At 51.9% G+C, this 56255-nt stretch carries 61 protein-coding genes and 2 pseudogenes (2 of these 63 cut by a window edge); 15 read left to right on the forward strand and 48 right to left on the reverse strand.

From position 1 onward, the window contains the following. Nucleotides 1-871, reverse strand: partial view of an autoinducer 2 ABC transporter ATP-binding protein LsrA gene (lsrA, locus tag NAZ64_RS18620; protein ID WP_001167248.1) — the 5' portion only. It extends 665 nt beyond the left edge of the window; the window shows 871 of its 1536 coding nt (coding positions 1-871); it begins with the start codon at nucleotides 869-871; its stop codon lies off the left edge, out of view. Between the two features lie 255 nt (nucleotides 872-1126). Here lsrA and lsrR point away from each other — a divergent pair, with 255 nt between their 5' ends. From lsrR to NAZ64_RS18635, 3 genes are all read left to right on the forward strand, one after another. Further along, nucleotides 1127-2086 (forward strand): transcriptional regulator LsrR, encoded by a 960-nt coding sequence (lsrR, locus tag NAZ64_RS18625; protein WP_001283049.1) that lies wholly within the window; start codon nucleotides 1127-1129, stop codon nucleotides 2084-2086. 89 nt (nucleotides 2087-2175) lie between these two features. Beyond that, nucleotides 2176-3768, forward strand: coding sequence for an autoinducer-2 kinase (gene lsrK / locus NAZ64_RS18630; RefSeq protein WP_000113088.1), 1593 nt, complete (start codon nucleotides 2176-2178; stop codon nucleotides 3766-3768). A 13-nt stretch (nucleotides 3769-3781) separates the two neighbouring features. Continuing rightward, complete coding sequence (locus NAZ64_RS18635) at nucleotides 3782-4132, forward strand: cupin domain-containing protein (RefSeq protein WP_483641005.1); 351 nt, start codon at nucleotides 3782-3784, stop codon at nucleotides 4130-4132. Between the two features lie 89 nt (nucleotides 4133-4221). Here the strand turns inward: NAZ64_RS18635 and NAZ64_RS18640 are convergent. The 32 genes and pseudogenes from NAZ64_RS18640 to NAZ64_RS18795 form a co-directional block, all read right to left on the reverse strand. After that, nucleotides 4222-4362, reverse strand: a pseudogene (locus NAZ64_RS18640) (CDP-diacylglycerol diphosphatase); the annotation flags it as partial. A 45-nt stretch (nucleotides 4363-4407) separates the two neighbouring features. Continuing rightward, nucleotides 4408-4533, reverse strand: a pseudogene (locus NAZ64_RS18645) (hypothetical protein); the annotation flags it as partial. Nucleotides 4534-4630: 97 nt separating this feature from the next. Beyond that, complete coding sequence (locus NAZ64_RS18650; protein WP_001535809.1) at nucleotides 4631-5353, reverse strand: GntR family transcriptional regulator; 723 nt, start codon at nucleotides 5351-5353, stop codon at nucleotides 4631-4633. A 62-nt stretch (nucleotides 5354-5415) separates the two neighbouring features. Then, nucleotides 5416-6456, reverse strand: coding sequence for an ADP-ribosylglycohydrolase family protein (locus NAZ64_RS18655; protein ID WP_000557882.1), 1041 nt, complete (start codon nucleotides 6454-6456; stop codon nucleotides 5416-5418). Nucleotides 6457-6465: 9 nt separating this feature from the next. Then, complete coding sequence (locus NAZ64_RS18660; RefSeq protein ID WP_220569504.1) at nucleotides 6466-7425, reverse strand: aminoimidazole riboside kinase; 960 nt, start codon at nucleotides 7423-7425, stop codon at nucleotides 6466-6468. 10 nt (nucleotides 7426-7435) lie between these two features. Continuing rightward, nucleotides 7436-8770 carry an MFS transporter gene (locus NAZ64_RS18665; protein WP_000777316.1) on the reverse strand — a complete coding sequence of 445 codons (1335 nt, stop codon included), beginning with the start codon at nucleotides 8768-8770 and terminating at the stop codon, nucleotides 7436-7438. A gap of 264 nt (nucleotides 8771-9034) precedes the next feature. Next, entirely contained in the window at nucleotides 9035-9790 is a 756-nt protein-coding gene (locus NAZ64_RS18670; protein WP_076727684.1) for a CDP-diacylglycerol diphosphatase, read from the reverse strand. A 100-nt stretch (nucleotides 9791-9890) separates the two neighbouring features. Beyond that, a complete protein-coding gene (locus NAZ64_RS18675; protein WP_000758711.1) occupies nucleotides 9891-10880 on the reverse strand; it encodes a sulfate ABC transporter substrate-binding protein in 990 nt (329 codons plus the stop codon). A 203-nt stretch (nucleotides 10881-11083) separates the two neighbouring features. Beyond that, a complete protein-coding gene (gene pfkA / locus NAZ64_RS18680; protein ID WP_000591793.1) occupies nucleotides 11084-12046 on the reverse strand; it encodes a 6-phosphofructokinase in 963 nt (320 codons plus the stop codon). A gap of 184 nt (nucleotides 12047-12230) precedes the next feature. Beyond that, nucleotides 12231-13133, reverse strand: a complete 903-nt coding sequence (gene fieF / locus NAZ64_RS18685) for a CDF family cation-efflux transporter FieF (RefSeq protein WP_001077321.1) — start codon at nucleotides 13131-13133, stop codon at nucleotides 12231-12233. 842 nt (nucleotides 13134-13975) lie between these two features. Next, a complete protein-coding gene (locus tag NAZ64_RS18690) occupies nucleotides 13976-15700 on the reverse strand; it encodes a hypothetical protein (protein ID WP_483641006.1) in 1725 nt (574 codons plus the stop codon). A gap of 7 nt (nucleotides 15701-15707) precedes the next feature. After that, entirely contained in the window at nucleotides 15708-16250 is a 543-nt protein-coding gene (locus NAZ64_RS18695; protein WP_483641007.1) for a baseplate complex protein, read from the reverse strand. Continuing rightward, on the reverse strand, nucleotides 16222-16944 hold the full coding sequence (locus tag NAZ64_RS18700) for a hypothetical protein (RefSeq protein WP_001656603.1): 723 nt from the start codon (nucleotides 16942-16944) through the stop codon (nucleotides 16222-16224). The genes NAZ64_RS18695 and NAZ64_RS18700 overlap by 29 nt, the downstream gene beginning before the upstream one ends. Then, the gene (locus NAZ64_RS18705; protein WP_000122991.1) at nucleotides 16934-17488 is read right to left on the reverse strand and encodes a tail fiber assembly protein; all 555 of its coding nucleotides are present in this window, start codon (nucleotides 17486-17488) and stop codon (nucleotides 16934-16936) included. The genes NAZ64_RS18700 and NAZ64_RS18705 overlap by 11 nt, the downstream gene beginning before the upstream one ends. A gap of 12 nt (nucleotides 17489-17500) precedes the next feature. Further along, nucleotides 17501-19606: a phage tail-collar fiber domain-containing protein gene (locus NAZ64_RS18710; RefSeq protein ID WP_483641008.1), complete on the reverse strand. Its 2106-nt coding sequence runs from the start codon at nucleotides 19604-19606 to the stop codon at nucleotides 17501-17503. Nucleotides 19607-19617: 11 nt separating this feature from the next. Further along, nucleotides 19618-20211: a phage tail protein gene (locus NAZ64_RS18715; RefSeq protein ID WP_227241328.1), complete on the reverse strand. Its 594-nt coding sequence runs from the start codon at nucleotides 20209-20211 to the stop codon at nucleotides 19618-19620. Continuing rightward, entirely contained in the window at nucleotides 20204-21388 is a 1185-nt protein-coding gene (locus NAZ64_RS18720) for a baseplate J/gp47 family protein (protein WP_371067244.1), read from the reverse strand. The genes NAZ64_RS18715 and NAZ64_RS18720 overlap by 8 nt, the downstream gene beginning before the upstream one ends. Then, the gene (locus NAZ64_RS18725) at nucleotides 21381-21716 is read right to left on the reverse strand and encodes a DUF2590 family protein (protein ID WP_000102748.1); all 336 of its coding nucleotides are present in this window, start codon (nucleotides 21714-21716) and stop codon (nucleotides 21381-21383) included. Before NAZ64_RS18725 ends, NAZ64_RS18720 begins: the two co-directional genes overlap by 8 nt. Beyond that, on the reverse strand, nucleotides 21713-23827 hold the full coding sequence (locus NAZ64_RS18730; RefSeq protein ID WP_023198659.1) for a phage tail tape measure protein: 2115 nt from the start codon (nucleotides 23825-23827) through the stop codon (nucleotides 21713-21715). The genes NAZ64_RS18725 and NAZ64_RS18730 overlap by 4 nt, the downstream gene beginning before the upstream one ends. A gap of 1 nt (nucleotide 23828) precedes the next feature. Next, the gene (locus tag NAZ64_RS18735; RefSeq protein WP_023198660.1) at nucleotides 23829-24008 is read right to left on the reverse strand and encodes a DUF6890 family protein; all 180 of its coding nucleotides are present in this window, start codon (nucleotides 24006-24008) and stop codon (nucleotides 23829-23831) included. Between the two features lie 8 nt (nucleotides 24009-24016). Further along, nucleotides 24017-24286 carry a putative phage tail assembly chaperone gene (locus NAZ64_RS18740; RefSeq protein WP_000042652.1) on the reverse strand — a complete coding sequence of 90 codons (270 nt, stop codon included), beginning with the start codon at nucleotides 24284-24286 and terminating at the stop codon, nucleotides 24017-24019. 102 nt (nucleotides 24287-24388) lie between these two features. Then, nucleotides 24389-24772, reverse strand: coding sequence for a hypothetical protein (locus NAZ64_RS18745; RefSeq protein WP_023198661.1), 384 nt, complete (start codon nucleotides 24770-24772; stop codon nucleotides 24389-24391). After that, the gene (locus NAZ64_RS18750; RefSeq protein ID WP_023198662.1) at nucleotides 24772-25110 is read right to left on the reverse strand and encodes a M15 family metallopeptidase; all 339 of its coding nucleotides are present in this window, start codon (nucleotides 25108-25110) and stop codon (nucleotides 24772-24774) included. The genes NAZ64_RS18745 and NAZ64_RS18750 overlap by 1 nt, the downstream gene beginning before the upstream one ends. Continuing rightward, nucleotides 25097-25408, reverse strand: a complete 312-nt coding sequence (locus tag NAZ64_RS18755; RefSeq protein ID WP_023198663.1) for a phage holin family protein — start codon at nucleotides 25406-25408, stop codon at nucleotides 25097-25099. The genes NAZ64_RS18750 and NAZ64_RS18755 overlap by 14 nt, the downstream gene beginning before the upstream one ends. A 4-nt stretch (nucleotides 25409-25412) precedes the next feature. Further along, the gene (locus NAZ64_RS18760) at nucleotides 25413-25868 is read right to left on the reverse strand and encodes a phage protein (RefSeq protein WP_000140062.1); all 456 of its coding nucleotides are present in this window, start codon (nucleotides 25866-25868) and stop codon (nucleotides 25413-25415) included. Nucleotides 25869-25871: 3 nt separating this feature from the next. After that, entirely contained in the window at nucleotides 25872-27014 is a 1143-nt protein-coding gene (locus NAZ64_RS18765) for a DUF2586 domain-containing protein (protein ID WP_483641009.1), read from the reverse strand. A gap of 2 nt (nucleotides 27015-27016) precedes the next feature. Then, nucleotides 27017-27715: a phage virion morphogenesis protein gene (locus NAZ64_RS18770; protein ID WP_181562457.1), complete on the reverse strand. Its 699-nt coding sequence runs from the start codon at nucleotides 27713-27715 to the stop codon at nucleotides 27017-27019. Beyond that, nucleotides 27709-28185: a phage tail protein gene (locus NAZ64_RS18775; RefSeq protein WP_369553617.1), complete on the reverse strand. Its 477-nt coding sequence runs from the start codon at nucleotides 28183-28185 to the stop codon at nucleotides 27709-27711. The genes NAZ64_RS18770 and NAZ64_RS18775 overlap by 7 nt, the downstream gene beginning before the upstream one ends. Further along, nucleotides 28182-28655: a head completion/stabilization protein gene (locus tag NAZ64_RS18780; protein ID WP_483641010.1), complete on the reverse strand. Its 474-nt coding sequence runs from the start codon at nucleotides 28653-28655 to the stop codon at nucleotides 28182-28184. Before NAZ64_RS18780 ends, NAZ64_RS18775 begins: the two co-directional genes overlap by 4 nt. A 102-nt stretch (nucleotides 28656-28757) precedes the next feature. After that, complete coding sequence (gpM, locus tag NAZ64_RS18785) at nucleotides 28758-29459, reverse strand: phage terminase small subunit (RefSeq protein WP_023198667.1); 702 nt, start codon at nucleotides 29457-29459, stop codon at nucleotides 28758-28760. Nucleotides 29460-29461: 2 nt separating this feature from the next. Then, complete coding sequence (locus NAZ64_RS18790) at nucleotides 29462-30484, reverse strand: phage major capsid protein, P2 family (RefSeq protein ID WP_023198668.1); 1023 nt, start codon at nucleotides 30482-30484, stop codon at nucleotides 29462-29464. Nucleotides 30485-30512: 28 nt separating this feature from the next. Next, nucleotides 30513-31574 carry a GPO family capsid scaffolding protein gene (locus NAZ64_RS18795; RefSeq protein ID WP_023198669.1) on the reverse strand — a complete coding sequence of 354 codons (1062 nt, stop codon included), beginning with the start codon at nucleotides 31572-31574 and terminating at the stop codon, nucleotides 30513-30515. A gap of 177 nt (nucleotides 31575-31751) precedes the next feature. On the opposite strand from NAZ64_RS18795, the gene NAZ64_RS18800 reads away from it, so the two are divergent. The 3 genes from NAZ64_RS18800 to NAZ64_RS18810 are packed head-to-tail and all read left to right on the forward strand — an operon-like array spanning nucleotide 31752 to nucleotide 34935. After that, nucleotides 31752-33563 carry a terminase large subunit domain-containing protein gene (locus NAZ64_RS18800; RefSeq protein ID WP_483641011.1) on the forward strand — a complete coding sequence of 604 codons (1812 nt, stop codon included), beginning with the start codon at nucleotides 31752-31754 and terminating at the stop codon, nucleotides 33561-33563. After that, complete coding sequence (locus NAZ64_RS18805; protein ID WP_023198671.1) at nucleotides 33560-34621, forward strand: phage portal protein; 1062 nt, start codon at nucleotides 33560-33562, stop codon at nucleotides 34619-34621. Before NAZ64_RS18800 ends, NAZ64_RS18805 begins: the two co-directional genes overlap by 4 nt. Nucleotides 34622-34668: 47 nt before the next feature. Next, a complete protein-coding gene (locus tag NAZ64_RS18810; RefSeq protein ID WP_052765805.1) occupies nucleotides 34669-34935 on the forward strand; it encodes an Ogr/Delta-like zinc finger protein in 267 nt (88 codons plus the stop codon). 30 nt (nucleotides 34936-34965) lie between these two features. Here the strand turns inward: NAZ64_RS18810 and NAZ64_RS18815 are convergent, their stop codons facing one another. The 6 genes from NAZ64_RS18815 to NAZ64_RS18840 all read right to left on the reverse strand — a co-directional run bounded on the left by NAZ64_RS18815 (nucleotide 34966) and on the right by NAZ64_RS18840 (nucleotide 41182). Beyond that, a complete protein-coding gene (locus tag NAZ64_RS18815; RefSeq protein ID WP_126489749.1) occupies nucleotides 34966-35574 on the reverse strand; it encodes an MAE_28990/MAE_18760 family HEPN-like nuclease in 609 nt (202 codons plus the stop codon). A gap of 4 nt (nucleotides 35575-35578) precedes the next feature. Next, a complete protein-coding gene (locus tag NAZ64_RS18820; protein WP_001656626.1) occupies nucleotides 35579-36628 on the reverse strand; it encodes a DUF262 domain-containing protein in 1050 nt (349 codons plus the stop codon). A gap of 222 nt (nucleotides 36629-36850) precedes the next feature. Then, nucleotides 36851-39466, reverse strand: a complete 2616-nt coding sequence (locus NAZ64_RS18825; protein WP_483641012.1) for a replication endonuclease — start codon at nucleotides 39464-39466, stop codon at nucleotides 36851-36853. Between the two features lie 14 nt (nucleotides 39467-39480). Continuing rightward, nucleotides 39481-40485 carry a DNA adenine methylase gene (locus NAZ64_RS18830; protein ID WP_369553620.1) on the reverse strand — a complete coding sequence of 335 codons (1005 nt, stop codon included), beginning with the start codon at nucleotides 40483-40485 and terminating at the stop codon, nucleotides 39481-39483. Nucleotides 40486-40555: 70 nt separating this feature from the next. Further along, on the reverse strand, nucleotides 40556-40939 hold the full coding sequence (locus tag NAZ64_RS18835; protein WP_170317524.1) for a hypothetical protein: 384 nt from the start codon (nucleotides 40937-40939) through the stop codon (nucleotides 40556-40558). A 21-nt stretch (nucleotides 40940-40960) separates the two neighbouring features. After that, nucleotides 40961-41182 (reverse strand): phage filamentation protein Fil family protein, encoded by a 222-nt coding sequence (locus tag NAZ64_RS18840; protein WP_023198678.1) that lies wholly within the window; start codon nucleotides 41180-41182, stop codon nucleotides 40961-40963. Nucleotides 41183-41319: 137 nt separating this feature from the next. Between NAZ64_RS18840 and NAZ64_RS18845 the strand changes: the two genes are divergently transcribed. Beyond that, a complete protein-coding gene (locus NAZ64_RS18845) occupies nucleotides 41320-41598 on the forward strand; it encodes a hypothetical protein (protein ID WP_023198679.1) in 279 nt (92 codons plus the stop codon). A 220-nt stretch (nucleotides 41599-41818) separates the two neighbouring features. Here NAZ64_RS18845 and NAZ64_RS18850 read toward each other — a convergent pair whose 3' ends face one another. Continuing rightward, nucleotides 41819-42289, reverse strand: coding sequence for a hypothetical protein (locus NAZ64_RS18850; RefSeq protein WP_023198680.1), 471 nt, complete (start codon nucleotides 42287-42289; stop codon nucleotides 41819-41821). A 16-nt stretch (nucleotides 42290-42305) separates the two neighbouring features. Next, nucleotides 42306-42590 (reverse strand): Cox family DNA-binding protein, encoded by a 285-nt coding sequence (locus NAZ64_RS18855; RefSeq protein ID WP_023198681.1) that lies wholly within the window; start codon nucleotides 42588-42590, stop codon nucleotides 42306-42308. Nucleotides 42591-42671: 81 nt separating this feature from the next. Between NAZ64_RS18855 and NAZ64_RS18860 the strand changes: the two genes are divergently transcribed. Then, nucleotides 42672-43025: a helix-turn-helix domain-containing protein gene (locus NAZ64_RS18860; protein WP_226302889.1), complete on the forward strand. Its 354-nt coding sequence runs from the start codon at nucleotides 42672-42674 to the stop codon at nucleotides 43023-43025. Nucleotides 43026-43109: 84 nt separating this feature from the next. Further along, nucleotides 43110-44093 carry a phage integrase gene (locus NAZ64_RS18865; protein WP_023198683.1) on the forward strand — a complete coding sequence of 328 codons (984 nt, stop codon included), beginning with the start codon at nucleotides 43110-43112 and terminating at the stop codon, nucleotides 44091-44093. A gap of 185 nt (nucleotides 44094-44278) precedes the next feature. Here the strand turns inward: NAZ64_RS18865 and cpxP are convergent, their stop codons facing one another. Next, entirely contained in the window at nucleotides 44279-44779 is a 501-nt protein-coding gene (gene cpxP / locus NAZ64_RS18870) for a cell-envelope stress modulator CpxP (RefSeq protein WP_001233463.1), read from the reverse strand. A gap of 150 nt (nucleotides 44780-44929) precedes the next feature. On the opposite strand from cpxP, the gene cpxR reads away from it, so the two are divergent. Together cpxR and cpxA are read left to right on the forward strand one after the other, a co-directional pair. Next, entirely contained in the window at nucleotides 44930-45628 is a 699-nt protein-coding gene (gene cpxR, locus NAZ64_RS18875; protein WP_001033731.1) for an envelope stress response regulator transcription factor CpxR, read from the forward strand. Continuing rightward, a complete protein-coding gene (gene cpxA, locus NAZ64_RS18880) occupies nucleotides 45625-46998 on the forward strand; it encodes an envelope stress sensor histidine kinase CpxA (protein WP_000580402.1) in 1374 nt (457 codons plus the stop codon). The genes cpxR and cpxA overlap by 4 nt, the downstream gene beginning before the upstream one ends. A gap of 50 nt (nucleotides 46999-47048) precedes the next feature. Here cpxA and NAZ64_RS18885 read toward each other — a convergent pair whose 3' ends face one another. From NAZ64_RS18885 to sodA, 3 genes are all read right to left on the reverse strand, one after another. After that, nucleotides 47049-47444: a nuclear transport factor 2 family protein gene (locus tag NAZ64_RS18885; protein ID WP_000133441.1), complete on the reverse strand. Its 396-nt coding sequence runs from the start codon at nucleotides 47442-47444 to the stop codon at nucleotides 47049-47051. 11 nt (nucleotides 47445-47455) lie between these two features. Further along, entirely contained in the window at nucleotides 47456-48145 is a 690-nt protein-coding gene (gene yiiM, locus NAZ64_RS18890) for a 6-hydroxyaminopurine reductase (RefSeq protein ID WP_069721623.1), read from the reverse strand. A 69-nt stretch (nucleotides 48146-48214) separates the two neighbouring features. Next, the gene (gene sodA / locus NAZ64_RS18895) at nucleotides 48215-48835 is read right to left on the reverse strand and encodes a superoxide dismutase [Mn] (RefSeq protein WP_000122632.1); all 621 of its coding nucleotides are present in this window, start codon (nucleotides 48833-48835) and stop codon (nucleotides 48215-48217) included. A 328-nt stretch (nucleotides 48836-49163) separates the two neighbouring features. Between sodA and NAZ64_RS18900 the strand changes: the two genes are divergently transcribed. Genes NAZ64_RS18900 through NAZ64_RS18910 form a run of 3 tightly spaced genes read left to right on the forward strand, consistent with a single transcriptional unit; the run spans nucleotide 49164 to nucleotide 51981 of the window. Next, entirely contained in the window at nucleotides 49164-50147 is a 984-nt protein-coding gene (locus NAZ64_RS18900; RefSeq protein WP_000812816.1) for a TRAP transporter substrate-binding protein, read from the forward strand. Nucleotides 50148-50165: 18 nt separating this feature from the next. Further along, nucleotides 50166-50681 carry a TRAP transporter small permease gene (locus NAZ64_RS18905; protein WP_001091410.1) on the forward strand — a complete coding sequence of 172 codons (516 nt, stop codon included), beginning with the start codon at nucleotides 50166-50168 and terminating at the stop codon, nucleotides 50679-50681. Then, on the forward strand, nucleotides 50674-51981 hold the full coding sequence (locus NAZ64_RS18910; RefSeq protein WP_000566800.1) for a TRAP transporter large permease: 1308 nt from the start codon (nucleotides 50674-50676) through the stop codon (nucleotides 51979-51981). The genes NAZ64_RS18905 and NAZ64_RS18910 overlap by 8 nt, the downstream gene beginning before the upstream one ends. Nucleotides 51982-52138: 157 nt before the next feature. On the opposite strand, the gene NAZ64_RS18915 is transcribed toward NAZ64_RS18910, so the two are convergent. Next, a complete protein-coding gene (locus NAZ64_RS18915; protein ID WP_000378716.1) occupies nucleotides 52139-52822 on the reverse strand; it encodes an oligogalacturonate-specific porin KdgM family protein in 684 nt (227 codons plus the stop codon). A 618-nt stretch (nucleotides 52823-53440) separates the two neighbouring features. On the opposite strand from NAZ64_RS18915, the gene rhaT reads away from it, so the two are divergent. Next, nucleotides 53441-54475 carry an L-rhamnose/proton symporter RhaT gene (rhaT, locus tag NAZ64_RS18920; protein WP_220569505.1) on the forward strand — a complete coding sequence of 345 codons (1035 nt, stop codon included), beginning with the start codon at nucleotides 53441-53443 and terminating at the stop codon, nucleotides 54473-54475. On the opposite strand, the gene rhaR is transcribed toward rhaT, so the two are convergent. Then, entirely contained in the window at nucleotides 54472-55320 is an 849-nt protein-coding gene (gene rhaR / locus NAZ64_RS18925) for an HTH-type transcriptional activator RhaR (protein WP_220569506.1), read from the reverse strand. The two genes, rhaT and rhaR, sit on opposite strands and share 4 nt — an antisense overlap. Before the next feature lie 152 nt (nucleotides 55321-55472). Then, on the reverse strand, nucleotides 55473-56255 hold the 3' portion of the coding sequence (rhaS, locus tag NAZ64_RS18930; RefSeq protein WP_001636299.1) for an HTH-type transcriptional activator RhaS. Its footprint extends 54 nt past the window's final position; only the last 783 of its 837 coding nucleotides appear in the window; its start codon lies off the right edge, out of view; its stop codon occupies nucleotides 55473-55475.

Raw genomic sequence — 56255 nt, forward strand, 5'->3', positions numbered from 1 at the left:
TTTCGCCTGCCCGCACCTCAAGGTTGATATTCATAAAACCTTCGCCCGTCAGCGACTCCAGCGCTAATACCGTCGCGCCGCGTTCGTTCTGCGGGCGGCTGCCAGGCAATTCCAGCCACAACTTTTGATTCGCGGAAAGACTGACGCCCTGCGTTGCCGGGGTGATAGCTTGAATAATCTCGTCGGTAGAAAGGTCATGCGTTTTTCCGAATAATGCGATTTTACCGTCACGCATCACGCTAACGCAGTGAGCTAACTGTCTAATTTCTGGTAGCTTATGAGAAATAAATACAATTCCGACACCCTTTTTCAGCAACTCTTGCAAACGCGTAAATAACCGGTCAGTTTCGGCTGGCGTTAACGACGCCGTGGGCTCATCAAGAATTAAGATTCGCGAGTCGCGCATCAAGCCGCGCATAATTTCAACGATCTGGCGGTCTGCAACATCAAGCGTACCCGCAGCGCTCGCCGGATCGAGTTGGCATCCCATCGCCTTTAATAGCTGCTGCATTTTTTCCGTGGAGGCCTGACGTCCCTGCAAGCCAAACAAGATATTTTCCCGCACAGATAAACTCGGAAATAACAGAGGCTCCTGGGGAACCAGGTAAATGCCATACTGGTGCGCCTTCAGAGGCGTTAAATGACTGCAACGCACACCAGCAATATCGATAGTCCCTCCATCTGGCGGGACTATACCGGCAATAATCTTCATTAATGTTGATTTACCCGCACCATTGCCGCCAAGCAATGCGTGCACCTCTCCCGCATGCAGAGTAAAGTCAATTCCCTTTAGTACTTCGACGCCGGAATAACTTTTATAAATGTTCTGCACACAAATCAGAGGGGATGCAGTATTGTGACTGATTTGCATGTTGCCTCCGCTCCCTCAATGTTGACTGACGGGACTGAACAAATGTTTTTTGAAAAAGAAATTGTTCAAAACGGTAGTAGTTATTTGGTCAAAAAACTCTCATCCAGATCACGTTTTCTGAATAAATGAATTTTTAGATGATAAATGTTCAGATTTGGCGCGTTTTTGTGGCGTTAATCACGGTTATTTCGGAGTGATAACTGAACAATTGTGTTAATGATTTAGAAATGTTCAAAGTAAAGCCAGGTTATGACAATGAGCGATAATACGTTGGTATCTGATTATGGAATGTGCGAAGAAGAGCAGGTGGCGCGTATTGCCTGGTTCTACTATCACGATGGATTGACGCAGAGTGAAATCAGCGAGCGTCTGGGGCTAACCCGGCTAAAGGTTTCTCGTCTGCTGGAGAAAGGGCATCAGTCCGGTATTATTCGCGTACAAATCAACTCCCGTTTCGAAGGGTGTCTTGAGTATGAAAATGCCTTGCGTAACCACTTCGCATTGCAGAATATCCGCGTGCTGCCGGCATTACCCGATGCCGATATTGGTCTGCGCTTAGGAATCGGCGCCGCCCATATGTTGATGGAGTCACTGCGGCCACAGCAACTACTGGCCGTCGGCTTTGGCGAAGCCACGATGACCACATTAAAACGCCTCAGCGGATTTATCTCGGCGCAACAAATCCGACTGGTCACGTTATCCGGCGGCGTGGGGCCGTATATGACCGGAATAGGCCAGCTTGATGCCGCTTGTAGCGTAAGTATTATGCCCGCGCCGCTGCGCGCATCATCGCAGGAAATTGCCTGCACGCTGCGCAATGAAAATAGCGTGCGGGATGTGATGCTCACAGCGCAAGCTGCCGATGCAGCCATCGTGGGGATTGGGGCAATTAACCAGAAAGATCAAGCCAGTATCTTAAAATCCGGCTATATCACTCAGGGTGAACAACTCATGATTGGCCGCAAAGGCGCAGTAGGCGATATTCTGGGCTATTTTTTTGATGCTCATGGCGAAATTATTCCAGACATCAAAATCCATAACGAATTAATTGGCCTGAAGTTAAATTCACTTTCCACGATCCCAACCGTGATTGGCGTCGCCGGCGGCGAACAAAAAGCAGAAGCTATTATTGCCGCTATGCGCGGTAACTATATCAATGCGCTGGTTACCGATCAGAAAACCGCAGGAAAAATAATTCAACTTATTGAAAAATAAAAAAAAATAAAATAACACTTACCTCAATTCAATAAACAATAACTGACAGGATTTTATGTAACGATGTAAAAATAGCCGAGGATAAAAAAATGGCTCGACTCTGTACCCATACTGAATCAGGACATTACCTGATGGCTCTTGACGCCGGTACCGGTAGCGTCAGAGCAGTAATTTTTGATCTACAAGGAAAGCAAATAGCTGTCGGTCAAGCGGAATGGCAGCATCTGGCCGTGCCGGATGTGCCTGGTTCGATGGAGTTTGATCTTGCCAAAAACTGGCAACTGGCTTGCCAGTGTATCCGTCAGGCACTACAGAAAGCCGCCATCCCTGCAACGGCTATCGCTGCCGTATCGGCCTGCTCGATGCGTGAAGGCATTGTTATTTATGACAGTAACGGCGAACCAATTTGGGCCTGCGCTAATGTTGACGCCCGCGCGGCGCACGAAGTCAGTGAATTAAAAGAGCTGCACGATAACACCTTTGAGGAGGAAGTTTATCGTTGCTCCGGGCAAACGCTGGCGCTCAGCGCTATTCCGCGTCTGCTCTGGCTTGCCCACCATCGTCCGGATATTTATCATCGCGCGTCAACCGTCACTATGATCAGCGACTGGATGGCCTTTATGCTCAGCGGCGAACTGGCGGTCGATCCCTCCAACGCAGGCACGACGGGGTTATTGGATCTGGTGACCCGCAACTGGAAACGTAGCCTGTTACAGATGGCGGGCCTGCGTTCTGACATTCTCTCGCCGGTAAAAGAAACCGGGACGCTGCTCGGTCACATTTCACAGAAAGCGGCTGAACAGTGCGACCTGCAAGCGGGTACGCCGGTCATCGTTGGCGGCGGCGATGTGCAGTTAGGCTGTCTGGGGCTGGGCGTCGTACGCCCGGCGCAAACGGCCGTGCTGGGCGGAACCTTCTGGCAACAGGTCGTCAATCTTCCCACGCCGGTCACCGACCCAAACATGAACGTTCGCATCAATCCTCATGTGATCCCCGGTATGGTACAAACCGAATCTATTAGCTTTTTTACTGGGTTAACGATGCGTTGGTTCCGCGACGCCTTTTGCGCTGAGGAAAAACTAATCGCTGAAAGGTTAGGTATTGATGCGTATTCCCTGCTGGAAGATATGGCCAGCCGGGTGCCTCCCGGCGCGCACGGTGTGATGCCCATCTTCTCTGACGTTATGCGTTTTAAACGCTGGTACCACGCCGCGCCGTCGTTTATCAATCTGTCTATCGATCCTGAAAAGTGTAATAAAGCGACCCTATTTCGCGCGCTGGAAGAGAATGCCGCCATTGTTTCCGCCTGCAATTTACAGCAAATTGCCGCGTTTTCCGGCGTACAGGCCGACTCGCTGGTTTTTGCCGGTGGAGGATCTAAAGGCAAATTATGGAGCCAAATCCTTGCCGACGTTACGGGACTCACCGTTCACGTACCTGTCGTCAAAGAAGCTACCGCGCTAGGGTGCGCTATTGCCGCAGGCGTTGGCGTGGGTATCTGGCCATCGCTGGCGGAAACGGGAGAAAAGCTAGTGCGCTGGGATCGGGAGCATAAACCTAATCCTGAAAATTTCGCTGTCTACCAGCAGGCCAGAGAAAAATGGCAGGCCGTTTATCAGGATCAACGCGCGCTGGTCGATGGTGGCTTAACGACATCCCTCTGGAAAGCGCCAGGCCTGTAACAGGAGAATAAGCATGCAAAAAACGAATGAGAAGAATCATCAATACCGCTTTGGCGATAATGGCCCTAAATACTTAATCCGTGGGCCGGGCTGCGATATGGGCGTCGTCATACTACAACCAGGGCAGTCATTCCCTAACCATCGCCATAATACCGCTTGTGAGATTTTTTATACCCTAAGCGGTGAAGTGTGCCTGTATCTGGAAGGAACACCTCATATCCTGCAAACTGGAGATGTTTTACAGTGCGAACCTGGGGAGGCGCATTATCTCATTAATAACGGCAATAAACCCTGGAAAGGCGTGTTTATTAAATCGCCGCATCTGGAAAATGACAGCCACCCCGCAGATCCACCGGCCTGGTAACGCCCGCGCCATCGCCAGATTTTGCCGGATAGCGCTACGAGAGCCTTGTCCGGCCTCCAAACGGCATTCGTTAATGCAATATCAAGCTGTCATTTGATGACCTGTTGGTTCAAGATATCACACTGATGATCCTGAATTTCCTCGGCAGAAGCGCGATTGAAGATCAGTAAATTACGCTCGGTCGCCAGCAGGACAAAAGAGCCATCGCTTTGGCGTATCACCGCCAGCGCGATACATCACAGCATCCCCGCCCGCGCAGGAACTTTCCCTGGTCCCATCGCCACAGCAAAAAATAGCAGTGCGGTCATAAACTCCGGCAGTGGCGAAGTCGCCCAGAGCAAAATGGTGATGCCAACGATGATAGAAGGAAGAAACAGAGGATGGGACAACCAGAGCGACATACCTGTCTCCTGACGATTTTTTCAGCAAGAATACGACGGACAGTAAGGCAGGTAAACGCCAGATATAGTGGGGTTATCGCAGGATTAAGCGGACAGATCAGTGATAATGAATTTCACCAAAGTATTCAGACAGCACGTAATAGCGGCAATACTCAAAAGGACTGTCCTTCCCGGCCTGAAACGTCTGTCTGGCGACGGATAACAGCGGTTTATTGGCGGCGATTTGCAATTTTTCGCACAGGTCAGCGGAAGGTAAAATCGCCTCAACTTTTTCTATCGCCGAGTCGCTTGTGACGTTTAATAACGAATAAAGCGACGTATGCTCCAGCGCCTGCGGTGTGAGTTGCAGATCGGGAAAGAAGCTAAGATCGAGATAGATCTTTTCATGGTTAAACGGACGGTTATTCAGGCAACGAATACGCGAAATATAGAGATAGTGATGCTGTGCGGGCAGGCTCAAGCCGTCTGCCTGAGCGTCGCGCGCGCGGCGCGGCGCGATTTCCAGAATACGGTTCTCAATCGCCACGCTGGCGTCCTGGAGATCGCGGGTAATACCGCGAAACGTGTGCCCGTAGCTCACGCCTTCCGGCACCGAGCACACCACCGAACCACTCCCGCGCTGCGACGAAATAATGCCCGCATTGATTAATTCGCTCCAGGCCTGTTTAACCACAATCAGCGAGACGTTGTAGGCTCTGGCGATCTCTTTTTGCGTCGGCAGTTGACTACCTAAAGGCAGGGATCCATTTTGGATCTGCTGACAGATGATAAAAAATAGTTGCTTATAAAGCGGAGTAAAGCTCGTTTTATCAACCTGCAAGCTGCGCACCTCACGTCTTCGCCAGCAGGGGACGTTTTACCGTCCCCGGCAGGGTGAATTCGCTACCCTGCGATTTGCCTGGCCAGTTCTGCCAAATCGAAATGATTCATACGATCCAAAGTCGTTAAATAATCGGCGGGAAAAGCCTCCACGCCATGGAATGCGCCGGAAATCGCCCCGACCATGGTGGCGACAGTATCAGTATCATTGCCGATATTAACGCCGGAGATAATAGCATCTACGGCAGAATTCGGACAACACGCGAACAGGCCAAAGGCCGCCGGCACCGCTTCACTCACGTGCAGCCCGGAGCCAATAATATCAGCAAGTTCCACCACCGCCGTTTCCCAATGGCGATGACGTTTACCGATATCTACGGCCAGCTCAATGCGTCGGGCAACGGAAGGACCTGCCACCATCATCGCACCTTGCTCCTGCGCCAGCAGATAGCCTCTTTGCGCACCGTAAATACCGGCGGCAATAATGCTGTCTGCGTTGGTCTGCGCTCTTAACGCCTCGCTGGTTGCCGCCGCCATCGCCGCTGCGCCGGACATCGCCAGCACGTTATTATGGGTAAAGCGGCAAATCTGCAGCGCGCAGTCAATCGCCGCGTCAATATCACCCGGATGCAGCACCGCCGCTGGCCAAATCTTCATGGCGGCGCCGTTCGTTGCCTCCGCGTTACCCTTATTAATAATCTGTACCGACTGTTTCTCGCCTTCCAGCTCACCCTGTAAAGAGGCACGGTTATCATTGAATATTGCCTTCATTGCCGCACGCGTCGTCGGGCCGGTAAAGTTGGCGTAGTACGGGTAATCCAGCCACTGCTGAAAAGCCTCGCGCATCGCCTCGTCGCTGACCTGGCGTTGATGGCGCAGCAGCGCGTCCATAATGTACTTCGCCTGAATAAAATCATCCGTGCACATCCCTGCTTCGTTGCAGCGGCCAAACGTGTCCGCAGGCGGTTTTTGAAAGGTCGTCACCCAGCCGCCAAAATAGTCTTTTATTTGCTGCTGGGTGCGTACTTCCGTCGCGGCTCCCATCGCGTCCGCGGCGGCGGCGCCCACCAGGCATCCCAGTATTTTGTTTTGATCAACGTGCATGATGACTCCTTATTTCACGGTCATGGCTTGTGCCAGCGAATGGCTGGAAAGAAAAGTGTTGAGTTGGTCAGGAAACGGTAAAGCGGTCATTGCGCCCTTTGCCGTTACCGCCATGGCGCCGCAGGCGTTGGCATTGCTGATGGCCTCCGCCAGCAGGGCATGGTTCCAGCAATTTGCGCGGGAAAGGGTGAACAGCAGGCCGCCGACAAAAGCATCACCGGCTCCCGTGGTATCAACAACATCGACGCGCGGTGCGGGGAAATGGAATTCCCCCTCGGCGGTAATCAACAGAGCGCCATCGGCCCCCAGCGAAATGATGGTAGTGCCGCAGCCCAGATCGCGCAGGTAATAACGCGCATCCTGCCAGTGACTGGCCCCGCTGAGCTGGCACAGCTCATCTGCCGAGACTTTGCAGATAGAAGCCAACGCGGCGGACCGGGCGATCAGTTCAGGGATTTCATCGGTATTGCGCCACATCTTGCTGCGTAAGTTGACGTCGAATAACACGTAGCCACCGGCTTCTCGCATGCGTCTCGCCCCTTCCAGACATGCTTCGCGAGCGGGACTGTCGGTGAGGCCAATTGAGCTGAAGTAAAACCATTCGTGCTGCCTGAACGGCGGCAGGTCCTGCGGCGAAACGTAGGTATCGGCCCCCGGATGCACCAGATAGGTAAAGCTGCGCTCCCCATCAGCCGTCAGGTTGACGATCAGCACCGCGCTGGTCAGGGCCGGATCCATGCGTAGAAAAGAGACATCCACACCGTTATCCTGAAAAACCTCGCGCAGGAAACGGCCGGCGTCATCGTCGCCAAGACAGCCAATAAAACCGCACTCTCCGCCCAGCCTGGCAACGCATACCCCCACATTCGCCGACGCTCCGCCGGGGCATTTCAGATAGCTGTTCTGTTTTTCCGGCACCAGATCAACGGAAGCATCGCCGATAACCCAAACCTTATTCATGGCCTTCATTTGCGCCTCCTTATGCCTGTTTCTGCGCCAAGGCAAGCTGAATATCACGATAATATTCGTTGTTAATCAGATACTTTTTCATCAGCAGCCCAACCGCAAGGTGGAACAGAGCAGGAATGAGCGTCATCATCAGCGCAATACCGGTGAGCGAACGTGCGGTCTGTTCAACATCGGCCTGATAGCCAAAGTGGCTCAGCAGGAATCCGAGTATCCCGCCCGCGATCCCCATCCCAAACTTCTGGAAGAAGAGGATGCCGCCAAACGCCAACCCGGAAACGCGCAGACCGGTTTTCTTCTCTCCATAATCCACCGCTTCGGCGATAGAGGACCAGAACACCGGCATTTGCATATCGCAGAAGAAATTAATAAGAAAATAGAACGCAAACGCCAGGATAAGATTTTCACGCCCGACGGAGAAATACATCAGCGCGCTCAGGATAAAGGTAATAATCTGGGTGTAGCGGAACATCTTAATTTTGTCCCAGAACTTGGTTATCCAGGTGGTAGCGATCATCGCTAAAATAGAGGCAACGACGCCGGTAGTCAGGAAGGGTGAAATCAGGCTATCTCCGCCGTTCAGATAATACTTGGCGTAATAAGCGGCAACGGAACCGCGAATAACATAACCGCACATCAGCAGCAGAATAACAACGCCGAGAATAATCCACTGATCGTTACGTAACAGATATTTAAACTGTTTCCCCACCGATAGCGAGGTAATTTCCGGCTCGCTGCGTTCACGCGTGGTAAGAAAACAGAAGATAAACAGCAAGGCGCCCATCGCCCCCATCAGCCCCATCGAAAACTGGTAACCCAGCGCCTTGTTGCCCTGCCCCAGCCAGACGGCAAGCATCGGTACGACGATAGTCACCAGGAAAGCGGCAATCTTGGTCATCACAAAACGATAGCCGTTGGCGCTTAACCGTTCGACGGGGTCGCTGGTAATGACGCCAATCATCGAAATATAGGGAATGGTGATCGCGGTATAGACCAGAGTCATCAGAATATAGGTGCCATAGGCCCATGCCAGTTTGGCCATATAAGCCATATCAGGCGTAATAAACATCAAATACACGGCGAAACCAAAAGGAATGGCAAACCACAGCAGCCACGGGCGGTAACGCCCCCAGCGCGTGTTCAGTTTATCGGTCAGAACCCCCATGGCCGGATCGATAATGGCATCAATCATCCGCACAACCACAAACAGTACGCCAACATCAGCGGCGCTCAGGCCGTAGATATCGGTATAGAAATAGGCGAGGAGCAGCTGCATGGCGATAATCACAACGTTTATCGCCATATCTCCCGCGCCGAAGCCGATTTTTTCCACGATAGAAAGTTTCATGTTGATATTCCTTTACGCTTAACAGCGCAAATCTGGTGAACAATTAATGATGTCACTACATGAAATAAAAACGTTTTTATATATAAGCCATCCACCCGACAATCTATGGAGGCTATGAAGAGAGTGTAACTAACCATCAAAAGATATAAAGGTATACCTTTATATCTTTTGATCGGTTTCACATATTTTTATAGACACGACCTTACCCCGGTTTTAAACCGGGATAAGAATCAATAAGATAATGAGCAGGGGGTGTAACGAAAATCAGCGGGAAGACAAAATGGCGCAACTATGGTCCTGAATTTCTTCCGCCGATGCGCGATTGAAGGTCAGTAAATTACGCTCGGTCGCCAGCAGGACAAAAGAGCCATCGCTTTGGCGTACCACCGCCAGCGCATAGCGTCCCATATGATCGCGCGCTTCCGGCACCTCTTCCGCCAGCATCATAAACGGACTACGCTGCGCCAGTTCGCTCTCGGTTACCCGGCGCGCCAGGTATTCATGCCCCATCAGGTCGCCCGGTAGCGGAAGCCAGCGAGTGCTGATACGCGTGAGATCGTTATCCAGTTGTTCCCGAACGTCAGGACGGATGCAAGAAATATGGATATGCAAATGGTCCTGTGAACGACCAAGCCGCGAATTAATCGCCAGCGAGACCGCGCTATCCGGAATATCATGCCCGTATTTTTTACTCATATAGCCGCGAGCCTGCCAGGCCAGCCAGAAAAAGTTGGGCGTAGCGGGTTCCAGCAATAGCGGGCTTTCTGTACCGTTGATACGGTAGGTGGGCATCAATAAATATTGCAACGGACCGTGACGATCTTTAAAGACGACATAGCCGGCGCGAGGTTTGACTTCCGCGCAAGGCGCTGGGTTTTGATGCTGTAACTGATCGGGCAGGCATTGTTCAAGCACGATTTCCCGTAATGCATCAGGGTTGCCGGAAAATTTCCAGTAACCGACGCCCGCCGCGGCGACAACCACTATCACCGCCAGTAAAAAGTAACCTGTTTTTTTCATGTTATGCGTTCCCTGTGACCCATAGACGGGGAAGAGTAACGCAAAATTGTGGCAAAGAAAAAACCCGGTAACATAATACGTTACCGGGTTTATAAACGGTTTAGCGTTTGCTGATTTGGTCGAACGTACCACCATTAGCGAAGTGATCTTTTTGCGCCTTCGCCCAGCCGCCAAACACCTCGTCAATGGTGAATAGCTTCAGCTTCGGAAACGCATCGTCGTATTTTTTCGCCACGTCAGCATCGCGCGGACGGTAGAAGTTTTTCGCTGCTATCTCCTGCCCTTCCGGCGAGTAGAGATACTTGAGATAGGCTTCCGCTACCGCTTTGGTGTCTTTCTTTTCCACCACTTTGTCGACTACGGAAACGGTCGGCTCTGCGAGAATAGATTCACTCGGGGTCACTATCTCGAATTTATCTTTACCCAGTTCGTTCGTCGCCAGCAGCGCTTCATTTTCCCAGGCGATCAGCACATCACCGATACCGCGTTCAACGAAAGTATTGGTTGAGCCACGCGCACCGGAGTCCAGCACTTCAACGTTTTTAAACAGGGCTTTGACAAAGTCCTGCGCTTTGGCCTGATCGTTATTGTTGTGGTGCAGGGCGTAGCCCCATGCCGCCAGATAGTTCCAGCGTGCGCCGCCAGAGCTTTTCGGGTTTGGCGTAATAACGGACACGCCCGGTTTAATCAGATCGTTCCAGTCATGAATTTGTTTTGGATTGCCTTTACGGACCAGGAAAACGATGGTGGAGGTGTAAGGTGCTGAGTTATCCGGCAGACGCTTAATCCAGTTTTTATCGATACGACCACGTTCCGCAATAGCGTCCACATCGTAAGCCAGCGCCAGCGTCACGACATCGGCTTCAATGCCGTTAATAACGGAAGTCGCCTGTTTACCCGAACCGCCGTGCGATTGGCGGATCACGACGTTGTCGCCGGTTTCCTGCTTCCAGTGCGCGCTAAACGCTTTGTTGTACTGCTCGTACAGCTCACGCGTTGGATCATACGATACGTTAAGTAACTGAATATCCTTTGCCAGAATGCTGGTTGACGCCAGCAATAATGTGAACCCCACGCCCCACTTTTTCATCGCCCGACTCGCTTATGTTGTGTTGTGATGAGCAAAGCGTGCCAGAAAGAGATCCAAACATTAAAGAATAAAAAAAGATTGGCTATAACTTCGAGGAATAAATCTGAGGGATTGCCGGATGGCGGCTAGCGCCTAATCCGGCCTACACGTTTCTGCAACCTGTAGGCCTGATAAGCGTAGCGCCATCAGGCGCGCAAAAACAATCAGTACAGTTTTTTCGCGCACTCCATCCAGTCGCTTTTGAACGGACGCTTCATGTTTTCAATCGCATCGATGATGTCATGATGAACAAGCTGCTCGTTCTGGATACCGACACAACGACCGCCATGGCCTTCCAGCAGCAGGTCAATAGCATACGCGCCCATACGGGAAGCCAGAATGCGATCGTAAGGTACCGGGGAACCACCGCGCTGAATGTGGCCGAGCACCGTCGCACGCGTTTCACGGCCCGTTTCTTTTTCAATAAAGTGCGCCAGTTCGTCAACATCGCACATATGTTCGGTGATAGCGACGATAGCGTGTTTTTTCCCTTTCGCGATCCCGGCTTTGATTTCCGCCACCAGATCCTCGCGATTAAATTCAACTTCCGGCACCACGATAAACTCACAGCCGCCAGCAATAGCCGCCGCCAACGTCAGGTCGCCGCAATAACGGCCCATCACCTCAACGATAGAGATACGCTGGTGAGAAGAGGAGGTGTCACGCAGACGGTCAATCGCTTCCACTACAGTGCCGAGAGCAGTGAAATAGCCGATAGTGTAGTCGGTGCCTTTGATGTCGTTATCGATAGTGCCTGGCAGACCGATGCACGGGAAGCCCATTTCAGTCAGACGTTTTGCACCCATATAAGAACCGTCGCCGCCAATAACTACCAGCGCATCGATACCGCGTTTTTTCAGGTTTTCGATCGCGACAGCGCGAATATTTTCGTCACGGAATTCCGGGAAACGGGCAGAACCGAGGAAAGTACCGCCACGGTTGATCATGTCAGATACGCTGTAACGGTCAAGCTGCACCATACGATCTTCATACAGGCCCAGATAGCCGTCATAAATGCCCATGACTTCCAGCCCTTCCGTCAACGCTGCGCGCACAACACCGCGGATTGCCGCGTTCATGCCCGGCGCATCACCGCCGCTTGTCAACACACCGATTTTCTTAATCATGACTACCTCTGAACTTTGGAATGCAAAATGAAATCTATTGCCGGAAGCCGATTTCGCACTTCGAAACGATCCAACGAATATACAGATAGTATAACAATCCCTTCCTGCTGAATTGATTCAGGTCAGGCCAAATGGCGGTAATTTATACACAAAATGCTGGCCTGGCTCACTTTTTAACAATCAATTATACAAGCTCGAACTTCCTGCCTTCCCTGGGGACGACTGAACAGGGATCCTGATGAATAATGACATCTGAACCCGGAAAACGCCGCAAAATCGCCTGCTCTACCTGGTCAGCCACAAAATGCGCCTGAACGAGCGGCAGATTATCTTCCATTTCCAAATGAATCTGAATAAAGCGAGTCGGCCCTGACTGCCGCGTGCGGAGATCGTGCGCGCCGCTGACTCCCGGCCATGACGTCACGATATCAATAATTTCCTGTCGTTCCGCATCGGGCAGCGCGCGATCCAATAATGACTGCACCGCCTCATACCCCATACGTAACGCGCTATACAAAATATAGATGCCGATACCTAACGCAAACAGGGCATCCGCACGATGCCAACCGTACCAGGATAACCCAAGCGCGATAAGAATCGCTCCGTTCATCATAACATCAGACTGATAATGAAGCATATCCGCCCGTACCGCCTGACTTTGGGTCTTGCGTACCACCCAGCGCTGAAACGTGACCAGTATAATAGTGCATATCAGAGCGATGACGGTAACGCCAATCCCCACGCCGGGGTCGTTCATTGGCGTCGGCTTAATCAGATTCTGGATACTGGTCAAAAACAGAAACAACGCCGAACCGGAAATAAACATACTTTGCGCCAGTGCCGCCAGCGACTCCGCTTTACCGTGCCCAAACGTATGTTCATCATCTGCGGGTTGCAGCGAATAACGCACGACCAACAAATTCGTCAATGACGCGGCAATATCCACCAGCGAGTCCACCAACGCCGCCAGAATACTCACCGATCCCGTATACCACCACGCAAAAATTTTGATCAAAAGTAACGCTGATGCCATCGCCGTTGCCGCGATAGCCGCCCGGCTAACCAGCCGTCCATAGGTTTGATTCATAAATACTCCCGCTATCTTCTGCCGGTAGTATAACGGATGGTTTAAAACAGTAAGCTAATAACAGAATGACAAACTGGAGATAAAAAAAACCCCACATCATGTGGGGGAAGACAGGGATGGTGTTATTTTTTATCGATTAACTAATTGAATAAAAAGTATTTTATTTATTTACCGTCCACCAAACGTCCACATCGACCACACCAAAGCCCCTCAATTGAGGGGCTTTTTACTGGTGAGTAAGGCCAACTGTCCGGATAGTTAGCCTTACTATCCTTGACTTTCCGCCTGACCCGTAGCGTGCAAATTTGCTGCAATATGTCAGATCCTTTTTTATTTGGTTGCGCAGCGTTTTGCAAAACTCAGAAATTAGGCAACACGCCGCCATCCCGCGCCCCGCAAGGCATCTCGCATTTTCTGCTGAAATTTTACAGACCAACGACGACCATATTTGATCGTGACAGAATCTAAAACGATCCTTTCAAAAACATGATGTTATCCAATTAGTTAGCATCAGCCAGCACCGCGAATTTTGCAAAGTACTGCAAAATCTTGCGCAGTGTGCAAAAGCGGCCAGACTACAAAACCCCAGCAGTGTCGCAGGCTGGCGGGGTGCTTTGCTCAAAATTTCTTTTGCAAAATTTTTTAGATCCAAATAGCGCAGGCGGGTGCGGTGTAGCGCCGTTTCCGTCCTGGATCCGCTTCCGTCTGCCTGCTGTCGCTTACGCTGTGGGCCGCTGTTGAACGAACGAAAGAAAGGCCGCACGGTGGCGGCCTTTAATATTTGCGCCTGCTGTGGCGCGTTCTGTGGTGTCTGGTTAGGTGTGCGGTTATGCCGCTTTTTGTCAGGCTATCAGGGGACCGTATTTGCTTTTCAATTTGTCGGTTTTAGTGGCCGTTGCGCTGAACTGCGCAGCCTGCCCGCTGGCCCCCGTATTGGGGTGAGTATGTGACGCGGCAGTCTCTGCCAGTTCCCTCACCACGTCCAAGGTGTCGGTGAGTAGTGTCAGGACGTTAATCTCTTCGCTTCCCAGTTTTACCACCGGGGCAATCAGCTGTTGCGCCTGGGCCACGCTTCGGCGGATGCCGCTGATTTTTTCAGTCAGTGCGCCGCTGACGTTTGACGTGACATTCCCTTTAACGTCGTCTGTAACATTGCCCGCGACGTCCCGTTTCACGTTCCGGCCAACACTGACGGAATTGTCCTTGCTGCAGGTTACTGTCAGGTTGCCGGATGTGCCGACGCTGTAATCCCCCTCGCTGATATGAACGACCGCCCCAGCCAGAAGTGTGGCCGTGCCAAGCACGGTTGTTTTATCCGTTGCCTGGACCGTAGTTTCACGGACAACCACTTTGCGGATCTCTTCGTCGGTGGTGACTTCGCGAATCATGGAGTTTTCGCGGATTGTCTGGTCTGTCTGGCGTTCCCAGTCTCCGGCAACCGTCACGCGCTGAGATACACCATCGCGCTGTTGCTGCAACTGCTCGCCGGGTTTAACTGCTGGCAGGTTATGACCCTCCGCCATAATCTGGCGCACAAATGGCTTATCCTGCCGCCCCTCCGCGAATCCTACTTCAACCAGCGTGCCAGGGGGCGGAAACTGAAACATTCCCGACTCACTGCCCGCCATTGGCACAGGTAGTGGAACGGCAGAATAAACCGGCGTATTTGCGGCGGGCTTGCCGTCTTCGTCAAGCAGCTGGAGATCCACGGCATAGCGCGGGCGGAATGGATCGGCAATATTTCCCCGTGAAACATCCTCGCTTGGTGCTTCCACCCTGGCGAACTTTGGAAGATGCAGGCCGCTTGCCAGCTCCGGGAATGCGTTTTCAATCTGCCGCTGAATCGGTGATTTTTGCAACGGCTGGCCGTTGGCTTTGTTGCGGGGCTGCCAGGTGATTGCCATATCGTCGTTATTTAGCCGGACCTGGTTCAACCGCTGGCCGTTCACCTCAGCACCAGGGCGCAGGCTCTGAATCATCGGCACAACCATTGAATTGCCGCCTGCCGATGCCTGGCTAAATTCGTGCGGGATCTCTACTGGTTTACCCGCAAAAAGACTATGCTCCGCAGCGCCGACGAAGACATCCCCGTCCGGCAACTGATACCAAAGATAATCCGTCACTGTAAATGCGCGGCCCAGACTGGCAAGAAGCTGATAGCCCGTGCCGCTATGCGTAAAGTGGGGGATCGGTTTATCTGCATAAGCAGCGCCGACCGGCGTTGTGACGGTCAGCCCGCTTTGCTCACTTATCCAGTCAGTAATCTGGCGAAGCGTTGGATGCTGGAAAGAACACGGCCACAATTTATCAAAGATGCCGACAAGCTCACGCACGAACAGCCGGCATGTTCCATTATCAGCAGGCTGTGACCGTTCGACATACCCGGTAAACCAGCGCAGGACCAGACCATCATAGCCAACATCGATCCGCACCATTTTGCCGGTGTAATCTGTCTCTGTCCCCGCCGTAATAAACCCCCGACCGCACGCGTTCAGCTCCAGCACGATATTGCAGTCAATCAGATGGACCGGATCAGAGGAAAGGTACAGGCGTTTAATTGGTTTCATCGTTTAATTACCCCAGCGCATCGTTGACCGGCTTTAAGACCTTTTTTTCAAACCAGCTCATTTTGTCGGCTGGCTCATCAGCACCGGCAGCCGAACCCGTGCCCTTTGACCCCGTTTGCTTGGTGCTGGCCGTCGCGTTACCTTTTCGGGCCTGCCGTTTTTCCGGGACGCTGCCTTTTTCACGCAGGGTGAAACTTACCTGCCAGGCAAGACGATCCTCCTGCGGTACGGCATCAATCTGACCGGTGAACGTGGCTTCACGAAGGTTAATTGCCGTTGCCGTCGCATTGGCGACGCGGTACTTTTTCAGTGCTCCGCTGGCTTCGGTTGCGGATGCCAACTGGAAAAGCCGCTGTAAAACGGCTTCGTCGTCGAATGTCACCAGACCCGACACACGCAACTCTTTGGCCTTGATACCCTGTTCAGCATTGGCCGTACTCGATGTCTGGCCCGACTGGTCCTTTTCCTGAAACTGCATGGAAGGTGAAACCAGCATGTTTTGCATGGCGATCCCTTCACCATCAAGCGCGAGTAATGCGGTCTGGCTCATGTAGCATCTTCCCTAAGTCAGATAACGAATCCCCGATAAACATCATCGCGGCGGTATGCACTGCCGTTGTTTGCGGGATGCCTTTCAGCAATTCAGCGGCAGCAACGGCATAACTCCCGCTGTAACTGAATGAAAAAATATTCGCACTGGCGGCTTTCAAGTCTTCCAGTCCCTGGCTGAGTGAGGACAGCAAACCGGCCCGTTCCTGAATAAATCCCGTAACCTGATTTTTTAGATCTGTTGTGGTGGTACTGACTGCGGCGGCCAGCTGCGCGGCGGCAACACGCTGGGCATTCAGCGCCAGCCGGTTGGTTGAGACTGATAACGGCGCACTGGCTGGCAATACATCGTCTTTAACCGGCAACTGCATTTTTACCGTGCTGAGTTCTGCGGCGGCTGCGGCCATGCGGCTTACCTGCGTAAATACCGGGGCCGGAAATACGGTGGACAGTTTATTCAGGCCCTGCATAAAAGCGTCGTGGGTATTCTCCGCCACCATCATGACAATGACATCACCGCTACCGCCACCGGATAACAGCTTTTTAGCAAGATATCCCATCGCATTGGCCGGACTAAGATAACCGCCTGAATCCGTATTCTGTCCCAGACCGTAAACCCAGGGATGTGCGGGCACAATGGAACAGGCCAGCGCCCCCATATCGTCAGCAATCTTTACAACCGATTCACGCCACATCAGGCACCTCCGGCCAGTCAGGGGAAGCTGTATCCACACGGTTAACCATTACGCTGTAGAGTTCCCATGCTTCAAGCCGTTTAATCTCTTCATCTGTGGCAATTTTTAGTTTTACTGCCCGCGCCAGTGGTGCAATGGCTGATTCAGCCTCAGCAAGGCGGCGAACTTTTTCAGCTTCCGCCTTTTTACGCAGCTCTTCCGGCGAATAAACCCGTTGAACGACTTTACTGTCTTTAAACTGCCAGCCGCCTGAAATATCAGCGCGACGGTTTTCATCCGTATCAGGTAGCTCCGCCACGCTCTGGCCAGCAGGCCATAAACCGGAAATATCGCGCGTAATACACGTAATAACATCGTTATCGTCGTAGGTAATTTTCAGCGTGTCTGCTGAAAATAATTGCTGGCATGCATACCAGTCCTGACCATCCTCTGATTGTAGATGCGCCGCACCGGCGAATAATGTGTCGTCTGGTTCCGGTGTATACGGAATGAAATTTTTAATATTTAAAAACTGCTTGTTCTTTTTATTTTTTGCCGCTGTCATAATTATTCCTTCTTATACACTTGGGGCTGTCACCCACGTATCACCAACCAGATACTGAATGGGACGGTAATAAACCTTGTCATCACCACCTTCCATTTCCCAGCTACCGTCAGTATGGAACCCCGTCACCACCTGTCCGCCGCCAAGCTGAAAATCACGCCACAGACCGCCAGAAAGCGCCACGGGGCCAAGTCTGACCGCTTTTACTACATTGTTGTGAATCCAGGTACTTAACCAGCCATTTCCCCATACCGAACCAAAGATATCACCGTTATTCTGATAAATAGCGCCACCTATATTTAACGCGTTACAGTAGACGATACCGTTAACAGTAAATGAAATACTTCCGTCCGTATTTCGTTGACTGTATAAATGCCATCCCTGTTCATCGCTCAGCTCAATGACTGTTGGACGTTCTCCACCTCCCCACAGACTTAAACCAGCATTCAGTGCAGAATTGTTACCACTCGATAACGTCAGTGTTTTTCCGTTGCCGGCACGCACGACACCAGTAGCGCGAATATCTGCCAGCATGTGCAGCCCGGAATTGTCGATATAACCGACCTGGGCATTATTGGCATAAATACCCAGAACGCCGTCACTGTGCCACTTAAACCCTGTATCGTTATCGCCGAATACAATCGAATTACCGCCCAGTGCATTGTCAGTACCAATACCTAAAGCCCCATTAATCCGCCCCCCGGTAATCGGCAATGCACCCACATCACCGGCTGAAGGTTTATTTGCGGTGTTGTAGTCAATAACCCACGGGCGGCTGGTATTCGGTACCGTTCCCCAGTCCTGGCGCTTTGCGTTCGCGCCCATATGCGCGTAATAGTGCTGAAACCAGACTTCCCCGATTTTCTCAACAAACATATATCCGTAGCTGTACAGCTTGCTGCCATCCGGATAGGTCGGAAAATCAGCGACCGTATCAGAATTCGACACCGCCACCCGCCACCATCCTGGAGTATTAGCTGATGCCATCGTGCCGTTATCGGTAATCTGTCCAATGGCATCGGCGGAAATAGCCTTCACATCTGACGCCCACAGGGTGATATCCCCGGATAATGGATGCCCATTGACCTTACGGTCTGACGGGACACGCCCGTTCGCATTATCCATAGCCGCTTTAACCGCTTTCGGCGTTGCGGCCAGTGATTCCGACTCACTGTTCGTATCACTGCTTAACTGCACAAACCCTTTTTCGCGGGTTGTGGCGTCCGGATGATTACGGGATTGTTCATGTTTTCTCAGCGCATCGCTGGCCTGCTGCTCATTCAGCGTCCCTTTCGGGCGTAAATCCGTAATATTGCCGTTTTCATCAATACCCGCCATTGCAAACACATAATGCTGTACGCCGTTCTGCACATAATCCGCCAGGTTGTCAGCGACCGTAATGCGGGACTGCACACCCCACGCGCTGGTAAGCGTTCCTGTCCAGCATACATCCAGCCAGACTTTGACCGGCCTGGTTGTCACGGTAATATTCAGGTTTTCTGCAAGCGTTGTGCGCAGCCCTGCCACATAGCCGGTACCTTTGGTCACATAAAACTGATTCCCGCTTTTCCCGACCAGATAGCCGTCACCAAAAAACGCCGCCGCCCCTAAGATGTCGATATTTTCCAGGCGCTGGCGCTCGTCCATTGCCGCCAGACGGGCAGTAAAATCAATCTGCCATGTTTCTGCCGGGGTGGTAATTTCCGTTGCTTCCCTGGCTCCGCTGTATTCCATCAACATGGAACGGACCAGAACGTTTCCCTGCTGGCCGTTCGCATTTTTGATTTTACGCTGGGTCGGGGCATGAATAATCATCGCAAGTGTACCGGTGGCTTTATTTGCCAGTCCGATCCAGTTGAAATCAAAATCGCCCACATCCGCCCCCAGGGTGACGGAATAAACGACAGAATTTTCATTCACAACGCCGGATTTGCTCACTGCCTGACGATAAACAATTTTATCCGCTGCGGGCGTTGTCTCGGTATTATCAATCGGCTTATCAGCATCCAGCCCCGGAATATACGCGAAAATAAATTCATCCAGCGTGACGGGCTGATTATTAATTGCCTGCTGGGCTTTCCATTCTGAAAATACTTTTGTAATAACAGCCTGTGACATAGGTCTTTCCTCTACTTCAAACTTGCGCTGTACGTTGCTTCGGACAGGTTATTCACATCGCCCAGGGTGGCAGGCCAGCAAATATATTCCCCCTGATACCAGCCAATATTGATATTCAGCGGCAGGGTGGCGATCACTTCAAACTGGTAACGGCGGCATGTGCGCCCGTATTTGCGGATGACTTCCAGCAGGAGATCTCCATTTTCCGCAATCTGGCTGTTTGTCACACGAACAACAATCACGTCCCAGTCGAGTCCGTCCTGCCGCTCCAGTAATTCAACGTAACCAATCTCCAGTCGCTCAAAAATGGCAATAAATCCCGCCACCTCTCCGGCCTGCTGCGCATTGATAAATGCGTAATTCACCCGTTTGCGGAAGATGTCGAGCGGCTCCCCCTTAAACCGATCGATGTCGCGTTCCCAGGCAATCAGGTTTAACAGCGGTTCGGGGCAGACCAGCGGGTCAAATTGCTTTAACGGCCAGGTTACCCACCCGTACACCTGCGACCAGAACTTCACGCAGGCCCGCAGCAGCCTTGCGGGGTCGCCTTTGTTCAGCCACGACGGCAATTTCAGACCGGCAAGCAACTTCGAAAACTCAGTCATTTTCAATCTCCACCGTTAACCCTGACAGGCGCGGGACCGACAGTTCGCTGACAATATCCGTCAGTGAAAAATGCAGTGAGTCGACAACCGGAAAAGCCTTGTGGATCTCGCGGCCCAGATTCGAAAAGGAATAGCGCGAATAGGGCTGCGTCTTTTTAACGTCGTAATTGGAGTTCTCGCGAAACGCGCAACGAATCAGGTCGGTAATACCGGTTTTTAACGCGCTCAGGTCTTCCGCTTCCATGTTTTCCACGCTCTTGACGTAGACCGTAACCGCCAGGGTGTGGCTGGTTTCCGGCATGGCATAACACTGCAGATCATCACCGTGTCCGTGGTGGCCCTGGGTATTCACATAATCGTTAACCGCATCAATAAAGGGCTGTGATATTTCGCCGCTGTCCAGCAACAGGTAAGCATTTGCCGTACCTGGCCCACGCGGGGCATCGTGCAAAAAGTAAATGCGATCAACGCTCAGGCCCAGTACGCTGGCAATCATGCTGCGGTAGATAGCGTCAGAATGGTAATTCCCCACCAGATTAAACTGGTTGCGGGTGCGGTCGCGCAGCTCGTCGTCGCTTTCCTCGTTAGCCCCTGGCGTAATCAGCCATTCGTCCTCATTGACCGCACTGGCGATCCCGGCCACCGCAACAGGTAAGATCCGGTAATAGCCGGGCGCAAGGTTATAGCCGCTGCCGGTGCCGGTCGCCGTGACGGGAACCAGCCCGCTTTCAACCCCGGCAGGCAGCGTCACGTCTTCATTCACGGCCAGTACGTAAACCACGCCGTTAATGCGCTCTGTTTGCACCAGGGTTCCGGCTGGCACGACGACCACATCCGCCGCGTTCAGCTTGTAGAATCGCAGCACGCCAGCGGCAGCGCTGGCCGGTTTAGGCACAATATGGACCGCCCAGGCCAGCAGGCGCAGCATGGGACCGGTGGCCGTCGCAACAAACATATTGCGCAGGACCACATCGATCAGCGCCGCACGCAGCCATAACACCGGCGTGGTGACAATCTTCGAAATCAGTCGCCAGAAAGGTGACATTCTCGACGTATTTGTGACGAACCCTTCCGCCTGCACGGTGGCTTTAAACGCTGCCGTAATTTCGGCCTCTGTCGCGGGCATCCCGCTGTCATTCAGTACCTTTTCAAAATCAACGTCGGGTTTCTCAGTCATAGTTAACCTCTGTACTGACAGGGCCGAAATCGTAGGTTTCCGCCGTGATATACAACCGCGAAAGGGTTTCTTCGGTGATCACTATGGTGCCGGGGACCAGACGTTCGTCGCTTTCCACCAGTAAGGACAGTTGCGTCAGCACGTCACCGCGCATTGTCGGGCTGCGTTCACCGATCAGGCGGGTGGTGATACCGCTTTCCAGAATGCTGTGAATAATGTCCTGGGTGATGCTGTCGCGGTTATCGCAACGGCGCGGCTCGTTGCCGCTGTCCAGCGTGAAATCACCGTCAGTGATCAAAAGGTCGATGTATAACGGTTCGGTACTCATCCTGCGTTAAGCTCCTGCCATTCAGCCAGCTGGGCCGGGGTGATTCCATTGGGGGCGTTGATGTAGGTATCGCCCCACGATTTACGGTTATCCACGGCGGTTTTGCTGTCGGTTTTAACCTGACTCATCAGGCCGCCGCGTGGGATGTCTGCATTAATTCGGTTCCCCGTCAGCACGGACGGGCTGTTCAGCTTCGACGAACCTGCAGCACTGTCAGGAATGACCGCGTTTGCCGGAACGGCAGCCGCTGCCGGTGGCGAAACGGTTTTCAGGTCGATATTGACGCCGGGGATCTTGTTTAACTTCTCAACAATCCAGTTATAGGTAGACGCAAAGGTATTTTTGAGGACGTCAAAAAGTTTGCTGAATACCCCGCCGATGGTCTGTGCGAACCCTTCAAAGGTGGCGAGCGGGGAAAGACCAGCAAAGAAATCAACCACCACGGCCCAGCCGTCAGTGATGGATTGCCAGACCTGCGCAAACACCTGGCCCACCTGTTCAGCGACGGACATCACCCAGGCAAAAGCCGCCGTATCCATGATCGCTGCCGCCAGTTCTTCCCAGTGGGTGACGACATACCAGACCCCCACGGCCAGAAGCGCCAGTCCGGCAATAATCAGGGTGATCGGACTCATCAGGAATTGCATTGCAGCCCCGGCAAACATGGTCGCCGCACCGTAAACCCGCATGGCAATGGCCCCGGCCTTTAACGCGATATTCCATGCAGCAAGCGCGATGCGGCAGACACCCGTCCACAGCGCCAGTAATTTTGACTGGATCCACAATGCGGCCAGACCAATGCGGGTTGTCAGCAGGGACGGACGCAACAGGTTGAGCGTCCATAACAGGAGTTTCCATGCACCGCCCAGCACCTTAGTGATTGCGGCCAGCCCCGTCATGGTGAAGCCAAAGACCCCCATCACGATATTGACCGCCGCCCCGGCCAGCCCGAAGGACAGCACGCCCAGGGTGATGTAACCCAGCCAGCGGGCAATATTCGGGAACATATCAAGCCAGCGGGCAAATTTTGCCCCCACGTCGGCAATACGGTTCATCAGCGGCGACAGGATAGGGATCAGCGTGTTACCAATCGCCACGCGAATGGCAAAGAATGTCGCTTTGATACGCTCCCACGGCTCGGCCATTCGTTCGGCCATTTCCTGGGCGCGTTTCATCCCGTCATTTCGGCCCAGCTCGGTAATGCTGCGGTTTAATTTATCCTGCTGGCCGTAAAGCTTTTTGATAACGTCAGCACCGCCACCGAACGCGGCGTCCAGCGCCTGCTGTGCCTTGACGTTCCCTTCAATGCTCTGCCCGTATTTGCTCTGGAGTTTTTGCAGAATGTCACCCATCGGCAGCATTTTGCCGGTGGCATCGACAAAGCTCATACCCAGCTTTTCAGCGGCAGCCGGGGCGCTGCGTAAAAACTGCTCGTAGATCCCGCTGGCCTCAGTACCCAGCGTGCGCGAAAGCGTACCCAGGACGGCGAACTGTTCATCCAGGCTGACGCCAAAGTCAGCACCGGCGCTTTTCGTCCCCTCGATAAGCTCCTGCATGGTCTGCATTTTCACGCCGAAGTTTTGCACCATGTACGCCGTTTTTCCTGCCAGTTCTTCGGCAAAACGCACATGGCCCAGACTGGACAACTCCGCGTTGAAACGTGACGCCATTGCGCCGATGTATTCGCCCGCCTCTTCGCCGCTGGCCTTGACGCCTGCCGCCAGGGTATTGGCCGCGATGGTGACGCGGGGCAGGTCCATATCGGACAGGCCCGCCATTGCGCCTTTCATCGCGTAACTTGACCGGACCACATCAACGGCCCCTTTGCCGTAGCGCATACTGAATCGCATGGCTTCGCCGGACAGACGTTTCAGCGCATCCTCTGCCACGCCTTTGGAACCCACTTCTGCAAGTGCGGCGTTCATCTCATACGCCGGACCCACCACGCCCGCGATGGACTGTGCCACGCCCCAGACAGCCGCCGCACCGATCCCGATTTTTGTAAAAGACGCCTGCGATTTTTCAGCAAAGCCGGACAGCGAAGACTGGGCCGTCTTTAACGGCCGCGTCAGCTTGTCAATCAGGCTCAGGGTAAAATCCAGGTGGCTCATATCAGTTTCCGTTAAATGCGATGGCTATCCCTTCCGCCGTCTTGCTGGCGCGGGTCTGGGCGAAATACTCGTCCAGCCACAGGGCGCGGGCGATGCTTTCTTCGTCGTCGGCTTCGTGCGGGAGGTAGTAGCGGCGCAGGGCAAGGTATTGCTCCAGGGCATTTGTGCGAATGGCCGCCACCCGCGCCGTCAGTTTTTTACTTCGATCTCAAGTTTTGGGGAGTAAATCTCGTTAACCTTCTCGACGATCTGCATTTCGCAACCCGGATAATCTTCCATCAGCTTGTTAAGCGCCTCTTTACACTCGGCATCAACAATGCGGCCCAGATACGTCACCATAGGGGCAACCTTATTGGTCATGGTCATTTCGTTAAGCAGGTTGTTAAACGCGGTTTTATTCGGCTCAAAGCTCAGATTTACGCCCGCCACGGTCATGGCGATTTTTTTCGGTTTACTCATTGTGCTAATTCCTTACGTTGTCGAATGATGCCCACCAGGGCGTTATGTCGGGCGGCGCAGTCGGTATACATCTGCCGGTAGGCTGTCAGCGCCGCGTCAAAGTCATTTCCGGTCGGTCCGGCCAGACGTGGCAACGTGACCGGGCAAAGTGTCAGCTGGTTTTCCTGATAATTTTCGTTCGGCTTGATCTGCACTTTCGTTGAACAACCGGACGTAATCATCAGAAGCACAAACATTGCTAAAAACCGGTTTAATGGTTTCCGTGCGGATAACCCGTTCCGTGTGAATTTCATTGGCCCTCAGCTCCGCGAGTTTTGCTTCCAGCGCTTCACCAGACTGTTGCGTCACCTCAACAACAATCTGGCGCGTTTGTTCTGCCGCTTCACTGGCAGCGAGTTTCAGCTTTGCGTCGTGCCAGTCATGCGCCTGCCAGCCCGCTGACATTGCAGCGACCAGAATCAGCAAAAGACCCAGCAAATTGCGCATCAGCGAACCCCGTTATGCTCAAGACTGAAATGGTTCCCGTCCGGCTTACTGAAACGGCCCCCCCACGATCCGCCGATAGATTCCCAGTATTCGCCCAGGGGGCGATAGGCGGCGCTGTTGGTCTGGTACTCGCCATTAACAAACAGGTTAAAATCCACCGCCAGGCGCTGGGTATGCAGGCTGTTAGCAATGCCGCTCCCTTTTTTTGCGTTAAGCGCGGCCTGTTCTGGCGTGCGGTACGCTTCGCCAAACGTCAGGCGATAGCCCTTTTCTTCGGCAAAATGAATCAGGTTGGCGATCATCACCGTGAAAAGTTGCTGTTTTTCACTCAGTTTCATTGCGCTTGTTCCCCCATCGCTTGATATACATGTCCAGGCAGCGCTTTAACCCCGCCTCAATAAACGCGCTTCCCAGAATGCCCAGGGCGCAGGCCAGCCCAATGACGACCAGTTCCGGCATATCGGGGAATTTCAGCAGCGGGATTGCGGCCAGCGGTGCGACCGCAGATCCCAGAATCATCCGCCCGACCAGCAGGCGGGTTGTGATTCGCTCATTGCTGACCATCAGTTGCCCCAGGCCAATCACGGCCCCGATAAGCAACAGCTTTTCAAGTAGTGACGTTTCTCCGTTCATCATCGTGTCAGCCTTTCAAATCGCGAGTGTCGCGGGCTGACAGGTACGGCACGCCGTCAATCGCGACAAAGTCCGGGCTTGTCACCATGAATTTAATTTTCTTCGTGGTTTTGCTGGCCTCGTTGGGGTTGATGTTGACGATGTCGGACAGCGTTGGAACGCAGCCAAACACCTCGATTTTTTCTTCGTCGTCCCCGGCGTTGGCGTAGAACAAAAAGTCCTTTGCCGGAATGGCCCGCCAGGAACCTGCGGCGCGGGCCACAGCGGTAAACTTTTTAAAGTTCTGGGAATCAACTTCGACTTCCACATCCGCCGAAACGGACCCTTTCGTGTGGCCGTTAGGGATGCCACGCGACTGCGCAACGGCGCTGTTGTCCGTAATGGTGACGGTGGCGTTTTCGACGTGAATCATGATGCTGTCGTAGTTCACATCGAACGATCCACCGCTGATACGTTCAGTCATTGATTAGCTCTCCAGTGAGGTGTCCAGTTCGATGCTGACGCCGATTTCTTTCGCGCTCTCATACGGTCGAACCACAAGGTAAATCTGTACCGCTTCGCTACTGGTCCAGGTGATGGTGATATCACCGTCCTTTGGTGGCTTCACTTCGCCCGGAAATTCGACGCCATTGATCTGGGTTGAAATCGCCATTTCACGCAGCGGCTTGCCGAAATAGGTTTCATGCGCGGCGATGCTGCCCGGTGTGCTGTTCAGCGAACGATCGGCAATTTTAGGGATTGCACGCAAACGGACACGGCGGGAGGCTTTATCAACCACGCGCACGTTTTCAATCACCTGATAATCACCGCCTTCAACGTCCAGGGTGCGACCGTCAGCCCAGTAGATGCCGTCATAATCGTGATACCACATCGGCACGCTGTAGCGGTTCGCCTGCAAAGACTGCAACACGGCCAGATCAATTTCTGCGCCCGTCCCGTCCACCGGCAGGCCATCGCGCCCCAGCGCGGTGACTGCGCCGGTTGCAACGCGGGCGGGGCTGTCTGCCACCGTCACCGAACGGTTACACAAGCGACCGACCAGGACGCCGGGTTCGTTACCCCACAGACGCGGTACCAGTTGCACCCCAGGCGATACAATACCGTCCTGGAGTCCCGCCAGGCGCGTCACATAGTCGCTCCACGCTTCGTCCTTTTCCGGCCCACCCACAGCAAGGGCAAACCAGATAAAACGCCCGAAACTGGCCTGTAAGGTGACGCGCATTTCCGTTGCACGGTTGATGGTGCCCTTGTCGGTGGTATCAAAAGCCAGGACAACCCCTTCCACGGATGCCACGCTCTGGGCCTGTTTAACCGCGTTCATCCAGTCTTCGTCTGGTTTGTAGCCCTCGGCGCCATTGTCTGGCTCTGCCAGCACATGCACGTAAGCAAACCAGTTCTGACCGGCGTTATTGGCCGCTGCGGCCACCATATTTTTTAACGGGCTGTCTTTGTCTCCCAGGGCTTTATCCAGATCGCTGCCGGTATTCAGCGACTGGGTTTTCCCGATGTTAGTGTCGCCGTAACCCACAAAGAGGATGACGCGCTCGACGTCGTTCGTTGTGCCGTTGAAGCGGTTTTTCTGACTGACGTTGACTGTAGGCCAGGTCATTTTTACCCCCTGATTTGCTGCGCGTTGACGTCCCAGCCGAAGCCGATTGCCTGCATTTGCCGCGCAATAATTTGGTTAAATTCGTCGTTGCTCACCCCCAGAAAAACGCGCCCCGGAATATCAATGGTCCATGTGCGCTTTGAGGGTGTGCCTTTCAGTTTTCGAATCAGTAATCCCGCCTGGGCCATGCTCATGGTTTCCATGATTTGCTTGCTGGACGGCTTAACCCAGCGCTTGCCCTTGCGGGTTTTGTAGCCCAGCGCCCGCAGGCGCTTGGCCTGTCTCGGTAGCGCGGGCTTGTCAGCCTGCGGCTTGCGCGGGGCGTTACTGGCTTTCATCTGGATCCTTGCGCCGTCCTGCTGGACCGCACCGACCAGACCAGCCGCAATGGGCTTCGTCCCGTTCCGGTAGTTCCCGCCCTTGAGGTAAATTCTTACCCCCTGAATCTCCGGCATTTCACGCACGGCCAGTAATTTGGGCAGACCTTTTAACATCTTCCCTTTGCCACGCTTGCGCGGTTCCCATGGCGTACCGTCCGGGGCCGCCTGCTGGCGCTGGTGACGTTTTGCCGCTGCGACAATGCCCAGCTTTGCAATACGCCATAAAAGGCGCTGGCGCTTACGCGGAGGAAGGTCAGCTTTTGCCAGCGTTTCCCGCATTTGCTTTAGCTGTTGCTGGTTCAGCTCCCCACGAATCACGATGCGTCACCGCGCTGGACAATAAATTCCAGTTGCGACGCCTCCCAGATTTCGGGGTCCACGATTTCCCAGCGCTTGCCTTTGTAAGGGATCGGGCCGTTTTCCGCTTCACGCAGAACCAGCGGATCAACCAGCGGGATGACCACATCCAGAATGCATGACCCTTCGTCGTCGAACTCAGGGTCCACTTTTGGATCGTCCAGCCTCAGCTCGTCGCGCAGCTCGTTGGCGAACTCATCCACCCAGGCCAGCACCAGGGCATAAATCAGCCCCGGCGAATACTTGCGAAACGGGAAGTTGTCCCACGACAGACGACCGGTATAAGTCAGCACCCCGATCCGGCGCTGGTTGTTTCCCAGCGCTTTGGCGTTGCGTGCCAGCTCGCAATCTTCCATCGCACTGGAAAACATCTGCATGGCATCAGGTGGCAGATTTGCCGTAATAAACGCCGTCAGGCTTTCAAGCTGGCTCATATCAGATGCACCCCAACGCGTGGTTGTCGCAGAATGTTTCGCATCACATTGGCCGCCTCGGCCAGCAGGCTGGCGCGGGTGTCCTGGCTTTCCTGCCCCGGATGCGATTCACGCCGCCCGATGGTGGCGAATTCCCCCAGTAAATCGGCCTTTGCGCGGGCATAGACCGCTTTTTTGTACTGGGCTGTTAACTGGGTTTCGTTGCCCATCTTTGCACCCGGTACATCTGCGGCCCGCTCGCAGGCTTTCGCGCTCCAATACGTCACCACGTCGGCCAGCGCGTCGTTTACCTCCGCAATGGCGGCCAGCAGGGCCACGCCTGCCGTTTCTGGCGGCAGGTCAGCGGGCAGCGTGCGCACCTTCTGAAACTCGGCCAGATCCAGATCGGGCCAGAACGCCACGCCGTTGGTGATCGCTGTTGGCGTCACCGTCACCGGCTTGCCGCTGATACTGAAACTTGGGCCACTCATTGGCGTACCTCGGTTTTGCAATAGAAACGGGCTAACGGGTTCCACGGCCAACAACCGCATGGTTGATGCCTCCCCCGCGCCCGTCCCGGCTGGCGGGAGTCGTTAAAGCTGGGTCAGGCCGTTAATCCGGGCGCGGATTTTTTCGCGCATGGTCTTAACTCCGGCGTTTTTGTTGTACGCCGCCGCCTGGGCCAGCAGGGCGTCGGCCTGCTCCAGCGTATTCACATCATCCACGGCAGTGGCACGCGGCTGGCCCTTCTCGTCGCGCAGCAGGTAAAGACCGGCGAACTTGAACCACTTCGCGTTAATGTCTTCGTGCAAACGCCACTTTTCGCGGATGTTTTCAAACGTGCGGCTGAAATAGGGTTCGATGCTGTGACCGGCTTCCGCCTGCATGATCGCCCACTCCAGCACCGTGTCGGCCACAAAGGCTGGCAGGTTGCTTTTGAAGTTTTCCGGCGTGGCCTGGTTCTCACTGATAGCCACGTCAGCCCAGTCCAGCGCCTTGCCCATTTCCCCCGTATCGAACAGCCAGATCACGCAGTAAACCAGGGCCGGATTGGCAAAGCGGGCATCACCGGCAAGATATGTCTCAACGGTCGGCATCCAGCGCGGCAAAAGGACATCGCGCTTCATGTCCATGCGTTCTGCACGCGTCAGACTACGAAGCCGTTCAACATCCTTTTTCAGCTCCAGCATTTGAATGTGAAAGCTGACCGGCGATGCCGTCAGGGCTTCGCACTTATCCAGTGCCTTTGCGGCTTTCACGCGTGCTCGGTGTCGCTGACACGGGGTCATAGCCATTTTTACGCGCCCCCTCCTGGTGCAACTTCGCCGGTCGCAAGGGTGATTTTGTCGAATGCCGCGTACAGCTCGTCATGCTCGACGCCGTAACCTTCCATGCGCAGATAGTTATTCTCGAAGCGCTTGCGGTCGTCGTTCCATTCCGCTTTACGCTTACGTGTCCCCTGCTGGGTGTAGATATGCAGGTTGTCCAGCGTGGTGACGATAAGGCGGCCCTCCGGCATAAACGGTGGGGTGTACACGGTACGGCCAGCAATCTGGCGGCCAATAAGCTGCGCGGCGACTTTCTCAGTCGGGCGATCAATCTTATTCATCATCGTGGTGGCGTCGTTGCCGATAAGGTCAGCGGAAGCCAGCACAACCAGGCGCGGGTCATTGCGGAATGGCTCATAAATGCAGGTGTGTACCAGGTCAGTGACTGCCGCATCCAGACCAATAAAGTCAGCACCCGACGCGCCGATAGTGACGGCATCAGAAATAATCTGTTCAGACGAACGGGCCTTAACGATTTGGTGCCAGCCGATGTTAACGTCTTCGCCGTTCGGGTTGGTTTCCGGGTCGGTGTCGTCTGCAACACTTGTACCGTTAAACGCCACGCGCAGCATATCCAGCGCGAATGACTCGTTGCTGAATGCCTGAATACGCTGGAAGAATTCCTCTTCACTGCCCGCGTTAGCCCAGACAACCAACAGGGAGTAAGGCAGATACGAACCGGAATCCGTTTCTACAAGCTTGTATTCATTCCCGGTAACACCCAGGGGGCGAGAGAAACGACCATCCTTTTTGCGCCCGGTATAAATACCCGGCTTACCAGTACTGACCACCTGGCCGGTGATCTGATCCACATCCAGCACGTTAGGCAGCAGGCGCAGGAACTCAGATTGTTGCAGCAGAGCATTGCGCAGCTGGGTTTCTTTCGGATTGGTCAGCGAGAAGTAGCGCGACGTGTCCACCTGGCCGTTAGCTTTTGCCAGGCCAGCAGTAAACTTACGCAGCATCTGCTCTGCTTTTGGGGTTAATTGCATAATCTCTTATTCCTGAAAAAGTTGGCGATTACATGAATTCAAACGGTTCTTTGCTTCCGCCTGGCGCACTGCCGGGGCGGCGCGTATTACCGTTTTCCATCGCTGACAACTTGGTCAGGACGGTAGTCAGCTGCGTGGCAAGGTTGTCCATCTGGTTGCCAGCTGGCTGGCGACGGGCGGAAAAGTCACGGCGACGGCTGGCGCGTGGGCGCTTCGCTGGCGTCACATTGAATGACTTCATGACTTTTGCCAGGTTGGCTTTGGCGGCGCTGAATTCTTCCGCTTTGACTTCGTCTTCCGGGTTTTCGATAACGTCCTGTGCCAGCTCGGCCACCTCGTCGGCAGCATCAGCGATCTGGGCGGCAACATCTGCCACCACATCGGCGGCCTGTTCTGGCGTATCAACCGTGTCAGCGTCACCCGCTGCGGCGTCTTTACCGCTTTTAAGCAGATCCAGCATTTGCTGAATGAGCGCTTTTAATTCTTCCATTTTTTCTCCGTCGCCCTCGGTGGGCTTATCAGTGTTTGGCTCTGGCGTTGGCGTAAAATCTTTACTGGCCGAAAATAAACGCGACCAGAAAGAATCTTTTTTATCTGGTTTACTTGTCTGTAATTTCCCTAAGCTGAATGTTTCCAGACTCCCGCGCTCGGCGTCTTTTTCTTCACCGGCTAAAACAAATTTAAGTTTTTCCGTTCCCAGACTTGCCGGAATATCCGTCACAGCAAGCCCAAAAAGATATTCACGACCACTACCTGCAAAATCAGTGACAAATTCTGCTGACGTAAATAACTTTTGCCCCTGCCGATTGGCTTCAATTAAAAATTGATTCGGAATTAACTGGGCATATAACTTCGTGACATCACCTTCCGTTTCCACTTTCAGCGCGTCCACTTCCCCCAGATTGCAGGTAAACTCACGCTCGCTGATATCGTATTGCGGGTGGTGCGGCCAAATCATGGCGGTATAGGTTTTGCGGGTGTAGGTTTCTGCCGCATCAATCAACCATTGCGGTTCAATGGTGCGACCGTCCACAGCCTGTCCAGATGTGGCAATACATAGCCAATCCGTGCGGTAATGAGATTGCGGCATAACTGACCTTTAATAATGAATTTAAATAACAATGATTCGTTTGTGGTGGTCAGTATTGCGAATTGATTAAAACAGCGCGACCGCTTTATTTCTTATGTATTCGGTTATAACTGGATAACCACTTTTTACCGATAATTAATTATCAATTCCGCAAAATAATCCCGCCATAATAGCCGCATGGCTAAATATTCCGATGAATTAAAAGAAGCGGCCCGCACGCTTTATATAAAAAGCTGGACGCCGAAAGATATTGCGCAGGAACTGAATATTCCACCGCGTACAATTTACCACTGGGCTGACGTCGGGAAGTGGGCATCACTGCTGCCTGTTGAATCGGTGGAAAATGTCATCGCCCGCCGTATCGACCAGCTCTCCCGCCGCGAGAAAAAAACAGCACTGGAACTGGAAGAACTGCGCGATCTGATTGCTCACCATGTGAAACTCATGGCGCAGCGCAACAGGCACGCCGAAAAGCTGGCAGAAATTCAGGCTCAGAAAGCGGCTTATGATGGTGAAGGGTACTGCCTCAGCAGCGCAGGCGGGGAACCAGGGGAAAGAAAGCGCCGGTATAAGAAAAACGACGTTTCCGGTATTACAGCGGAAATGCTCGACACCTGGGCGCGGGAACATCTCTTCGAGTACCAGCTGCACTGCCGCGAACATAAAGGCGAAGACTGGCGATTCATTCTGAAAAGCCGCCAGGTGGGTATGACCTATTATTTCGCCTGGGAAGCATTCGAAGACGCCGTCATTACCGGTGATAACCAGGTCTTTTTCTCTGCAAGCCGCTCCCAGTCGGAAATCTTCCGCGAATACATCGTCCAGATCGCCCAGAACCATTTCGGCGTGACGCTGACGGGTAAAAATATCCGCCTCAGTAACGGCGCAATACTGCGCTTTTTGTCCACGAACGCCAGCACCGCGCAGGGCTTTAACGGCCACCTGTATGGGGATGAGGTTTTCTGGATCCCGAAATTCACGCGCCTGCACGAAGTTGCCAGCGCAATGGCGACGCATAACAAATACCGGACGACCTACTTTTCGACGCCCAGCGCGAAAACGCACCAGGCTTACCCGGTCTGGACTGGCGAAGCCTGGCGCGGGGACGACCCGAAACGCAAAGGTGTGAAGTTCCCGAACGAAAGCGAAATGCGCCAGGGCATTCTTTGCCCGGACCAGATCTGGCGCTACATCATCACGATGGAAGACGCTATCGAAGGCGGCCTCGGGGCGCTTGTCGATATTGAACGGTTGCGCAACAAATACAGCCCGACCGCGTTCGCCATGCTCTACATGTGCCAGTTTGTTGACAGTAAAGACGCGGTTTTCAAGTTCTCCGCGCTTGTTGGCTGTGAAGTGGACAGGGCCACATGGGGCGACTTTGATCTGACCGCTGCGCGGCCCTTCGGCAATCGCGAAGTATGGGCAGGTTTTGACCCGTCGCGCTCCGGCGACAACTCAACATTTGTGTTAATCGCGCCCCCTGTAGAGGACGGCGAGCGCTTCCGCGTGCTGGCCGTCTGGCAATGGCAGGGTTTTAACTTCAGCTGGCAGGCCGACCAGATAAAGCAGCTTATGCGCCGCTTTAACATCACTTACATCGGGATCGATACAACCGGCATAGGTAAAGGCGTTTATGACCTTGTCAGCAAATTTGCGCCACGCGAAGCCACACCAATTCTTTACAGCGTCGAAAGCAAAAACCGCCTGGTGATGAAGATGATCGATGTTGTCGAGCGTAAGCGCATCGAATGGGCAAAAGACGCCGTAGACGAAACGAACAAAGAGCGCGTCGAAATTCCGGCCAGCTTTATGGCTATCCGGCGCACGACAACCAACAGCGGCAACGCGCTGACGTTTGTTGCCGAACGTTCAGACGCGACCGGCCATGCAGATGTTTTCTTCGCTATCTCGCACGCCGTAATTAACGAACCTATCGATCACGAATATGACCGCCCATCGGGCTGGTACTTTGGGAAAGCAGCATGACAAAGAAACAGCGTAATAATAAAAAATTCAGGTCCATGACCGGCAGCAAGGTTGAAACCTTCACGCCAGGGCGCGGAAGCGTGATCACCTTTGGCGAACCAGAACCCATCCTGACGACCGGCACTGATTATCACAATATCTGGTATGACAATGAGTATGACCACTGGCGACTCCCGATTGATCGCCTGGCGCTGGCCCAGTTGCCGAACCTTAACGGCCAGCACGGCGGGGTACTGTATGCGCGGCGCAATATGGTGGCCGGTGGCTATATCGGCGGCGGCCTGACGCCTGACCAGGTCGAACAGGCTGTCTTTGATTACCTGCTGTTTGGTGACGTCGCAATCCTGAAAATTCGTAACGTATTCGGGGAAGTGATCGACCTGCTGCCGTTGCCGTCGCTGTATTTGCGTTGCCGGAAAGACGGCTCGTTTGCTGTTCTGCAGGAAGGGCCCGCGCTTATTTATGACCCGGAAGACATCGTCTTCTTTAAAATGTATGACCCGCGCCAACAGGTGTATGGCCTGCCTGACTATATCGGCGGCATCCATTCGGTGTTACTCAACAGTGAGGCAACCATCTTCCGGCGTCGTTACTACAACAACGGGGCGCACATGGGCTTTATTCTCTATACCAGCGATCCCAACCTCACGCTGGAAATGGAAAACGAAATCAAAGAGAAGATCGCCCAGTCCAAAGGGCTGGGTAACTTCCGAAATATGTTTATCAACATCCCGAAGGGCGACCCGGAAGGGGTTAAAATCATGCCAGTGGGCGAAGTCAGCGCAAAGGATGAATTTGCCAACATCAAAGGGATCACCGCGCAGGATATCTTTACCGCTCACCGCTTCCCTGCAGGTCTGGCAGGTATTATCCCGACCAACGGCGCGATAATGGGTAATCCTGAAACGGCCCGCGCAACCTATCGCAAGGATGAAGTTATCCCGTTACAGCGCAAACTAATGAACGGCGTCAACAATGACCCGGAGATCCCGCCACATTTGCACCTAGTTTTTGACGTGGATATCCCAGCAATTACCGCCGAAAAGGGCGAAAAATGAGCGCCGATAAGTTAAAATCATCCCCATTGTTAGCAATGGCGTGCGGGATGGTGAACATGCGAGTTTTTAAAATTAAATGTCCTGAATGCGGCTCACCGGCCATCATTCGTAAATCTGACTGGAAAGACAAAAAACTGGCTGATTTATACTGCGCCTGCACGGAAGTTGAATGCGGCCACACCTTTGTTTTTAATGCCCAGTTTTCACATACTCTCAGCCCCAGCGGGCTGACCGGCAACAAGCTGGTTAAATTTCTGATTGACCGGCTCAAGCCGGAAGAACGCCAGATAGCTTTGGAATTACTTCAACAATAAATACTCCGCCTTTAAGGCGGAGTATTTATTTTAGGCTTGCTGTTTATATAAATAACTTTCTTGCGTTAAAAATAAGTCAATTTCTTCTAACATGATATCAATTGCTGCTTTCACTGCATCGATGTATGACTCAATATTTTCCTGAGTTGGTAAAATCGAGTTTTCTCCATGTGCAATACAGTTTCTCACTTGAACAAGACGGTCTAGAGTAACAGTTACATCACTAAACTTTTCAAAATCAAAAGCAAACATTTGACATAGTTCTTTCAATACACCACTATGCAAATTCGATTTAGTTTCAATTTTCGTCTTAAATTGAATGGTATTTTTTAATAACTCATTAAATTTATCAGTGAACTCACATCGTTGTTCAAATGATTGCTTCCCACTTAAACTTCTATAGGTATCACCTAATCCAACTACAACTAATCTAGTAGGTATTTGTAATGGGGTTAGTTCTAATTTATTTAAATGCTTTAAAAGCATTTTTAACGAACTAACTACAAAACCCTCCCAGTTTGCATAAATCATCGGTACACACATCCGCCCCCATAAAACAGGGTCTACTTGATGGGGGTTGACTCTAAATTTAGCAAACTCCCCATCTCGCCAGGAGTTTGTTTCATAAATTTCAGTCACTAAACTATGCACTTTTGAAAATCTCTAAGGCTCGATCCATCCGATTACGAGTACGTGCAGTTGAAAACGTGAGCACGCTAATACTTTGATATTTTTCGTCAGTAAGCAATGTATTTATAGCTTCTGTAATTTTTTGCTCATTACCAATGACAGTATTGAATACTTTTGGCAAAGCGTATGATATAGAATCAAAAAGATGTAAGGCAAAAGGTCCATTAGGCCTAAATAACTCCTTACCACCATGAGCGATTAAGAAATCAATTAACTCAACAAATGATTTTTTTTCACCATCTAAATCAAAAGCAATGTCACCTTTCGACACGGAACGCATGAAGTCTGAAAGGAAATTAGGAACAGTTGTATTAAAATCACCATCAAAATGTTTAAAAGCAAAATAGCGAAGCACTAACTCTTCTAAAAACATTTCTTCTTTTTTGGCTGCTGAAGGGTTAATCAACTCAATGAAATTTGGCATAACTGCAATTTCACGCAATATTTTATTTAAATCAACAGGGTATGATCTAAAAATACAATTTCTTATCTCTTGATCAGATAACGGGCTAGCCCCTGTATTCAGTCGATTAAATAGCTCATATCTAATATCTTCGTTACTATCCCAGCGAACAATCTCAACTCTACAAACTGCTCTTTTAATGGTTGTTTTTAATCTGATTGGAAGAGCGTCAATAGTTATATTGTCTAACTCAGCAACCATTTCTCCTTTGCATAGTTTCAGGTTGTTTTTTTCTGGGAGATTCGTAAGAACACCAAAAAATGAAAAAATTGTTGATATACGCTGTAAGCCATCAACAACCTCCCATTTTCCCTTATCATCTTCTGCTACAAAAATCGGAGGAATGGGTATCCCCAATAAAACAGACTCAATAAACCTTGTTTGTTGAAAGTTAGACCAACGAAATGCCCTTTGATATTCAGGAGTGATGAATAAATCTCCGTCTTCAAACATATTCATCAATTCACCAAAAGACATATCTAAACGATCAGCCTTTAATGAATTTCTTTTCTTAGTAATAACTTCTTCTATATCAATCATTATTGCTCCATCAAAATCTGGCTTACCTGAAAGATAATCGGTAGTAGGTGAAATACCATAGCATTATTACAGTTTCTATCTAGCAGAAACAATACCTTTTGAGGCATATTGGACATAGCATTCCTTTCAAGTGGCTAAATTGACTACCGGGCTCTTTGCCGCCCGCCCCCGCAGAATCACGCCAACCGACGCAACCAGTTGCGATGGCCAGCGCGATTGCATTTATTCTTTTGAATGTCGATTTTCCACACCTGCCAGCATTTTTTGATACTCCCCGACTGGATCAAACCGCAGGCGCGTAGCATCAATGCCGTGGTTATCCCGCAGGCGTTCCCATAATTTATTCACCGTCCGTGACTCATCGGGTAATTGACGCGTTATCAACTGGCCGCCAGCACTGGCCCGATAAACTTTGCCGCCAATCTCCAGACGGCTCCCCATTAACAGCGAAACGGCCTGAATCTCCGAAATCTCAACCGAACACAACGCCGCATCAGCCAGCAGACTGGCAACCGCAGGGGCAAGCGCTGCCCGCCTGGCTTTATCAGCCGCCGATCTGGCCTCGGTTTTTTCAACGGCAGAACGCCAGGCAACATCTAATTCGCTCCCTGGCTCATAAGGTGATCCGCTTTGCTGCCTTTTGAATGGTGCTTCACTTAATCGCCGCATCAATTTGCGCCGCGTTGGCTGGTCCATATTTTCAAAATCGACGATTTCCTCTTCTGATTCTTCTGTCATACCCTCCACATCAGGCGAAAAATCGGTGATTTTTTCGTCTTCCGTAGAGTTATTGACAGAACTCCAAGCGTCGCCGGCTGGCGACGGCAAAAGGTCCCCCCCCAAACCGGGGCCGTTTTTGGCCCCGGTGGTAGCTTTGGATTTGGCGCGGATTTTCCACTTAACCAGACGGGTGCAAATACGGGAGGCATCACCCAGACGCGGCGACCAGACCCCGAAAACCTTTTCGGGGATCTCACAATAAGCATTCATTTCATCAGCTGGCTGATAGGCCAGACGGACGACATAGTTTTCACGCGGGATCAAAACACCACCCTGGCGGATGATGTAGGTAGCAAAGCACCCGACATCGGCAGCGGCGCAAACCGCATCCATTGCAGGATCCACAAGCAACGGCGCACCGCGCTTGAAGGTATTGTCAATTTTCTGGCGGGTCGTGATCTGATTGCTCAGTTTGCGCAGCTCGCGGTAAACCGATATGGGCGGCTGTCCGATGGGCTGAAACTGGCGGATGCGGTGAAGTGACGCCCAGGCCATTGCATATTTGGCTGTTTCATTCAGCGGCTTGCCGCTTTCGTCGTCCAGTTCACCGGCCAGCGCGTGACCGTCGATATTCTTCGAAATGTATTTGGCGATATACGCCGTTGCTGACCCTTTCCGTGGGTCCATTTTTTTTGACTTGAAACGAGCACCGGTATTGCGGCCCAGCTCGTCGCGGTCTTCCGCAATGAAGTAGGCGCGAAGGATCGCAACCGTGGCTTTAACCTGCTCTTGTGGCATAAATAGCAACGCGTGCCAGTGTGGTGTCCCATCGTGATGCGGTTCGGCGACGCGGAAGCCATAAGGGCGCAAATCTTCGCGTTTCAGTTTGGCGGTTGCCCGGTTCCATACACGGCATAAATAGCGTTGCGCCTGTGCAACCGTGTCGTAGTTCCATTTTGCGTTATGGTGGCCGGACGCAATATTGCCGTGATATTTCGACGGGCAAGTGATGGTCAGGAAGATGCCAACATCGCCACGACTCTGGGCGACAAGCTCCACGCCAGCCATACGGGCCATAAGCTCATGACGACGAATTGCAGGGTTAGACGTGGATTTGTTAATCATGTCCTCAAGCGACGAAACGTTGCCGTCTTCGTCTACCAGTTCATGACTTTTGAAGAAATTACGGTTTTTACGTCGCTGTTCCTGCCATTCCATCAGGCTTGATGCGCTGATATACGGATGCGCTTTTTTATTTACCGCACCAACAGCACGCAGCTGGTTTTCGCGCCAGTCACAACGCAGGCGCCAGATTTTGCGCCCCCACCAGTCAGGCGAAGCCATACGCAAAATGGCCGTGCATATGCGCTCGCGTTCCCACGGCGCATACCATGCAGGCGGCACAATGCGAAGCGCCAGCATTTCACGGCCCAGGTGGCAATAAAGCCAGTCCAGTTCTTCGACGTTCATGTCTGAAACATTCCGTCCCAGGGCTTCGCATTCCGTCCCCAGCATTTCAGCCATGCGGCTGGCGATCTCATTAGCGGCGCTTAGGGCTTCCCGCTTTGTGAAATCAGCCAGCCGTTGCCAGCGCCCGAACCAGTACGCGGCCAGTTCGCCGGTGATATCAGGCGAAACGCCTTGCCTTGTGCGCACAACATCAAGACGCAGCAATGATTTTTTCACGGTCCCCATAAGAAAATCATTGGTGTGTCTGGTTTCACGGTTGGCCCGTAACCATTCAATTTTTTTGCGCCAGACTTCGCGAATGAAGAACGGCTCAGACAACAAACGCGCTTCGACACCTTCCGGCGTATTGGCCCAGGCAGCCGCCGCTGCTTTGGCGGCTGCACTTTCCTGCCGGATGATATTTTGTTGGGCAGCCAGTGGCAGGCCGCACGGTTCGTACCTGTCCAGCGACTGGATCAGCGCGTCACGGTCGCGAACGTCGTCGGGGTTGTAACCGGCGCGTTTGAAGATGTGATCGATGTATTTTTTTACGGCAGGATGATGCACCACCGCCCCGGCAAGCGGGGCGATTTTTTTCGGTTCGTAGGTGTACAGACCAACGGCTGGGCGCGGCGCGTTCCAGGGCCATGCAAAAGCGGCGTCAGACATTGGATGCCTCGCTATTACCACGTTTCCGGGTTATCGGACGGCTCGCAAATATCGCAATTGCCACGACAATCAAACGACCATCCCTCCTCACATGCGGCGATACCTGGGCAACATTTCGCACAGTGACCACCTTCATAGCGCCCGCAGCCATCACAGACAGGCAGCACGCCTATCACTTCACTGGCGGCCCCTCTGGTAATGGCGTTCGCGCTGACAAAACGGTTAACGCTGATTTCCTGGAAGTTGAAAGAGTGATAAATCTCGCGGGTAGCTGGGGTGTCGCTGTTGGACAAGATCACCGGCGAACCAGTAAGGCGGTTAATATCCAGCAGGGCGGCAGCTAACTGGCGATGCTCTTTAATGCCAAACGGGGCGGTGTGGTATTGGGTGAAATTAGCGGTGTCGCTTGCTGGCAGGTATGGCGGATCGCAGTAGATAACCGCGTCACTACCAATCATGATTTTTAACGTGCTCTGGAAATCGCAGCACACGAAAATAGCTTTCGTGTCGTTAGCTTTTTCAGAGAATAAACGGATCTGTTCTTCCGGGAAGTAAGGCGGGGTTTTGTGTCGCCCAAAGGGAACGTTATATCTACCCTGTTGGTTGTAGCGTACTACGCCGTTATATCCGTGACGGTTCAGGTAAAGAAATTGTGCTGCACGAAGAATCTTGCCCGTGTCCGGTCCATCCTCAAACACATTGCGCGATGACAGAAGGTCATGGGCGCGGGCGTTGAAATCGCCGCGGATCCACTTATAGCCGTCTTTATCGCCGTACACTTTAAACAGCGGGCGAGCAGCGTCGATCACCGCATCAGGCCAGCGGGTTATCTGGCGATACAGGTTAATTAAATCTGGGTTGATATCACCCAGGATATAACGGCGATATTCAGTATTGAGGAAAACAGAAGCACCGCCGACAAACGGTTCCACCAGACAATCGGCTTTCGGCAGAATCGGCAGCAAATCAGACATAACGCGGCCTTTACCACCGGGCCATTTAACGAGAGATCGAATCATTTTTACTTTCTCCAGGGTGCAAGAAGCCCGACGCGTTAGCGCCTGTTTCTTTTTTGTAGGTAGTTAATTGTTAATTGACTGCGTTATCTGGCGCGGGTGGTTTGTCGCGTATCGCCTGAATTTCGGCGCGTGGTGCGGCGTAGTCCTCAAATTCCCACGGCATTGATGCTGCAAATTCTGAAAGGCGCTTAATGCCCATCAAAAGGCACGTTTGCTCCTTTTCAGTTAGATTTTCATAAGTGCAACCCAACTGTTTGGCGGTCAGTTTCGGCATTCCGGCTATGTATCTGGACGCATCGTTTGCCAGGATGAAAATCACCTTTTTGCAGGCATCATCCAGGCGGTTAAAACGGGTTGCAGTGTCATTTACGCGTGAAGCGTTCAAACTGGCTTGCAGCCGCGCCCGTTGCTCTAAGAACTTGCGGCGGCCCGGCTGTTGTCCTGTCTTATCCATCAACATAACCACCTCCCCAAACTACGCGAAGATACCCATTAAGCGGGAAAACCAGCGGCGCTTATTACGCGGGCGCGACATAAACGGTAAACGACTGTTTTTAACAAATTGAACATCTGCCGCTTTAGGCTGGAAGAAACGCCCGTCCGGAGTTTCAATCCAGCCGCGTTGATGCTGACGGTGGGTGATCTGCTGGCCGTGGGTGAGCAGGCTGGCTAGTGAAGGGCATTGTGTTAAGTCCATGTTGATCTCCGTCAAATTGAAAAAGTGCCGGGATATAACCCCACGCCCGGCGCGTGTTTCCTGTGCTAACATCGCTATGCCTGTGAAACTTTGAGAGGTGAATCAGGCATAACAATCACCAACACAGAGGAAAGCGAATGAGTCGCGAAACTGAATTCGAAGATACCGACATCACTAATAACTTTATTGAAGTCCACGATGTCAAAGTCGCACCACTTGAAGCGCCGAACGGTGATAAAAGAATCATGTTTGTAATTGACTACGATCTTGAAAGTGGTGATGTATTACCCGCAGCTAATGAGATTTATCACTGCCTCGCACCGCAGCAAGCGCGTCAGATGATCGAATGTCTTCAACAATCTCTTGATGAACTCGATCACGGTGTTTCATCATTTCAAAAAATTCACAAACACTAGGTGTTAATTTCATCCTGAATCTTCCGCCAGAAGATGCTGGTACTCTGGCGGTGCTTCTTAGCAAACACTGCGAAACCCCATCAATCTCAAAGCGCATTTCAGTGGCGATACTTTCATTGCTTATTTTTGTGGTTAATTCGACTTCTTTTCCATTGATGATTCGTGTTTCTATTTTTTTCATAATTTTTTTCACCTTCTCCGCCAGATAATGACTTCAAACCTATTGGTAATTTTGTTTAAAAAACCGTTCCCACTCCGCTTTCTGCTCCTGTGTTAACTTTAATGAGTTATTTATTGTTATTGTTCCGAAACAAGAGCGGTGTTTTGGATGAAGTCGTGAAATAAGATCGTTAAGACAAGATTCAAAATCAGCCTTTAATTCCTCCGCCCAGCTTTTTACCCCTTCAAACGCTTCAATTCGGAAATAAATATTTCCCGCGTGAACACCATTGCGATAATAGGAGCGGCGAAAAACAGTGCCGGATTCTCCCTTTTTCGCGTTATTGACTGGGCTTTTTGCTTTTAACTGTTCCAGCAGGGAGTCGATAATCTCCTGTTGCTGACTTGCCGCGTCAACGAGATTGCATAAGGCTTTGTGAATGCCATTATCGATCAGGCGCTCCGGGTTGCTGTTACGCAAAAATTCATTCACAGCGGAAATAAGTTCGTTTACTGATTTGCTGTTTTTCATTTAATACCCCCCACCTCTATAAACCCAGCCATTCAAGCCACGCCCTAACTAATGGTTTTGGCTTGCTGTAATACGCCTTTTTAAGCCCTTCGTTATAGGCGGGGATATAAACGATTTTTTCACCCCTTGAGTTAGGTTTTGCCGGATCACGCATTTCAACAAACGGCAGCTTATTGTTCCTAATCATCATTTCGATAGCATTGGCAGACTTGCCAACCAGTTCCCCAAACTTTGCGGGCGTAACCCCGTCAATGGGGTACTGAACCAGCGTGTTTTCAATCGGGTTAAGTTCTTCCCGCATGTGTTATCCTCCAATTCGCAGACCCTTCTAGACGGCTCAAGACTCTTTGAGACGCTCCTTAGTGTTTGCAATGTTCCACATATGCCACATTTACAGATGGAGGATATTCTCAACATGGCACATATGTCAAGTATGGGTAAGAAGTTTCGCTTAATTCGCAAGGCCGAAGGGATGACACGGCAAGAGTTCGCGGATGCAATTGGTTTACCTTACGGAACCATAACCAACTATGAAACAAAGGGTATACAAGTAACGGAAGGCGCTTTCACGAAAGTTACCAAGCACCCCAGATTTAAAAAGTATGCTTATTGGTTGTCTACAGATGAAACGATGCCGGAGGTTGGTCAAATATCGCCCTCTCTCTCCCCTGATGGGTCCGAAAATTCGGAAGCTGCTCAGGTTTCAATCAAAACCACAGCAAAATCTCACCGTTAAGACCGGAGAACTGGTTAGACCTATATTTTATTTATGCTGAATGTCTGTGGTCGCAGGCAGGAAGCTACATCGGAGGGCTTCGCTATGGCGATTAAGAAGCTCGATGATGGACGTTATGAACTGGACACAAGAACTGGCGGGCGCGGAAGTAAGCGCGTGCGTAGGATTTTTAACAGGAAGGCTGACGCCGTAGCGTATGAAAAGTATATGCTCGGTAAGCTGGGGCGCAATGAATGGCAGGTTGTCTCTAAAGCTGACAGGCGGCCTCTTAGCGAAATACTTGAACTCTGGTATTTTTGCCACGGGCAAGCGCTGAAAAACGGTGAAATTGAAAACCGGCAACTACTCAAGACGATTAATGATCTGGGTAACCCAGGAGTTCATGAAGTGAACAAGCGAATGCTGATTATACATCGCAGCCGCAGACTCTCGCAGGGGATAAGCGCATCAACCATCAACCGCGATATGTACCGGTTGTCTGGAATGTTTACCGCCCTTATCAAACTCGACGAGTTTTCTGGTGAAAACCCGATGCGCGGTTTACCACCGTTACCGGAAAAGAACCCCGGAATGACGTTCCTGACCACGGAAGAAATCAGCGATCTGCTTGATGTTCTCAAAGGCGATTACCGTCTTGTTGCATTGCTAAGTCTCAGCACAGGGGGGCGGTGGAGTGAAGTCAGTACCCTGACCGCTGCACAGATAGCCCAGCGTCGTGTCATATTCCTTGAGACCAAGAACGGTAAAAAACGCGTGGTGCCTATTTCCGGCGAACTGGAAAAGGAGATCGCAGAAAATGCCAGCGCGTCATTGTTTAAGGTTGACTATGAGAACTTCTGCCGAAAGTTGCGTAAAGTTAAGCCTGACCTGCCGCGAGGGCAGGCTACACATGTACTGCGCCACACGTTTGCCAGCCACTTTATGATGAACGGCGGGAATATTATTGCGTTACAGCAAATTCTGGGGCACGCCACTATTCAGCAGACGATGGCCTATGCACATCTGGCACCTGATTACCTGCAAAATGCGGTGATGCTTAACCCGCTGAAAGGAGGAATCACGGTGTAATTTTTCCGTCCACAACCGTCCACCGATGCCAGTTTCGGGACGCCTTGAGACCCCTGTAAACTGAAATGTGGACAGTTGTGGACACTTTTAAGCGGTTGTTTTAGTTGTAAGTGATTGATAAAAAAAACCCCCACATCATGTGGGGGAAGACAGGGATGGTGTCTATGGCAAGGAAAACAGGGTTGTTACTGGGAACGTGAGTTGCTACTACTCAATAATTTCAACGATGAACTTTTTTGCCATTGCGCCACGTCGCGCAGTTGCTCCATTCGTTGCTGATGCTTTTCATTCAAAACCGCTTGCTGCTCCGGCGTTAACAGGCGATACATCTGGTTACGCACGCGGGCCATTTCGACCTGGCGGGCAACCTGCTCTTGCGCCATTTTTTCTGCCTGAGCGCGCACAGCGCTTTCATCAAATTTTTCTGCGGTGACAAGCCGATGCATTGTCTCCATTTCGCTAACATTAACAGGAGGCTGTTCGTGCCTTGCCTGTTGCATAAGATCTCGCATCTGCTGACGCTGATGTTCGGTTAAACTTATGCCGTCAAACATATGATTTTGCGCGCTACGCTGCGTGGCCCCGTCACCGGGGTGCCAGTTATCGCTTGTAACAACTTCAGCTGCGTGGCTTAAAAAACTGAATGCCAGCGTTGAGGCCATAACAGCAGCGGTAACTTTGCGCATCGCTTGCTCCCAAAATCTTTTCTGTCGCGATTCAACGAGAGACAGTTTACGATTCGGGCTGCAAACATGCGTCAGGGGGTGTAAAACAACGTAAAGTCATGGATTAGCGACGCCTGATGACGTAATTTCTGCCTCGGAGGTACGTAAACAATGAATAAAATCCTGTTAGTTGATGATGACCGAGAGCTGACTTCCCTGTTAAAAGAGCTCCTCGAAATGGAAGGTTTTAATGTCCTGGTGGCCCACGACGGCGAGCAGGCGCTTGAGCTTTTGGATGACAGTATCGATTTACTTTTGCTTGACGTCATGATGCCGAAGAAAAACGGTATCGATACGTTGAAAGCGCTTCGCCAGACACACCAGACGCCTGTCATTATGCTGACCGCGCGCGGCAGCGAGCTGGATCGCGTTCTCGGCCTTGAGCTGGGCGCGGACGACTATTTGCCCAAACCGTTTAACGACCGCGAGCTGGTAGCGCGTATCAGGGCTATTTTGCGCCGTTCCCACTGGAGCGAACAGCAGCAGAGCAGCGACAACGGCTCGCCGACGCTGGAAGTCGATGCGCTAAGCCTTAATCCGGGCCGCCAGGAAGCCAGTTTCGATGGCCAAACGCTGGAGCTGACCGGTACGGAGTTCACCCTGCTCTATTTGCTGGCGCAACACCTCGGCCAGGTGGTTTCCCGTGAACATTTAAGTCAGGAAGTGCTGGGTAAGCGCCTGACGCCGTTCGATCGCGCCATTGATATGCATATTTCTAACCTGCGCCGCAAACTGCCGGAACGCAAAGACGGTCACCCGTGGTTTAAAACATTGCGTGGTCGCGGCTATCTGATGGTTTCCGCTTCATGATAGGAAGTTTAACCGCGCGCATCTTCGCCATCTTCTGGTTGACGCTGGCGCTGGTGCTAATGCTGGTACTGATGTTGCCCAAGCTCGATTCACGCCAGATGACCGAGCTGCTGGACAGCGAACAGCGCCAGGGATTGATGATAGAGCAACATGTAGAAGCTGAACTTGCGAACGATCCGCCCAACGACCTGATGTGGTGGCGTCGCCTGTTCCGCGCGATCGATAAGTGGGCGCCGCCTGGACAGCGGTTATTACTGGTGACCTCTGAAGGACGCGTGATCGGTGCTGAACGCAGCGAAATGCAGATCATTCGTAACTTCATTGGTCAGGCGGATAACGCCGATCATCCGCAGAAGAAAAAATATGGCCGCGTAGAGATGGTGGGGCCGTTCTCCGTTCGCGACGGAGAGGATAATTACCAGCTTTACCTGATTCGACCGGCCAGCAGTTCGCAATCCGATTTTATTAATCTGCTGTTTGACCGCCCGCTTCTGTTGCTCATTGTCACGATGCTGGTCAGTTCGCCGCTCTTGCTATGGCTGGCATGGAGTCTGGCGAAACCGGCGCGTAAGTTGAAAAACGCGGCTGATGAAGTGGCGCAAGGCAACCTGCGTCAGCATCCGGAGCTGGAGGCGGGTCCGCAGGAGTTCCTCGCCGCTGGCGCCAGTTTTAACCAGATGGTGACGGCGCTGGAACGGATGATGACCTCGCAGCAGCGTTTGCTGTCAGACATCTCCCATGAGCTGCGAACGCCCCTTACGCGCCTGCAACTGGGTACCGCGCTGCTGCGTCGTCGTGGCGGCGAAAGCAAAGAGCTGGAGCGTATTGAAACCGAAGCGCAGCGTCTGGACAGCATGATCAATGACCTGCTGGTGATGTCGCGTAACCAACAGAAAAACGCGCTGGTCAGCGAAACGATGAAAGCCAATCAGCTATGGGGCGAAGTGCTGGATAACGCCGCCTTTGAAGCCGAACAGATGGGCAAGTCGCTAACGGTAAATTATCCGCCGGGGCCGTGGCCGCTCTATGGCAACCCAAACGCGCTGGAAAGCGCGCTGGAAAATATTGTTCGTAATGCGCTGCGCTATTCACATACGAAGATTGAAGTCGGCTTCTCGGTGGATAAAGACGGTATTACGATCACGGTCGATGACGACGGGCCGGGCGTCAGCCCTGAAGACCGCGAGCAGATCTTCCGTCCGTTCTATCGCACTGATGAGGCGCGCGACCGCGAGTCTGGCGGCACCGGGCTGGGGCTGGCGATTGTCGAAAGCGCCATGCAGCAGCACCGCGGCTGGGTGAAGGCTGACGATAGCCCGCTCGGCGGGTTGCGGCTCACGCTGTGGCTACCGCTGTACAAGCGAACCTAAAAACCATCGGCCTGCGAATGCAGGCCGATTTTTTATCTCGCCGTCGAGATTTACCGGGAAATGTCTGGCGCCAGAATCCACTCGGCGCTGTCGTTCCACACGTCCATCCGGGTAATTTTGCCATCGCGCACTTCGAAGCGGTCGATAAAGCGGTTATCGGCAAACGGGCGACCGTCGGGCCATTCGCCATACAACGTACCGTTGGAATAAATCACAACGTAATCATCATGCTGCACCGCATCAAACTCGCCCAGCGCCTTCTTCACCCACTTGTAGCGAGCGCCGTTAAACTGCGCGATATCTGCCGCGCCCGCCATCGCCCGGCCTCCGGTGAAGGTAATTTTCACCTCCGGGTGCATATACGTTGCGGCGCGTTCAGCATCGGGAATCATCGAGGCCACCAAAAATTCTTTTACGATCGCCACCGCATTTTCAGCTTCAGTCATAATCCTTCCTTTCATTTTGGCGGAGTTTTATCCCCCCACAGTCGTCTGGCGCTATCTTCAATTTTGCCGCTCAAACGACGCTTCTGCATGGTGCGGCTCCAGCTCGCCGACAGCCCGGCGGCGCTCAGCAGCCGATGATATTGTTCATCATCAAACGGCATAGACCAGGCGATAACACCCGCTTCATGAACCGAGACATCGCTCAGACGCGACGCCAGTTCCAGCGGCGCATCGCTGGAGACCTTACCTGGCGCAATGACCCGATACAGCCAGCCGGTTTTTCCGCTGCTCTGCATAAGGAGGGCCATGTCGCTGATGGCAAAGTGGAAATTAAGTTTAAAGCATGGAGAGCGCGGCTGAGTGACCTGGATCAACGCCTCACCCCAGCGGTAGATATCGCCAATAAACACGTTGTGTTCGGTCATTCCGTTCGTCGACAGATTCTCGCCAAACGCCGGGGCGCAAAACAGCGTCGCCTGCTCGGGGAACTGGCGAATCCAATCAGCATAGTGTTCGCGGGGGTAATGGCATAGCGCGCGGTCGGGGCCGCCGTGGATTTTCTTTTCGGCCTGCTGATCGCCTGCCAGACCCAGCTCGGTCAGCATAAGTTCGCCGTCGATTTGCACCTTGGCGATAGCGCTCGGGCGGCTGCCGTCATAGTCACGAATTTTGCCAATAAACACGTCAACCGGATAATGCATCTGCTGCTCCTTACGCGGATACAAAAAAAGCGAGTCATCAGACTCGCTTCTACAGACGTGCAATGCAAATTATTTTTTAGCGGCGAAACGCGCTGCTGCTTCGTCCCAGTTCACCACGTTCCAGAACTCTTTGATGTAGTCCGGGCGGCGGTTCTGGAATTTCAGGTAGTAAGCGTGTTCCCACACGTCCAGACCCAGGATCGGGAAGCCGGAAGCGCCGGAAATGGCTTCACCCATCAGCGGGGAATCCTGGTTTGCGGTAGAAACCACAGCCAGTTTGTCGCCTTTCAGCACCAGCCACGCCCAGCCGGAGCCGAAACGGGTTGCTGCTGCTTTTTCGAATTCAGCTTTGAAGTTGTCAACGGAACCGAAGTCACGCTCGATAGCCGCTTTCAGATCGCCCTGCAGAGTGGTGCCTTTTTTCAGCCCTTTCCAGAACAGGCTGTGGTTAGCGTGGCCGCCCGCGTTGTTACGCAGCACGGTTTTTTTGTCCGCTGGCACCTGGTCCAGTTTAGTAATCAGTTCTTCAACCGGCAGGTCAGCAAACTCAGGCAGGTTTTCCAGCGCCGCGTTAGCGTTGTTGACATAGGTTTGATGGTGTTTGGTGTGGTGAATCTCCATCGTCTGCTTATCAAAGTGCGGTTCCAGTGCATCATAAGCGTACGGCAGGGATGGCAGTGTATAACTCATAATCATCTCCATTATTGTCGAGCGGCACAGTGTTAACGCCGCGTAAGCAGTTGGTTCATTATAGTTAATTAAATGATATTGAAAATGATTATCAATGCCGTACTTTTTCAAGGGTTATAAACGTTACGGCATCCGCTGAAAAAAATCGTTTTTTACGCCTCCAACCGAAACCGCCTGTTGATGAATTCCTGGAAATCATGAAATGTGAAACATGGTTTCAAAATCTTTCTTTTGGTGCCAATTTTTGTCAGCGGTGGCAAAATCAAGAAGGTTATAATTTCACCATGCAATTACATTCCCGATAAATTATTACAATTGCGAGGGAATTATGAAGCAACCTGGTTTTATACGTCTGGCTACGTTGGCCTTACTCTCCACACTCTCTTTCTTCTCCCACGGCGAAACCATTTTGCGCCTGGCCTACGCTGAAAATAGCCAGCCGGTAAAAGATGCGTTGCACTTCCTGGGGCAGCAAGTTGAAGAGAAAACGGGCGGCGATATCAAAGTACAGTACTTCCCGGACGGACAGCTTGGCGGCGAGCGCGAACTGGTGGAGTTGACGCAGGTCGGCGTCGTCGACATCACTAAAGTGTCGTCCGGGCTGATGGAGAGTTTTTCGCCTGAGTACGGCGTGTTCTCACTTCCCTACCTGTTTGCCACCGTCGATGAATACTACCGCGTAATGGATAACCCACAGGTGATGGAGCCTGTTTATCAGTCCACCGCCGCACAGGGGTTTGTCGGCGTAGGCTGGTATGATTCCGGCGCGCGTAATTTTTATATGAGCAAAGCGCCGGTTAAACGCATTGAGGATTTACGCGGGAAGAAGATCCGCGTCATGCAGAGTGAGACGGCGATCCAAACTCTCAAACTGCTGGGCGCTTCGCCTATCGCCATGAGCCAGGCGGAGGTCTATACCTCGTTACAACAAGGCATACTCGACGGCGCGGAAAACAATGAGTTCGCTCTCACCATCGCCCGCCACGGTGAAGTCGCCCGTTATTACACCTACGATATGCACACTCGCATTCCCGATATCCTGTTAATGAGTACCCTCACGCTGGAAAAGCTGACGCCGGAACAGCAGCGCATCGTCGAAGCCGCCATCAAGGCATCGATCGAATTTGAGAAAGCCGCATGGGACAAGGAAATAGAGAAAACCAGGCTGGCGGCGGTAAAAGATTTCAACGTTGAATTCTACGAGATCGACAAAAAGCCCTTCCAGAAGGCAGTACAGCCTATTTACGACGGTCTGAAAAACAAGCCGCGGCTTTACGGGCTGTATCAACGTATCCAGACAGCAAAAAATTAATCTAATCAGGAAATTAAGATGAACACATTCAGAAAAGGACTTGATTTATTGCTGGGCGCTATCTGTTGCCTGGTGCTGGCGATAATGGTTGGCATCGCCTGCTGGCAGGTGGTGAGCCGCTACATTCTGGGCGTTCCCAGCACCCTTACCGAAGAGATGCTGCGATTTCTCCTGGTGTGGGTATCAATGCTGGGCATGGCTTTTGTCGCCGGTCAGAAACAGCATATCAGTCTGACTATCTTACTGGATAAGGTGTCGCCGACGATTCGCGGCTGGTGGGATATTATCCTGCAGGTCATTTTTATCGCGTTTTCCATTTGGGTATTGATTATCGGCGGCTTAAAGATTTCTGCGATTTCTATGCTGCAAATCTCCCCTGCGCTGGGCATTCCGATGGGGAAAATTTATTACGCACTCCCCTGCGCGGGCGTACTGATCATCCTCTATGGGCTGCTGAATATCGTTGACGCCCTGAAAGCTATCCATTCCGCCACGGATACCACTGAGCACACTCTGGAGAAATCACATGATTGACCCTATTTTTGCGTCCTGTACGCTAATTGCCGTCTTTGTTGTTTTACTGGCCATGGGCGCGCCTATCGGGATCTGCATCGTTATCGCCTCTTTCAGCACCATGATGCTGGTACTGCCTTTCGATATTTCGATGTTCGCCACCGCGCAAAAAATGTTCTCCAGCCTGGACAGTTTTGCCTTGCTGGCCGTGCCGTTCTTCGTTTTGTCCGGGGTGATCATGAATAGCGGGGGAATTGCCGCCCGACTGGTCAATTTTGCCAAACTGTTTACTGGCAAACTACCCGGCTCGCTCTCTTACACCAACATCGTCGGCAATATGATGTTCGGTGCAATTTCCGGATCGGCAATTGCCGCCTCAACCTCTATCGGCGGCGTGATGGTGCCGATGAGCGCGCGCGAAGGTTACGATCGCGGCTTTGCGGCCGCGGTGAATATCGCCTCCGCGCCGACGGGAATGTTAATTCCGCCCACCACGGCTTTTATCCTTTATGCGCTGGCAAGCGGGGGAACATCGATTGCCGCTCTGTTCGCCGGCGGTCTGGTTGCGGGTGTGCTGTGGGGCGTTGGCTGTATGCTGGTCACGCTGGTGGTCGCTAAGCGTCGAAATTATCGGGTTTTCTTCACCGTCCAAAAAGGCATGGCGCTAAAAGTTGCCGTTGAGGCCATTCCCAGCCTGCTGCTGATCGTGATTATCGTCGGCGGCATTGTGCAGGGGATTTTCACCGCCATTGAAGCCTCCGCGATTGCCGTGGTGTATACGTTATTGCTGACGATGGTGTTTTACCGCACGCTGAAAATTAAGGATTTGCCTTCGATTTTGCTCCAGACAGTGGTAATGACCGGGGTCATCATGTTCCTGCTGGCAACCTCTTCGGCGATGTCCTTCTCGATGTCGATCACCAATATTCCTGCGGCGCTGAGCGATATGATCCTCGGTATTTCCGCCAATAAACTGGTTATCCTGTTAGTCATTACCGTCTTTTTGTTGATTATCGGCGCATTTATGGATATTGGTCCGGCCATTCTGATTTTTACCCCGATTCTGCTGCCGATCATGGCTAAACTGGGCGTCGATCCGGTGCATTTCGGCATTATCATGATCTATAACCTGGCGATTGGCACCATTACGCCGCCAGTTGGCAGTGGTTTATATGTCGGGGCGAGCGTCGGTAAGGTCAAAGTTGAGGAAGTGATTAAACCGTTGCTGCCTTTTTACGGCGCGATTATCGGCGTTCTGTTATTAATTACCTACATTCCGGAAATCACACTGTTCTTACCCCGTCTACTGGGCATCATGTAAGCGCATAGTTTCCTGCACATCTCGTTGCCGGATGGCGATTCGCGTCTTATCCGGCCAACGCACGATAATAATTATCCGCAGGTCATCACCAGGTAAAAAAAACCGGCTACCTATAAAGTAGCCGGAAAAGGGAATAAATAATAAACAGGGATAATGATTAGAATGTGTAGCCTATACCCACGCGGAAACGGGTTTGTCTTTCATCGCTGTTGCTATTGACGGAAACATTACCTACCTCAACGAATGGCGACCATTGGTCAATAATATAGGCAGTTCTGAAGTTATATTCATAATTATCTTTGCCGCCATCGTAAAGATCATATTTATCGGCTTTCTTATAAATCCCTTCAATTGTCCAGTCAAAGTTGTTCCATTTATAACCTGCCCAGACATCCATACGATTGATGGTATCATCATCCCGGATATCAGAAGAACGGCGTACATATTCAAAACGATAGCGCGCGCCAACCCACCAGCTTTCATTTAATGTCCACGTCGCGCGGAAGTAAGGCTTATAGGTAGAGTAACCATTGCCTGTTTCCAGCACAAAACCCGGTTGCCAGGCGACATCACCGGTTTTAAATTGGTAGCTTATCGTATATTCGTTGCCCTGTGTTTCCAGGTCATTAAACGCTTTATTGGTGTCATCCCCGCCTGATTTTGAGATAGCTTCTATCGCAAAACCAAAACCATTCGCAAACCGATGAGAAATATACGCACGGTCATAGTTAGCTTTACTGTCGTCAAGATATTCATGACGAACATCGACATATACTGCATGCGCATTTGTTACAACAAGAGGTAATAGTAAGAAAAGAGATTTTCTCATAACAGAATCCATTTAATTTAAAATTAAAACGTTGTTTTATGTCAGGCCGTTACAACCATAATACGCAATGTGAATGGCGACAATATAGGCAAAGATCTTTAATTTAAAATTGGGATAATGTTCAAAAAGCAAAATAAAATAAATGAAATTTATATTCGCCATATAACATAAAAATCAAAACACCATCAACAAAGCCAATATAGGGATTTCCCTATATTTATATTTCATTGATTCCTAACGTTAATTTCAATATATTTAAATTGTAAATACAAATAAAACAACTAAATAATTACTGTATAACTACCCTTTTATCAAACGGTAAGTCAGACTATTCCCATTATGTGAGCTCACGCAGCGTTTTCTTTGCATTGTTGCCAGCTAAGTCGTTTCGTGTCGTTATGATGAAGGTATTTTAGAAAACCAATATTATCCACTGATTTAAATAACATCCAGACGGTCACGATGCGCTCCGACTTTTTTAAAACGTGAAGTTAATCACTTCATTAACGTGCTGATTGCCAGAATACACCCAACGGCGGCAATCGTTATAAGGTTACCAGGCTGCGTAATTTTTAAACTCATGCAAACGGAAGGGGTATCCCGTCCATAAAAAATAATGAGGAACATGTCATGAGTAACGCGATTACGATGGGTATTTTCTGGCATTTGATAGGGGCGGCCAGTGCAGCCTGCTTCTATGCTCCGTTCAAGCAAGTGAAACAGTGGTCATGGGAAACCATGTGGTCAGTGGGCGGCATCGTCTCCTGGCTTATTCTGCCGTGGACAATTAGCGCTCTGTTACTGCCTGATTTCTGGGCCTATTATGGACAGTTTAACCTCTCCACCCTTTTACCGGTTTTTATGTTCGGCGCCATGTGGGGCATCGGCAATATTAACTACGGTCTGACTATGCGTTATCTCGGGATGTCGATGGGTATCGGCATCGCTATTGGCATTACGCTTATCGTCGGCACGCTGATGACGCCTATCATCAACGGTAACTTCGATGTGTTAATCCATACCGAAGGGGGACGCATGACGCTACTTGGCGTTTTTGTTGCGCTGATCGGCGTCGGGATTGTGACGCGCGCCGGACAGTTAAAAGAACGCAAAATGGGCATTAAAGCGGAGGAGTTCAATCTGAAGAAAGGGCTTCTGCTGGCAGTGATGTGCGGTATTTTCTCGGCGGGGATGTCTTTTGCCATGAACGCCGCGAAACCGATGCATGAAGCTGCTGCCGCGCTTGGCGTTGACCCGCTCTATGTCGCGCTGCCGAGTTACGTGGTGATTATGGGCGGTGGCGCGCTGGTTAACCTCGGTTTCTGTTTTATCCGCCTGGCAAAAGTGCAAAATCTGTCAATAAAAGCCGACTTCTCGCTGGCAAGACCGTTGATTATCAGCAATATTCTGCTGTCCGCGCTTGGCGGTCTGATGTGGTATTTACAGTTCTTTTTCTATGCCTGGGGACACGCGCGCATTCCCGCGCAATATGACTACATGAGCTGGATGCTGCACATGAGCTTCTATGTGCTGTGCGGGGGGCTTGTCGGTCTGGTGCTAAAAGAGTGGAAAAATGCTGGCCGCCGTCCCGTTGCCGTATTAAGCCTCGGCTGCGTGGTAATTATTATCGCGGCGAATATTGTCGGTTTAGGCATGGCCAGTTAATCGCTTTGATTACTGAGATGGCGCCATTGGCTCGGCGTCATCCCGGTTTCCCGCGTGAACACCACTGAAAAATAATTACTATCTTCAAAGCCGCACTGCATCGAAATCTCGCTAATCATCAGCGGGCTATGCTGAAGCAGATACTGCGCGTGGCAAATACGGACCTGGCGTAAATATTGATTAATCGTCATCCCGGTTTGGGCGCGAAACTGCTGCCGCAGCACCCGTTCGCTGCATTGTTCCTGCTGGCAAAACGCATCCAGCGCAAAGGGACGCTCAAGGCTATTAGCCAAAGCGGTAATTAATTTATCCAACAGGGTTTCTCTGGAGGTTGCCGGAAGATCGTCGGTCGCGTAGCGATGCCGTTTTAACATCATCACCAGTTGACCAAACAGCAATTCCGCCATCTCATTCGCCAGCGGATCGCGCCCATTACTCTCATGTTCAAGCTGGTTAATGACCTGCCGCGCCTGATTCATTCCCATACTGCCCAGCCGCCAGTGAGGATGCCACTGCGCTCCCTGAAAGCCGGGAATCATCGCCTGCCAGTTTACATTGAGTTTCAAACGCTCCGGGCAGTAAATGATATTTTGCAGCACCAGATCGTTAACGGAGGTATAGGAGTGTTTGTCTTCAGCACGAATGTAAAACAGATCGCCGCGGGTAATTCTGTATGGGCGCTCATTAAGAACGTGTAGGCCATTGCCCCGCCAGACCATCACCAGTTCACAAAACTCATGCGTATGTTCCGCAAAAACATCCTGTGGATAGCGATCGGCAACCGTAACGGCCTGCTGCTCATCAGTAAAAAAATCTTTTTTCAAAAGGATTAACTGATTTGCCACCGCAGCACCTCATGTTGAATGCTTGCCGGATGGCGCTACGCTTATTCTGTCTACCGCTCGCCGCCGTAGGCCAGGTAAGGCGCAGCCGCCATCCGGTATTAAAGGGTATAATTATCAGCATATTGGCGACGAAAACGTTGATAGCGTTCGCGTTACTGGATTATCGCATCGCGTCCCTGACGGATATCCCGCGGCGACCAGTTAAATTCTCGGCGAAACAGAGTCGAAAAGTGGTTACTGTCGCCAAAACCGCAGCGGTACGCGATTTCTGTCACGCTATGATCGCTATGGCGCAATAAATGCCGGGCTTTGATCAAACGCAGGCGATTAAGGTAACGTTGCGGCGTCAGCCCGGTATGCTGTTTAAGCTGACGATGCAGCGTACGTAGCGACAGCGAAAACTGTTCAGCTACCGCCTCCCAGCAAACCTCCTCCGCAAAATGGTCTTCCAGCCATGCCATCAGTTGGTTGAGTTTGGCGTCGTTATTGGTCGCGCCTTCCATCAGGCTACTGCGGCGTAACAACACCAGTAGTTGCATAAACAAAATTTCGCGATTCGCCACCGCAGGCGCATCCATGCTGTCTCCGGCGCGCTCCATCAGACCGACCAACTGGCGCACCTGCTGCAACACACTCTGATTCACCCGCCAGTGCGAAGGATAGTAACCATCCTGCTCCTGCGGCAGCAATTGATCCAGCCCCGCCAGGAATTGGAAAGCGTCCGGCGAACGCCACAGTACATTCGTCAGGCATAGGTTGTCGGTATGTTCATATAAATGCCGGTCGTGATCGCGAACAAAACACACGGTACCGCCGCTGATGGTATACGGCTGCCCGTTGAATACATGAATGCCCGTACCGTGTTCCACAATCACGATTTCATGAAAATCATGATGATGTTCAGGGAAAGCGGCTTGCGGCAGACGGGGTTCAAT

The sequence above is a fragment of the Salmonella sp. A1325 genome, assembly GCF_056991255.1.

Coding starts and splice junctions, on each gene's coding strand:
- lsrR (WP_001283049.1), top strand. CDS start 1,127: ATGAGCGATAATACGTTGGTATCTGATTATGGAATGTGCGAAGAAGAG.
- lsrK (WP_000113088.1), top strand. CDS start 2,176: ATGGCTCGACTCTGTACCCATACTGAATCAGGACATTACCTGATGGCT.
- NAZ64_RS18635 (WP_483641005.1), top strand. CDS start 3,782: ATGCAAAAAACGAATGAGAAGAATCATCAATACCGCTTTGGCGATAAT.
- NAZ64_RS18655 (WP_000557882.1), bottom strand. CDS start 6,456: ATGCACGTTGATCAAAACAAAATACTGGGATGCCTGGTGGGCGCCGCC.
- NAZ64_RS18660 (WP_220569504.1), bottom strand. CDS start 7,425: ATGAAGGCCATGAATAAGGTTTGGGTTATCGGCGATGCTTCCGTTGAT.
- NAZ64_RS18665 (WP_000777316.1), bottom strand. CDS start 8,770: ATGAAACTTTCTATCGTGGAAAAAATCGGCTTCGGCGCGGGAGATATG.
- NAZ64_RS18670 (WP_076727684.1), bottom strand. CDS start 9,790: ATGAAAAAAACAGGTTACTTTTTACTGGCGGTGATAGTGGTTGTCGCC.
- NAZ64_RS18675 (WP_000758711.1), bottom strand. CDS start 10,880: ATGAAAAAGTGGGGCGTGGGGTTCACATTATTGCTGGCGTCAACCAGC.
- pfkA (WP_000591793.1), bottom strand. CDS start 12,046: ATGATTAAGAAAATCGGTGTGTTGACAAGCGGCGGTGATGCGCCGGGC.
- fieF (WP_001077321.1), bottom strand. CDS start 13,133: ATGAATCAAACCTATGGACGGCTGGTTAGCCGGGCGGCTATCGCGGCA.
- NAZ64_RS18690 (WP_483641006.1), bottom strand. CDS start 15,700: ATGAAACCAATTAAACGCCTGTACCTTTCCTCTGATCCGGTCCATCTG.
- NAZ64_RS18695 (WP_483641007.1), bottom strand. CDS start 16,250: ATGAGCCAGACCGCATTACTCGCGCTTGATGGTGAAGGGATCGCCATG.
- NAZ64_RS18700 (WP_001656603.1), bottom strand. CDS start 16,944: ATGTGGCGTGAATCGGTTGTAAAGATTGCTGACGATATGGGGGCGCTG.
- NAZ64_RS18705 (WP_000122991.1), bottom strand. CDS start 17,488: ATGACAGCGGCAAAAAATAAAAAGAACAAGCAGTTTTTAAATATTAAA.
- NAZ64_RS18710 (WP_483641008.1), bottom strand. CDS start 19,606: ATGTCACAGGCTGTTATTACAAAAGTATTTTCAGAATGGAAAGCCCAG.
- NAZ64_RS18715 (WP_227241328.1), bottom strand. CDS start 20,211: ATGACTGAGTTTTCGAAGTTGCTTGCCGGTCTGAAATTGCCGTCGTGG.
- NAZ64_RS18720 (WP_371067244.1), bottom strand. CDS start 21,388: ATGACTGAGAAACCCGACGTTGATTTTGAAAAGGTACTGAATGACAGC.
- NAZ64_RS18725 (WP_000102748.1), bottom strand. CDS start 21,716: ATGAGTACCGAACCGTTATACATCGACCTTTTGATCACTGACGGTGAT.
- NAZ64_RS18730 (WP_023198659.1), bottom strand. CDS start 23,827: ATGAGCCACCTGGATTTTACCCTGAGCCTGATTGACAAGCTGACGCGG.
- NAZ64_RS18740 (WP_000042652.1), bottom strand. CDS start 24,286: ATGAGTAAACCGAAAAAAATCGCCATGACCGTGGCGGGCGTAAATCTG.
- NAZ64_RS18745 (WP_023198661.1), bottom strand. CDS start 24,772: ATGCGCAATTTGCTGGGTCTTTTGCTGATTCTGGTCGCTGCAATGTCA.
- NAZ64_RS18750 (WP_023198662.1), bottom strand. CDS start 25,110: ATGAAACTGAGTGAAAAACAGCAACTTTTCACGGTGATGATCGCCAAC.
- NAZ64_RS18755 (WP_023198663.1), bottom strand. CDS start 25,408: ATGATGAACGGAGAAACGTCACTACTTGAAAAGCTGTTGCTTATCGGG.
- NAZ64_RS18760 (WP_000140062.1), bottom strand. CDS start 25,868: ATGACTGAACGTATCAGCGGTGGATCGTTCGATGTGAACTACGACAGC.
- NAZ64_RS18765 (WP_483641009.1), bottom strand. CDS start 27,014: ATGACCTGGCCTACAGTCAACGTCAGTCAGAAAAACCGCTTCAACGGC.
- NAZ64_RS18775 (WP_369553617.1), bottom strand. CDS start 28,185: ATGAGCCAGCTTGAAAGCCTGACGGCGTTTATTACGGCAAATCTGCCA.
- NAZ64_RS18780 (WP_483641010.1), bottom strand. CDS start 28,655: ATGAGTGGCCCAAGTTTCAGTATCAGCGGCAAGCCGGTGACGGTGACG.
- gpM (WP_023198667.1), bottom strand. CDS start 29,459: ATGGCTATGACCCCGTGTCAGCGACACCGAGCACGCGTGAAAGCCGCA.
- NAZ64_RS18790 (WP_023198668.1), bottom strand. CDS start 30,484: ATGCAATTAACCCCAAAAGCAGAGCAGATGCTGCGTAAGTTTACTGCT.
- NAZ64_RS18795 (WP_023198669.1), bottom strand. CDS start 31,574: ATGCCGCAATCTCATTACCGCACGGATTGGCTATGTATTGCCACATCT.
- NAZ64_RS18800 (WP_483641011.1), top strand. CDS start 31,752: ATGGCTAAATATTCCGATGAATTAAAAGAAGCGGCCCGCACGCTTTAT.
- NAZ64_RS18805 (WP_023198671.1), top strand. CDS start 33,560: ATGACAAAGAAACAGCGTAATAATAAAAAATTCAGGTCCATGACCGGC.
- NAZ64_RS18810 (WP_052765805.1), top strand. CDS start 34,669: ATGGTGAACATGCGAGTTTTTAAAATTAAATGTCCTGAATGCGGCTCA.
- NAZ64_RS18820 (WP_001656626.1), bottom strand. CDS start 36,628: ATGATTGATATAGAAGAAGTTATTACTAAGAAAAGAAATTCATTAAAG.
- NAZ64_RS18825 (WP_483641012.1), bottom strand. CDS start 39,466: ATGTCTGACGCCGCTTTTGCATGGCCCTGGAACGCGCCGCGCCCAGCC.
- NAZ64_RS18830 (WP_369553620.1), bottom strand. CDS start 40,485: ATGATTCGATCTCTCGTTAAATGGCCCGGTGGTAAAGGCCGCGTTATG.
- NAZ64_RS18835 (WP_170317524.1), bottom strand. CDS start 40,939: ATGGATAAGACAGGACAACAGCCGGGCCGCCGCAAGTTCTTAGAGCAA.
- NAZ64_RS18840 (WP_023198678.1), bottom strand. CDS start 41,182: ATGGACTTAACACAATGCCCTTCACTAGCCAGCCTGCTCACCCACGGC.
- NAZ64_RS18845 (WP_023198679.1), top strand. CDS start 41,320: ATGAGTCGCGAAACTGAATTCGAAGATACCGACATCACTAATAACTTT.
- NAZ64_RS18850 (WP_023198680.1), bottom strand. CDS start 42,289: ATGAAAAACAGCAAATCAGTAAACGAACTTATTTCCGCTGTGAATGAA.
- NAZ64_RS18855 (WP_023198681.1), bottom strand. CDS start 42,590: ATGCGGGAAGAACTTAACCCGATTGAAAACACGCTGGTTCAGTACCCC.
- NAZ64_RS18860 (WP_226302889.1), top strand. CDS start 42,672: ATGCCACATTTACAGATGGAGGATATTCTCAACATGGCACATATGTCA.
- NAZ64_RS18865 (WP_023198683.1), top strand. CDS start 43,110: ATGGCGATTAAGAAGCTCGATGATGGACGTTATGAACTGGACACAAGA.
- cpxP (WP_001233463.1), bottom strand. CDS start 44,779: ATGCGCAAAGTTACCGCTGCTGTTATGGCCTCAACGCTGGCATTCAGT.
- cpxR (WP_001033731.1), top strand. CDS start 44,930: ATGAATAAAATCCTGTTAGTTGATGATGACCGAGAGCTGACTTCCCTG.
- cpxA (WP_000580402.1), top strand. CDS start 45,625: ATGATAGGAAGTTTAACCGCGCGCATCTTCGCCATCTTCTGGTTGACG.
- NAZ64_RS18885 (WP_000133441.1), bottom strand. CDS start 47,444: ATGACTGAAGCTGAAAATGCGGTGGCGATCGTAAAAGAATTTTTGGTG.
- yiiM (WP_069721623.1), bottom strand. CDS start 48,145: ATGCATTATCCGGTTGACGTGTTTATTGGCAAAATTCGTGACTATGAC.
- sodA (WP_000122632.1), bottom strand. CDS start 48,835: ATGAGTTATACACTGCCATCCCTGCCGTACGCTTATGATGCACTGGAA.
- NAZ64_RS18900 (WP_000812816.1), top strand. CDS start 49,164: ATGAAGCAACCTGGTTTTATACGTCTGGCTACGTTGGCCTTACTCTCC.
- NAZ64_RS18905 (WP_001091410.1), top strand. CDS start 50,166: ATGAACACATTCAGAAAAGGACTTGATTTATTGCTGGGCGCTATCTGT.
- NAZ64_RS18910 (WP_000566800.1), top strand. CDS start 50,674: ATGATTGACCCTATTTTTGCGTCCTGTACGCTAATTGCCGTCTTTGTT.
- NAZ64_RS18915 (WP_000378716.1), bottom strand. CDS start 52,822: ATGGATTCTGTTATGAGAAAATCTCTTTTCTTACTATTACCTCTTGTT.
- rhaT (WP_220569505.1), top strand. CDS start 53,441: ATGAGTAACGCGATTACGATGGGTATTTTCTGGCATTTGATAGGGGCG.